The 55707-nt window shown below is 59.9% G+C and carries 53 protein-coding genes and 1 riboswitch (1 of these 54 only partly in view); of the genes, 25 read left to right on the top strand and 28 right to left on the bottom strand.

Annotation, left to right across the window (positions count from 1 at the left end):
• Positions 1 to 696 carry the beginning of a 2,3-bisphosphoglycerate-independent phosphoglycerate mutase gene (gene gpmM / locus ACJ8PN_RS23160; RefSeq protein ID WP_171454976.1) on the bottom strand. Its footprint begins 849 nt before the window's first position, so 696 of the gene's 1545 nt are visible here — the first part of the coding sequence; the start codon lies at positions 694 to 696; its stop codon lies beyond the left edge, outside the window.
• A gap of 297 nt (positions 697 to 993) precedes the next feature.
• Between gpmM and ACJ8PN_RS23155 the strand changes: the two genes are divergently transcribed.
• The 5 genes from ACJ8PN_RS23155 to cysE all read left to right on the top strand — a co-directional run bounded on the left by ACJ8PN_RS23155 (position 994) and on the right by cysE (position 4180).
• Positions 994 to 1428: a rhodanese-like domain-containing protein gene (locus tag ACJ8PN_RS23155; RefSeq protein ID WP_004931146.1), complete on the top strand. Its 435-nt coding sequence runs from the start codon at positions 994 to 996 to the stop codon at positions 1426 to 1428.
• Positions 1429 to 1456: 28 nt separating this feature from the next.
• Positions 1457 to 1705, top strand: coding sequence for a glutaredoxin 3 (gene grxC, locus ACJ8PN_RS23150; protein ID WP_004931142.1), 249 nt, complete (start codon positions 1457 to 1459; stop codon positions 1703 to 1705).
• 57 nt (positions 1706 to 1762) lie between these two features.
• Positions 1763 to 2233: a protein-export chaperone SecB gene (gene secB / locus ACJ8PN_RS23145; RefSeq protein ID WP_004931139.1), complete on the top strand. Its 471-nt coding sequence runs from the start codon at positions 1763 to 1765 to the stop codon at positions 2231 to 2233.
• Positions 2233 to 3252, top strand: coding sequence for an NAD(P)H-dependent glycerol-3-phosphate dehydrogenase (gene gpsA / locus ACJ8PN_RS23140; protein WP_075684470.1), 1020 nt, complete (start codon positions 2233 to 2235; stop codon positions 3250 to 3252). Before secB ends, gpsA begins: the two co-directional genes overlap by 1 nt.
• Positions 3253 to 3358: 106 nt before the next feature.
• The gene (cysE, locus tag ACJ8PN_RS23135; RefSeq protein WP_004931135.1) at positions 3359 to 4180 is read left to right on the top strand and encodes a serine O-acetyltransferase; all 822 of its coding nucleotides are present in this window, start codon (positions 3359 to 3361) and stop codon (positions 4178 to 4180) included.
• A 61-nt stretch (positions 4181 to 4241) separates the two neighbouring features.
• On the opposite strand, the gene ACJ8PN_RS23130 is transcribed toward cysE, so the two are convergent.
• The 5 genes from ACJ8PN_RS23130 to cpxR form a co-directional block, all read right to left on the bottom strand.
• Positions 4242 to 4913, bottom strand: coding sequence for a DUF3313 domain-containing protein (locus ACJ8PN_RS23130; RefSeq protein ID WP_171454975.1), 672 nt, complete (start codon positions 4911 to 4913; stop codon positions 4242 to 4244).
• Between the two features lie 103 nt (positions 4914 to 5016).
• Positions 5017 to 5790, bottom strand: coding sequence for a CHAD domain-containing protein (locus ACJ8PN_RS23125; protein WP_171454974.1), 774 nt, complete (start codon positions 5788 to 5790; stop codon positions 5017 to 5019).
• A 50-nt stretch (positions 5791 to 5840) separates the two neighbouring features.
• Positions 5841 to 6314: a tRNA (uridine(34)/cytosine(34)/5-carboxymethylaminomethyluridine(34)-2'-O)-methyltransferase TrmL gene (gene trmL / locus ACJ8PN_RS23120; RefSeq protein ID WP_442535245.1), complete on the bottom strand. Its 474-nt coding sequence runs from the start codon at positions 6312 to 6314 to the stop codon at positions 5841 to 5843.
• Between the two features lie 43 nt (positions 6315 to 6357).
• Positions 6358 to 7752, bottom strand: coding sequence for an envelope stress sensor histidine kinase CpxA (gene cpxA, locus ACJ8PN_RS23115; RefSeq protein ID WP_015379421.1), 1395 nt, complete (start codon positions 7750 to 7752; stop codon positions 6358 to 6360).
• On the bottom strand, positions 7749 to 8447 hold the full coding sequence (cpxR, locus tag ACJ8PN_RS23110; protein WP_004931124.1) for an envelope stress response regulator transcription factor CpxR: 699 nt from the start codon (positions 8445 to 8447) through the stop codon (positions 7749 to 7751). Before cpxR ends, cpxA begins: the two co-directional genes overlap by 4 nt.
• A 148-nt stretch (positions 8448 to 8595) precedes the next feature.
• Between cpxR and cpxP the strand changes: the two genes are divergently transcribed.
• The 4 genes from cpxP to ACJ8PN_RS23090 all read left to right on the top strand — a co-directional run bounded on the left by cpxP (position 8596) and on the right by ACJ8PN_RS23090 (position 12480).
• Positions 8596 to 9075: a cell-envelope stress modulator CpxP gene (gene cpxP, locus ACJ8PN_RS23105; protein ID WP_004931122.1), complete on the top strand. Its 480-nt coding sequence runs from the start codon at positions 8596 to 8598 to the stop codon at positions 9073 to 9075.
• A gap of 132 nt (positions 9076 to 9207) precedes the next feature.
• A complete protein-coding gene (gene fieF / locus ACJ8PN_RS23100) occupies positions 9208 to 10110 on the top strand; it encodes a CDF family cation-efflux transporter FieF (protein ID WP_442535244.1) in 903 nt (300 codons plus the stop codon).
• 231 nt (positions 10111 to 10341) lie between these two features.
• Positions 10342 to 11304 (top strand): 6-phosphofructokinase, encoded by a 963-nt coding sequence (gene pfkA / locus ACJ8PN_RS23095; RefSeq protein WP_004931116.1) that lies wholly within the window; start codon positions 10342 to 10344, stop codon positions 11302 to 11304.
• 186 nt (positions 11305 to 11490) lie between these two features.
• Positions 11491 to 12480, top strand: a complete 990-nt coding sequence (locus tag ACJ8PN_RS23090; protein WP_015379419.1) for a sulfate ABC transporter substrate-binding protein — start codon at positions 11491 to 11493, stop codon at positions 12478 to 12480.
• Between the two features lie 65 nt (positions 12481 to 12545).
• Here the strand turns inward: ACJ8PN_RS23090 and tpiA are convergent, their stop codons facing one another.
• Entirely contained in the window at positions 12546 to 13313 is a 768-nt protein-coding gene (gene tpiA / locus ACJ8PN_RS23085) for a triose-phosphate isomerase (RefSeq protein WP_004931113.1), read from the bottom strand.
• A gap of 127 nt (positions 13314 to 13440) precedes the next feature.
• Positions 13441 to 14025, bottom strand: coding sequence for a DUF1454 family protein (locus ACJ8PN_RS23080; protein ID WP_048326688.1), 585 nt, complete (start codon positions 14023 to 14025; stop codon positions 13441 to 13443).
• A gap of 199 nt (positions 14026 to 14224) precedes the next feature.
• Here ACJ8PN_RS23080 and ACJ8PN_RS23075 point away from each other — a divergent pair, with 199 nt between their 5' ends.
• Positions 14225 to 14644 carry a DUF805 domain-containing protein gene (locus ACJ8PN_RS23075; protein ID WP_049240821.1) on the top strand — a complete coding sequence of 140 codons (420 nt, stop codon included), beginning with the start codon at positions 14225 to 14227 and terminating at the stop codon, positions 14642 to 14644.
• An 8-nt stretch (positions 14645 to 14652) separates the two neighbouring features.
• On the opposite strand, the gene fpr is transcribed toward ACJ8PN_RS23075, so the two are convergent.
• Together fpr and ACJ8PN_RS23065 are read right to left on the bottom strand one after the other, a co-directional pair.
• The gene (gene fpr, locus ACJ8PN_RS23070; protein ID WP_004931107.1) at positions 14653 to 15399 is read right to left on the bottom strand and encodes a ferredoxin--NADP(+) reductase; all 747 of its coding nucleotides are present in this window, start codon (positions 15397 to 15399) and stop codon (positions 14653 to 14655) included.
• A gap of 3 nt (positions 15400 to 15402) precedes the next feature.
• A complete protein-coding gene (locus ACJ8PN_RS23065) occupies positions 15403 to 16014 on the bottom strand; it encodes a helix-turn-helix transcriptional regulator (RefSeq protein ID WP_171454943.1) in 612 nt (203 codons plus the stop codon).
• Positions 16015 to 16311: 297 nt separating this feature from the next.
• On the opposite strand from ACJ8PN_RS23065, the gene emrD reads away from it, so the two are divergent.
• On the top strand, positions 16312 to 17496 hold the full coding sequence (gene emrD / locus ACJ8PN_RS23060) for a multidrug efflux MFS transporter EmrD (protein WP_442535243.1): 1185 nt from the start codon (positions 16312 to 16314) through the stop codon (positions 17494 to 17496).
• Between the two features lie 194 nt (positions 17497 to 17690).
• Here the strand turns inward: emrD and glpX are convergent, their stop codons facing one another.
• From glpX to ACJ8PN_RS23045, 3 genes are all read right to left on the bottom strand, one after another.
• Positions 17691 to 18701: a class II fructose-bisphosphatase gene (glpX, locus tag ACJ8PN_RS23055; protein WP_016929713.1), complete on the bottom strand. Its 1011-nt coding sequence runs from the start codon at positions 18699 to 18701 to the stop codon at positions 17691 to 17693.
• A gap of 128 nt (positions 18702 to 18829) precedes the next feature.
• A complete protein-coding gene (gene glpK / locus ACJ8PN_RS23050; protein ID WP_442535242.1) occupies positions 18830 to 20338 on the bottom strand; it encodes a glycerol kinase GlpK in 1509 nt (502 codons plus the stop codon).
• 42 nt (positions 20339 to 20380) lie between these two features.
• Positions 20381 to 21226, bottom strand: coding sequence for an MIP/aquaporin family protein (locus tag ACJ8PN_RS23045; RefSeq protein WP_015379417.1), 846 nt, complete (start codon positions 21224 to 21226; stop codon positions 20381 to 20383).
• A gap of 525 nt (positions 21227 to 21751) precedes the next feature.
• Between ACJ8PN_RS23045 and zapB the strand changes: the two genes are divergently transcribed.
• Positions 21752 to 21991, top strand: coding sequence for a septal ring assembly protein ZapB (zapB, locus tag ACJ8PN_RS23040; RefSeq protein ID WP_004931092.1), 240 nt, complete (start codon positions 21752 to 21754; stop codon positions 21989 to 21991).
• Positions 21992 to 22051: 60 nt separating this feature from the next.
• Here the strand turns inward: zapB and rraA are convergent, their stop codons facing one another.
• The 7 genes from rraA to priA all read right to left on the bottom strand — a co-directional run bounded on the left by rraA (position 22052) and on the right by priA (position 30123).
• Positions 22052 to 22537 carry a ribonuclease E activity regulator RraA gene (gene rraA / locus ACJ8PN_RS23035; protein WP_004931090.1) on the bottom strand — a complete coding sequence of 162 codons (486 nt, stop codon included), beginning with the start codon at positions 22535 to 22537 and terminating at the stop codon, positions 22052 to 22054.
• Between the two features lie 75 nt (positions 22538 to 22612).
• Positions 22613 to 23530 carry a 1,4-dihydroxy-2-naphthoate polyprenyltransferase gene (locus ACJ8PN_RS23030; RefSeq protein ID WP_048326687.1) on the bottom strand — a complete coding sequence of 306 codons (918 nt, stop codon included), beginning with the start codon at positions 23528 to 23530 and terminating at the stop codon, positions 22613 to 22615.
• A gap of 96 nt (positions 23531 to 23626) precedes the next feature.
• Positions 23627 to 24961 (bottom strand): HslU--HslV peptidase ATPase subunit, encoded by a 1335-nt coding sequence (gene hslU, locus ACJ8PN_RS23025; RefSeq protein ID WP_033631324.1) that lies wholly within the window; start codon positions 24959 to 24961, stop codon positions 23627 to 23629.
• 12 nt (positions 24962 to 24973) lie between these two features.
• Positions 24974 to 25504 carry an ATP-dependent protease subunit HslV gene (gene hslV / locus ACJ8PN_RS23020; RefSeq protein ID WP_004931085.1) on the bottom strand — a complete coding sequence of 177 codons (531 nt, stop codon included), beginning with the start codon at positions 25502 to 25504 and terminating at the stop codon, positions 24974 to 24976.
• A gap of 102 nt (positions 25505 to 25606) precedes the next feature.
• On the bottom strand, positions 25607 to 26542 hold the full coding sequence (gene ftsN, locus ACJ8PN_RS23015) for a cell division protein FtsN (RefSeq protein WP_171454940.1): 936 nt from the start codon (positions 26540 to 26542) through the stop codon (positions 25607 to 25609).
• A gap of 65 nt (positions 26543 to 26607) precedes the next feature.
• Entirely contained in the window at positions 26608 to 27636 is a 1029-nt protein-coding gene (cytR, locus tag ACJ8PN_RS23010) for a DNA-binding transcriptional regulator CytR (protein WP_004931082.1), read from the bottom strand.
• A gap of 291 nt (positions 27637 to 27927) precedes the next feature.
• Complete coding sequence (gene priA / locus ACJ8PN_RS23005) at positions 27928 to 30123, bottom strand: primosomal protein N' (protein WP_351109680.1); 2196 nt, start codon at positions 30121 to 30123, stop codon at positions 27928 to 27930.
• A 200-nt stretch (positions 30124 to 30323) separates the two neighbouring features.
• Between priA and rpmE the strand changes: the two genes are divergently transcribed.
• A complete protein-coding gene (gene rpmE, locus ACJ8PN_RS23000) occupies positions 30324 to 30539 on the top strand; it encodes a 50S ribosomal protein L31 (RefSeq protein WP_004931078.1) in 216 nt (71 codons plus the stop codon).
• 77 nt (positions 30540 to 30616) lie between these two features.
• Here the strand turns inward: rpmE and metJ are convergent, their stop codons facing one another.
• A complete protein-coding gene (gene metJ / locus ACJ8PN_RS22995; RefSeq protein ID WP_004931076.1) occupies positions 30617 to 30934 on the bottom strand; it encodes a met regulon transcriptional regulator MetJ in 318 nt (105 codons plus the stop codon).
• Between the two features lie 304 nt (positions 30935 to 31238).
• Here metJ and metB point away from each other — a divergent pair, with 304 nt between their 5' ends.
• From metB to metF, 3 genes are all read left to right on the top strand, one after another.
• The gene (gene metB / locus ACJ8PN_RS22990; RefSeq protein ID WP_015379413.1) at positions 31239 to 32399 is read left to right on the top strand and encodes a cystathionine gamma-synthase; all 1161 of its coding nucleotides are present in this window, start codon (positions 31239 to 31241) and stop codon (positions 32397 to 32399) included.
• A gap of 2 nt (positions 32400 to 32401) precedes the next feature.
• Positions 32402 to 34837 carry a bifunctional aspartate kinase/homoserine dehydrogenase II gene (locus tag ACJ8PN_RS22985; RefSeq protein WP_171454938.1) on the top strand — a complete coding sequence of 812 codons (2436 nt, stop codon included), beginning with the start codon at positions 32402 to 32404 and terminating at the stop codon, positions 34835 to 34837.
• A gap of 228 nt (positions 34838 to 35065) precedes the next feature.
• The gene (gene metF / locus ACJ8PN_RS22980) at positions 35066 to 35962 is read left to right on the top strand and encodes a methylenetetrahydrofolate reductase (protein WP_033645217.1); all 897 of its coding nucleotides are present in this window, start codon (positions 35066 to 35068) and stop codon (positions 35960 to 35962) included.
• A 105-nt stretch (positions 35963 to 36067) separates the two neighbouring features.
• Here the strand turns inward: metF and ppc are convergent, their stop codons facing one another.
• Both ppc and argE read right to left on the bottom strand, forming a co-directional pair.
• Positions 36068 to 38704, bottom strand: a complete 2637-nt coding sequence (gene ppc, locus ACJ8PN_RS22975; RefSeq protein WP_442535241.1) for a phosphoenolpyruvate carboxylase — start codon at positions 38702 to 38704, stop codon at positions 36068 to 36070.
• Between the two features lie 256 nt (positions 38705 to 38960).
• A complete protein-coding gene (argE, locus tag ACJ8PN_RS22970; RefSeq protein ID WP_351109682.1) occupies positions 38961 to 40106 on the bottom strand; it encodes an acetylornithine deacetylase in 1146 nt (381 codons plus the stop codon).
• 216 nt (positions 40107 to 40322) lie between these two features.
• Between argE and argC the strand changes: the two genes are divergently transcribed.
• The 4 genes from argC (at position 40323) to argH (ending at position 44810) form a co-directional block, all read left to right on the top strand.
• Positions 40323 to 41327 carry an N-acetyl-gamma-glutamyl-phosphate reductase gene (gene argC, locus ACJ8PN_RS22965; RefSeq protein WP_004931065.1) on the top strand — a complete coding sequence of 335 codons (1005 nt, stop codon included), beginning with the start codon at positions 40323 to 40325 and terminating at the stop codon, positions 41325 to 41327.
• Between the two features lie 20 nt (positions 41328 to 41347).
• The gene (gene argB, locus ACJ8PN_RS22960; RefSeq protein ID WP_019452246.1) at positions 41348 to 42121 is read left to right on the top strand and encodes an acetylglutamate kinase; all 774 of its coding nucleotides are present in this window, start codon (positions 41348 to 41350) and stop codon (positions 42119 to 42121) included.
• 25 nt (positions 42122 to 42146) lie between these two features.
• Positions 42147 to 43367, top strand: coding sequence for an argininosuccinate synthase (locus ACJ8PN_RS22955; RefSeq protein ID WP_004931061.1), 1221 nt, complete (start codon positions 42147 to 42149; stop codon positions 43365 to 43367).
• Between the two features lie 69 nt (positions 43368 to 43436).
• Positions 43437 to 44810 (top strand): argininosuccinate lyase, encoded by a 1374-nt coding sequence (gene argH / locus ACJ8PN_RS22950; protein WP_015379406.1) that lies wholly within the window; start codon positions 43437 to 43439, stop codon positions 44808 to 44810.
• Between the two features lie 36 nt (positions 44811 to 44846).
• Here argH and ACJ8PN_RS22945 read toward each other — a convergent pair whose 3' ends face one another.
• From ACJ8PN_RS22945 to ACJ8PN_RS22935, 3 genes are all read right to left on the bottom strand, one after another.
• Positions 44847 to 45173: a type II toxin-antitoxin system HicB family antitoxin gene (locus ACJ8PN_RS22945; protein WP_442535240.1), complete on the bottom strand. Its 327-nt coding sequence runs from the start codon at positions 45171 to 45173 to the stop codon at positions 44847 to 44849.
• Between the two features lie 187 nt (positions 45174 to 45360).
• On the bottom strand, positions 45361 to 46809 hold the full coding sequence (locus ACJ8PN_RS22940) for a dihydrolipoyl dehydrogenase (RefSeq protein WP_442535239.1): 1449 nt from the start codon (positions 46807 to 46809) through the stop codon (positions 45361 to 45363).
• A gap of 72 nt (positions 46810 to 46881) precedes the next feature.
• Positions 46882 to 47613 (bottom strand): glutathione peroxidase, encoded by a 732-nt coding sequence (locus tag ACJ8PN_RS22935; RefSeq protein ID WP_004931051.1) that lies wholly within the window; start codon positions 47611 to 47613, stop codon positions 46882 to 46884.
• A 151-nt stretch (positions 47614 to 47764) separates the two neighbouring features.
• Between ACJ8PN_RS22935 and oxyR the strand changes: the two genes are divergently transcribed.
• Complete coding sequence (oxyR, locus tag ACJ8PN_RS22930) at positions 47765 to 48682, top strand: DNA-binding transcriptional regulator OxyR (protein WP_015379402.1); 918 nt, start codon at positions 47765 to 47767, stop codon at positions 48680 to 48682.
• Here oxyR and sthA read toward each other — a convergent pair.
• On the bottom strand, positions 48665 to 50062 hold the full coding sequence (gene sthA, locus ACJ8PN_RS22925) for a Si-specific NAD(P)(+) transhydrogenase (RefSeq protein ID WP_004931047.1): 1398 nt from the start codon (positions 50060 to 50062) through the stop codon (positions 48665 to 48667). The two genes, oxyR and sthA, sit on opposite strands and share 18 nt — an antisense overlap.
• A gap of 218 nt (positions 50063 to 50280) precedes the next feature.
• Here sthA and fabR point away from each other — a divergent pair, with 218 nt between their 5' ends.
• Complete coding sequence (gene fabR, locus ACJ8PN_RS22920; protein ID WP_004931044.1) at positions 50281 to 50913, top strand: HTH-type transcriptional repressor FabR; 633 nt, start codon at positions 50281 to 50283, stop codon at positions 50911 to 50913.
• A gap of 15 nt (positions 50914 to 50928) precedes the next feature.
• Positions 50929 to 51300, top strand: a complete 372-nt coding sequence (locus tag ACJ8PN_RS22915) for a YijD family membrane protein (protein ID WP_171455121.1) — start codon at positions 50929 to 50931, stop codon at positions 51298 to 51300.
• Positions 51301 to 51334: 34 nt separating this feature from the next.
• On the opposite strand, the gene trmA is transcribed toward ACJ8PN_RS22915, so the two are convergent.
• Positions 51335 to 52438, bottom strand: coding sequence for a tRNA (uridine(54)-C5)-methyltransferase TrmA (trmA, locus tag ACJ8PN_RS22910; protein WP_033631315.1), 1104 nt, complete (start codon positions 52436 to 52438; stop codon positions 51335 to 51337).
• Between the two features lie 122 nt (positions 52439 to 52560).
• A riboswitch (cobalamin riboswitch) is annotated at positions 52561 to 52773 on the top strand.
• 69 nt (positions 52774 to 52842) lie between these two features.
• On the opposite strand from trmA, the gene btuB reads away from it, so the two are divergent.
• Both btuB and murI read left to right on the top strand, forming a co-directional pair.
• Positions 52843 to 54735 (top strand): TonB-dependent vitamin B12 receptor BtuB, encoded by a 1893-nt coding sequence (gene btuB, locus ACJ8PN_RS22905; protein WP_131165399.1) that lies wholly within the window; start codon positions 52843 to 52845, stop codon positions 54733 to 54735.
• Positions 54680 to 55543, top strand: a complete 864-nt coding sequence (gene murI, locus ACJ8PN_RS22900) for a glutamate racemase (protein WP_025921004.1) — start codon at positions 54680 to 54682, stop codon at positions 55541 to 55543. Before btuB ends, murI begins: the two co-directional genes overlap by 56 nt.
• Positions 55544 to 55707 lie beyond the last annotated feature (164 nt).

The raw sequence follows: 55707 nt of genomic DNA, 5'->3' as shown, positions 1-55707 counted from the left end.
GTTTTCACCGCGCTGATAAGCGGCCTGCAGGCCGGCGATCGCATCCTCGGCCACGGAATCGCCTTTGGCCGCGGTCAGCAGGTCATAGGCCAGCTGCACGCGATCCCAGCGGTTGTCGCGGTCCATCGCGTAGTAGCGGCCGATCAGCGAGGCGATGCGCCCGACGCCCAACGCGGCGAAGGCGTCGCGGCAGCGTTGCAGCGGGGCTTCGGCGCTGCGCGGCGGCGTGTCGCGCCCGTCGAGGAAGGCATGCAGATAAATGGCTTTGGCGCCGCGTTGAGCGGCCAGCTTGATCATGGCCAGGATGTGCTCGTCATGGCTGTGCACGCCGCCCGGCGACAGCAGGCCCATGATATGCACCGCCTTGCCGGCCGCTACGGCCTTATCGACGGCGGCGGCCAGCACCGGGTTGGTAAAGAAGTCGCCGTCGGCGATTGCTTTGTCCAGCCGGGTCAGATCCTGGTACACGATGCGCCCGGCGCCCAGATTGACATGGCCGACTTCGGAGTTGCCCATTTGCCCATCGGGCAGGCCGACATCCAGCCCGGAGGCGGCGATCAGCGTATGCGGCTGCTCCTGCCACAGACGATCCATCACCGGGGTGCCGGCGTTCAGGATCGCGTTGTCCTGCCGCTCTTCACGGTGGCCGTAACCGTCCAGGATCACCAGGACCATCGGTTTTTTGTTGTTCGACATTGCATTGACCTCTTATGAACTTTTTAAGCTGCGAATAGCCATGCGCCCGCCGCAAGCATGGCTATTCGCCCTCGAAAAACCGGCTGATTTTACACCGCCGCCGGCGATAAATAGCCCAAAGAGATCAAGGTTGCGGCGAATCGCGCGGGCTTTTATGCTCTGACCTCGGGAATTTCTCAGCGCAGCCCGCAGTTTCTACAATCGCGCTTGCTTATTGGCTGTATTTGCCGCACTCGGCAGGTATACTCTGGAACCTTGACTTATTTATCCCTTAACTGACGGGAGTTGTTACACCCCATGCTGCAAGAAATTATGCCATTCGTAAGCAGACACCCTATTCTGAGCCTGGCTTGGATCGCTCTGCTGGTCGCCGTGATCGTCATGACCTTCAAAAGCCGTTTCTCCAAGGTCAAAGAGATCGCCCGCGGTGAAGCTATTCGCCTGATCAACAAAGAAGAAGCCGTGGTGGTCGACACCCGCAGCCGCGACGATTTCCGCCGTGGTCACCTGGCCAACGCCATCAACCTGACCGCCAGCGAAATCAAAAGCGGTAGCCTGGGCGAGCTGGAAAAACACAAAGCGCAGCCGATCATCGTCGTATGCGCCAACGGCACCGCCTCCCGCGAGCCGGCGGAGAACCTGAGCAAGGCCGGTTTTGAAAAGGTGACGATGCTGAAAGACGGCATCGCCGGCTGGAGCGGAGAAAACCTGCCGCTGGTGCGCGGTAAGTAACCGTTTAACCTATTTGAGGTGGCAATCCATGGCTAACATTGATATCTACACCAAAGCGACCTGTCCGTTCTGCCATCGCGCCAAGGCGCTGTTGAACAGCAAGGGCGCGGCGTTTAACGAGATCGCCATCGACGGCGATAACGCCAAGCGCGAAGTGATGATCGAGCGCAGCGGGCGCACCACCGTGCCGCAGATTTTCATCGACGGCCGGCATATCGGCGGCTGCGATGATTTATATGAACTCGATGCTCGCGGCGGCCTGGATCCGCTGCTTTAAGCAGCTTGCCGGTTCACCGAGTGTCAATAAGGACGTTTAACCAAGGGTATTACTCACATGTCAGAACAAAACAGCACCGAAATGGCTTTCCAGATCCAACGTATCTATACCAAGGATATCTCCTTCGAAGCGCCGAACGCGCCGCAGGTTTTCCAGCAGGAATGGCAGCCGGAAGTTAAACTTGATCTGGATACCGCGTCCAGCCAGCTGGCTGACGAAGTGTATGAAGTGGTACTGCGCGTAACCGTGACGGCGACCCTAGGCGAAGAGACGGCGTTCCTGTGCGAAGTGCAACAGGCGGGCATCTTCTCGGTAGCAGGCATCGAAGGCACGCAGCTGGCGCATTGCCTGGGTGCATACTGCCCGAACATCCTGTTCCCGTATGCGCGCGAGTGCATCACCAGCCTGGTTTCCCGCGGCACCTTCCCGCAGCTGAACCTGGCACCGGTCAACTTTGACGCGCTGTTCATGAACTATCTGCAGCAGCAGGCGGAAGGCGAAGGTGCCGCACCACATCAGGATGCCTGATGAACACCGTCAATGCTTCAATGACTGTTATCGGTGCCGGCTCGTACGGCACCGCATTGGCCATTACGCTGGCGCGTAACGGCCATTCCGTGGTGCTGTGGGGGCACAACCCCGCGCAAATTCAAACGTTGCAGCACGATCGCTGCAATCAGGCGTTTCTGCCCGACGTTCCCTTCCCCGATACCCTGCTGCTTGAAGCCGATTTGGCGCGTGCGCTGGCCGCCAGCCGCGACGTGCTGGTGGTGGTGCCGAGCCACGTGTTCGGCGACGTGCTGCGCCAGCTGAAGCCGCATCTGCGCCCGGATGCCCGCATCGTGTGGGCCACCAAGGGGTTGGAAGCGGAAACCGGCCGGTTGCTGCAGGACGTGGCGCGTGAGGCGTTGGGCGAGGCGATCCCGCTGGCGGTGCTCTCCGGGCCGACGTTCGCCAAAGAGCTGGCCGCCGGCCTGCCGACGGCGATCGCGCTGGCGGCGACCGATGCGCAGTTCGCCGACGATCTGCAACAGCTGCTGCACTGCGGCAAGAGTTTCCGCGTCTACAGCAATCCCGACTTCATCGGTGTGCAGCTTGGTGGCGCAGTGAAGAACGTGATCGCCATCGGCGCCGGCATGTCCGACGGCATCGGTTTCGGCGCCAATGCCCGTACCGCGTTGATTACGCGCGGGCTGGCGGAAATGAGCCGTCTCGGTTCTGCGCTGGGCGCAGATCCTTCGACGTTCATGGGCATGGCGGGGCTGGGGGATCTGGTGCTAACCTGCACGGACAACCAGTCGCGCAACCGTCGCTTCGGCATTATGCTGGGGCAGGGTAAAGGCGTGCAGGAAGCGCAGGACAGTATCGGTCAGGTGGTCGAGGGCTATCGCAATACCAAAGAGGTGTTGGCGTTGGCGCAGCGGCACGGTGTGGAAATGCCGATCACCGAACAGATTTATCAGGTGCTTTACTGCCACAAGGACGCCCGCGAAGCGGCGCTGAGCCTGCTGGGGCGAGCCCGAAAGGACGAAAAACCCAGCGCGTGACATAAAACGATATGTCGGGGCAGCGGAATGTTGACCCCGCAAATGACCTGGGCCGCTTCGCGCTACCGTGTGAAGCGGCCCGTTTGGCAAGGTAAAGGGGTATGTGATGTCGTCAGAAGAGTTGGAACAGGTCTGGAACAGCATTAAATCAGAAGCGCGAGCACTGGCTGATTGTGAACCGATGCTGGCCAGCTTTTTCCATGCGACGTTGCTCAAGCACGAGAACCTGGGCAGCGCGCTCAGCTATATGCTGGCCAACAAGCTGGCCACGCCGATCATGCCCGCCATCGCGGTGCGTGAGGTGGTGGAAGAGGCCTACAAGTCTGACAACCAGATGATCGTTTCGGCGGCGCGCGATATCCTCGCGGTGCGCCTGCGCGACCCGGCGGTCGATAAATACTCCACGCCGCTGCTTTACCTGAAGGGGTTCCATGCGCTGCAGGCTTACCGCATCGGTCACTGGCTGTGGCAGCAAGGGCGGCAGGCGCTGGCTATCTACCTGCAAAATCAAATTTCCGTCGCCTTCGGCGTGGACATCCATCCGGCGGCGACCATCGGTTGCGGCATCATGCTCGACCACGCCACCGGCATCGTGATCGGTGAAACGGCGGTGGTGGAGAACAACGTCTCTATCCTGCAGTCGGTTACCCTGGGCGGTACCGGTAAAACCAGCGGCGACCGTCACCCGAAAATCCGTGAAGGGGTGATGATTGGCGCAGGCGCCAAAATTCTCGGCAATATCGAAGTGGGCAAGGGCGCGAAGATCGGCGCGGGCTCGGTGGTCTTGCAGGCGATACCGCCACACACCACCGCCGCCGGCGTGCCGGCGCGCATCGTCGGGCGGCCGGAGAGCGATACGCCGTCGATGGATATGGACCAATACTTCAACGGCACCAACCACGGCTTCGAGTACGGCGACGGCATCTAAGCCGCACCTGCGGGTCCATTCAGGGGGAGCTTCGGCTCCCCCTGTGTTTTTCAGGCGGCGGTCAGCCCTGTTTCGGGAACGTGACGATGTCGTTGACCATGTCATCGATCGCCGCTTTAACTTCTTGTTCCGTGACTGGCGCGCTGTCGTTGTTGACGGTTTTGCCGTAACTCTTGCGGACCACTTCCAGCACCGTTTTACCGCTATCCTGATCGATCAACTGCGCTTCCAGGAACAGCGTGGTGTTTTGCGTCCGGTGGCCAGTGGCGGCCATGGTGCTGGCCACCACGGCCGCTACCGGCACCACTTCGTAGAATTTCATATCCTCATCTTCGGCAGACACGGCGGTAATCGCGACTTTGGCCAACAGCACGCGGGAACCTGTCGGGTTATTCAAAACGGTAGTGCGCTCGGCCACCGCTTTTCTCACGCTTTGGTCGGTATAGTTTCTAATTTTGTCCAGCGTTTGTTGGCTGACGCGGGCGGTGGGTTTAGCGGCCGGGTAATAAACCACGGGAGCGACATACACGCCGCGATAATTCGACTCTTTAAAGGTGGGATCGATCCAACGCAGCGTTTTATGGCCGCTTGGCGAGCTGGTTTCCTGCAGCTTGCTGTAGTCCGGCAGGAACCCCGAATATTGATTCGTTTGGGTGACTTTGGACGAGCAGCCCGCCAGCAACAGGCCCGTCGCCAGAACCGCCATGGCAACGCTCAAACGTTGTTTCTTCATATGGTTTCCTATGATGAGTGGTGATTACCCTTACAAAACATAGCGCATTATCTGCGCCTCATCGGGCTTTTTCGGGGCCGGGCGTGCCCTGCTGCGGCCTTTTTCAGGATCGTGATGCGCCGCCGGTTTTCGCCGCCAGTGCCGGTGATAAGGCGGCGAGCAAGGCGTCCGCGCTGACCAGCGCCTGGCGTTGCTCAGCCTGCCACCGGGGCAACAAGGGCCAGAGATCCGCCTGATGTTCTGCCTGCAGGCACCAGATCTCCCGATCGTGCCAGTCACCGAGGGCGTTCTGCGCCGCTTTCAGGCTCGCCATCGCGGCGGGAGAGAGGGGAAGGCGCTGCGGATAGGCTTCAGCCGCGTAACGCAGGCGTTTTATCAACAGCCGCAGGCGGTGGCGATCGTAGCCGGTATCGGCCAATGCCCGGCGCAATTGCCGCTGCTGGCGCTGCAGGCGTCTATTCAGGCGGTGTTTGGCGACGCGTTGCGCGCTGCGGCGAAAGCGGCGCGGCCAGGCGTGCAAAAGCGAAGGGAAGCTGATGAGCTGCGGGTTGGCGAGCAGTTGGTGGCAGTGGGCCTGAAATTCGCTCTGGCGCACGTTGGCCTGCCAATCGAGGCGATGTCGCGCCAGTTCGGCGATCAGCACCTCGAGATCGCGCAGCGGCGTCGTGAGCCTGCCCAATTCGGCGGCGGCCCGATCGAGCCGGGTTGCGCCGGGGCAGCCGCGTAACGGGCGCAGCAGGCTGCGAATGCGGCGCAGACAGACGCGCAAGTCGTGCAGCGCTTCGCTGTCTTGCGCCTGTTGCAGCCGCAACAGCGCCTCGTTCAGCGCCGGTTCGAGCCGGCGAAGCTGGGTGACAATCTCTGCGACGAAAGCCATATGCCGTGCCTGGAGAGGATGACTCTTCCAGTATGGCGCGACGTCGCGGATTACGCCTTGGTCAGCGCACCAGCATAGTCCAGCTGCCGCCAGGCTTCATACACCACCACCGATACGGCATTCGACAGGTTCATGCTGCGGCTTTGCGCCTGCATCGGGATGCGGATTTTTTGCTGCGTGGGCAGCGCATCGAGGATGTCGGCAGGCAACCCGCGCGTTTCCGGGCCGAACAGCAGGTAGTCGCCGGCCTGGTAGCTGACGGCGCTGTGCGCCGGCGTGCCCTTGGTGGTGAGGGCAAACAGCCGCTGCGGGTTTTCAGCGGCGAGAAAGGCGGCGTAATCGGCATGGCGGCTGACGCGGGTGAACTCATGATAGTCCAGCCCGGCGCGGCGCAGGCGTTTGTCGTCCCACGGGAAACCCAGCGGTTCGATCAGGTGCAGATTAAAGCCGGTATTGGCGCACAGGCGGATGATATTGCCGGTATTGGGTGGAATTTCGGGTTCAAATAAAACGATGTTCAGCATGTTGCAGGCCCCTCGTGAACGAGGGGCGCAGGATAGCAAACTCTTACTGTTCTGTCTTAGACGATAGGCGTTGATGATGCAGCGGCAGCCACAGCACCAGCCGCAGACCGCCAAGCGGGCTGTCTTCGGCCTTCACCCAGCCGCGATGCTGATTGACCGCCGCCTCGACGATAGCCAGGCCAAGGCCGGTGCCGCCGGACTCACGGTCGCGCGCCTCATCGGTGCGGTAGAACGGACGGAAGATTTGCTCGCGGTCTTCGGCGCTGACGCCGGGGCCGTCGTCGTCAACCTGGATAGTCACGCCCTGATTGTCGGCGCTGAACGCCACGGCGATGCGGGTGTGCGAATAACGCAGGGCGTTGCGCACGATGTTTTCCAACGCGCTGTCCAGCGCGCTCGCGTTGCCGAACAGCGTCCACGGACCGGGCGGCGCAGCGATCTCCAGCTGCTTGCCCATCTGTTCGGCTTCGAAACGGGCGTTATCCAGCACGTCGGCCCACAGTTCGTTGGCCTTCAACTGCTCGCGCGCCAGCTCACCCTTCTGCTGCCCGCGCGACAGCGCCAGCAGATCGTTGATCATCGAATCCAGCCGTTGCGCTTCGGTTTCGATGCGCGCCAGCTCGTGGCCTTCGCCGTGGCGGCGGCGCATCAGCGCGGTGGCCAGCTGCAGGCGAGTCAGCGGCGTGCGCAGCTCGTGCGAGATGTCCGAGATCAAGCGTTGCTGGGCGTTCATCATGCGTTCCAGCGCGCTGACCATCTGGTTGAAGCTGGCGCCGGTGGCCAGAAACTCCTGCGGGCCGGCCTCCAGTTCCGGATGCTGCTTCAGGTTGCCGCGCGCCACGTCATCGGCGGCGTTCTTCAGCTTGCGAGCCGGTTTCGCCAGGCTCCAGGCCAGCCACAGCAGCAGCGGGGCGCTGATCAACATGGTGACGATCAGCAGCAGCAGCGGCCGGTCGAACATCAGGTTGATGAAATCGGATTGCGGGCTGTTGGCGGGGCGGATCAGGTACAGCTGGTAGTTGTCTTCGCCGTCGCGCACCGCGAACGGCCCGACCAGTTCGACGCGGCCGTATTTTTTCTTCTTCGGATGATCCGAATTGTCGGATTGGCCGATGAAGTTGCGGACGATCTGCATTTCATTGCGCTGCGCGCCGATCACCCGGCCTTCGCTGGTGACCAGCAGCAGGCGTTGGCCCGGCGGCGCCCATTTGTCGATGGCGCGGAACAGGCGGCGCCACCACATCAGATCGTTGGCCGGATCGTTTTGCAACTCGGCCTCGACGTGCTGTTCCAGCATCAACCCCTGCCGCTGCTCGCTGTCGAGCAGCGAGGTCATTTGGCGGGAGTCGAGCTTGGGCACCATCAGCACCAGCATTAGCACCAGGGCTAACGTGAACCAGAAAATGGCGAAGATGCGTGCCGTCAAACTGTTGATCATGTTGCAGATACCATCAAATAACCACGCCCGCGCAGGGTTTTGAACCATGGATGTCCGTCTTTGCGATCCGGCAGCTTACGCCGCAGGTTGGAGATATGCATGTCGATGGCGCGATCGAATGGGGTCAGGCGTTTGCCCAGCACTTCCTGGCTCAGCAGTTCGCGCGACACCACTTGGCCGAGATGTTGTGCCAGCAGATACAGCAGGGTGAACTCGGTGCCGGTCAGATCCAGCACCTGGCCGTCGAAGCTGGCCTCCTGGCGGCCGGGGTTCAGCTGCAGGCCATCGACATCCAGCGTCGGGGCGCCGCTGTCGACCTGCTGCTGCTGTTCGCTCCAGTTGGAACGGCGCAGAATGGCGCGAATGCGCGCGACCAGCTCGCGATCGTTGAAGGGTTTCGGCAGGTAATCATCGGCGCCCAGCTCCAGGCCCAACACGCGGTCCAGTTCGCTGCCGCGTGCGGTCAGCATGATGACCGGCGTCTGGTGATGTTGGCGCAGTTCTTTCAGCGTATCGATGCCGTTTTTCTTCGGCATCATGATGTCGAGCAGCAGCAGATCGACGGAGCTGTCCAGCAGCGACAACGCCTGCTCGCCATCGTGCGCGACGACGATATTAAAACCTTCCATTTCAAGCAGTTCTTTTAACAGCGAGGTCAACTCGCGGTCGTCGTCAACTAACAGAATCTTGTTCATTATGATTTACCTCCAGACGCAAAATACGTCATCAACTGTTGCCATTCCATGACTTTACGTAGTTTTACATGCACTGACGCAGGTTTTCAGGTGTGGCGGTACACTGCTCCTCGTTGATTCGCAAAGTGAGAAAGCTTGAGGAGTTGAAATGCGTAAGGTGACCGCATTAGTTATGGCATCACTGCTGGCAATTGGTTCGACCGCTGCCTTCGCTGCCGACACTATACCGGACACAGCCCAACCTCCCGGCAACGACGCGATGACCCGAATACCCGGCCAGCACCATATGTTTGACGGTGTCAGCCTCAGCGAACAGCAGCGCCAGCAAATGCGCGATTTGATGCGACAGGCTCGGCACGATCTGCCTGGTGTCAATGTAGCTGAAATGGAAGCCATGCATAAACTGGTGACCGCAGAGAAATTTGACGAAGCCGCCGTGTATGCCCAGGCGGAAAAGATGGCCCAACAGCAGGTCAAGCGCCAGGTCGAAATGGCCCGGGTGCGCAACCAAATGTATAACCTGCTGACGCCAGAGCAAAAAAGTGTTTTAGACCAGAAACATCAGCAGCGCATGCAGCAGATGGAGCAACAAATTTCTGGTTTGCAGCAAGCTTCTGCCCAGAAGTGAAGTACGACTGAGTAGTACCCTGTTTTTCCTTGCCATAGACACCATCCCTGTCTTCCCCGCCATGATGGCGGGGTTTTTTTTATCCGACATTTCGCTATATTGAGCGCCATACCTTTTGACCGGGATCCCTCAATGGAACAGCGCTATGCACGCCTGGTAAAGTCCGCTGCGTTGGCCGCTACCGTGCTGGCGTCGTCGCTGTTGTTGATCAAAATCGTCGCCTGGTACCAGACCGGTTCTGTCAGCCTGCTGGCGGCGCTGGTGGATTCGCTGGTCGATATCGCGGCATCGCTGACCAACCTTCTGGTGGTGCGCTATTCGCTGCAGCCGGCCGATGCCGAGCACACCTTCGGCCACGGCAAAGCGGAGTCGCTGGCGGCGCTGGCGCAAAGCATGTTTATTTCCGGTTCCGCCCTGTTTCTGTTTCTCACCGGCTTCCAGCATCTGTATGCACCGCAAACGCTGTGCGATCCCGGCGTTGGGGTCGTCGTGACGGTGATCGCGTTAGTCAGCACCCTGATGCTGGTCACCTATCAACGCTGGGTGGTCAGAAAAACGCGCAGCCAGGCCGTGCGCGCAGATATGCTGCATTATCAGTCAGATGTCATGATGAATGGTGCTATTCTTATCGCTCTTGGGCTAAGCTGGTACGGCTTCCAGCGGGCGGATGCGCTGTTTGCGCTGGGCATCGGCGTTTACATTCTGTATAGCGCGCTGCGCATGGGCTACGAAGCGGTGCAGTCGCTGTTGGATCGGGCGTTGCCGGATGACGAGCGCCAGGCGATTATCGCCGTGGTTTCCTCCTGGCCCGGCGTGAAAGGCGCGCACGATCTGCGCACGCGGCAGTCGGGGCCGACGCGTTTCATCCAGCTGCATCTTGAGATGGACGACACGCTGCCGCTACGCGAGGCGCACCGGTTGGCCGATCAGGTGGAACAGGCGCTGCGGCAACGTTTTGCGGGGGCGGACGTCATCATTCACCTGGATCCGTGCTCCGTGGTGCCGCCGGGTAGGCAGGGGCATTGGGAGCTATAATCATATAGAGGCATAGCGCAAAGTATTATCATGAATATCTGAGTTAGCTCAGCGTGCCATGCGGTGTTTTAACCGTTATATTGCGTGACTTGAATCAATTCAGCTGGGTGTTTTTGATATAATATCCAGCAATAAGCCATAAAGCTGGTTTTCTGCAGCCGGAGAGGTTTCAAGACGATCGGCGGAGACAGAATTCTTAAGAAATTGCATCTACACAGTTCAGAGGTAGTCATGATCAAGAAAATCGGTGTACTGACGAGCGGCGGTGATTCGCCGGGTATGAACGCTGCAATCCGCGGCGTTGTGCGTTCTGCGCTTTCAGAAGGTCTGGAAGTTTTTGGTATTTACGATGGCTACCTTGGCTTGTACGAAGATCGCATGGAGCAGCTGGATCGCTATAGCGTGTCCGACATGATCAACCGTGGCGGCACCTTCCTTGGTTCGGCCCGCTTCCCGGAGTTCAGGGATGAAAACGTGCGCGCCAAGGCGATTGAAAACCTGAAGAATCGCGGCATCGACGCGCTGGTGGTGATCGGCGGCGACGGTTCCTACATGGGCGCCAAACGCCTGACGGAAGAAGGCTTCCCGTGCATCGGTCTGCCGGGCACCATCGATAACGATGTTGCCGGCACCGACTACACTATCGGTTACTTCACCGCGCTGGAAACCGTGGTGGAAGCGATCGACCGCCTGCGCGATACCTCCTCGTCGCACCAGCGTATCTCCATCGTGGAAGTGATGGGCCGTTACTGCGGCGATCTGACGCTGGCGGCGGCGATTGCCGGCGGCTGCGAATTTATCGTGCTGCCTGAAATCGAATTCAACCGCGAAGATCTGGTGTGCGAAATCAAGGCCGGTATCGCCAAAGGCAAAAAACACGCCATCGTGGCGATCACCGAGCACATCTGCGATATCGATGAGCTGGCGCGCCACATTGAGCAGGAAACCAAGCGTGAAACCCGCGCCACCGTGCTGGGCCACATTCAGCGCGGCGGTTCGCCGGTCGCCTATGACCGCATCCTGGCCTCGCGCATGGGCGCCTACGCCATCGAACTGCTGCTGCAGGGGTACGGCGGCCGCTGCGTCGGTATCCAGAACGAAAAAATGGTGCACCACGACATCATCGACGCGATCGAAAACATGAAGCGTCCGTTCAAGGGCGACTGGCTGGAAACGGCGAAAAAGCTGTACTGATACGCCACTCACCGCACGACAAAAAAGCCTCCGCTTCCGGGGGCTTTTTTATGCTCGCCGGTGACATATTCCAGAATCATCTATCCCAAAATTTTTTATTCTTTAGTTGCCGGGAAAGTTTCTGGCAGGCTCTGATGCTAAATCAACCGATTGAGGTTGCGCTTAATTTTCTGGGAGAGCCTGTCGATGCGTAAATGGGGTGTAGGTCTGACATTGGTGCTGTTGGCGTCCGGCGCCATGGCGAAGGATATTCAGTTGCTGAACGTGTCATACGATCCGACGCGTGAGTTCTATCAGGCTTACAACACGGCATTCAGCAAGCACTACCAGGCGGAAACCGGCGACAAGGTGACGGTGCGCCAGTCGCACGGCGGCTCCGGCAAGCAGGCGACGTCGGTGATCAACGGCATCGAGGCCGACGTGGTGACGCTGGCGTTAGCTTATGACGTCGACGCCATCGCCGAACGCGGGCGCATCGAGAAAGATTGGATCAAACGCCTGCCGGACAATTCGGCACCTTACACCTCGACCATCGTCTTCCTGGTGCGCAAAGGCAACCCGAAACAGATTCATGACTGGCCTGATTTGATCAAGCCGGGCGTGTCGGTGATCACCCCAAACCCGAAAACTTCCGGCGGCGCCCGCTGGAACTACCTGGCCGCCTGGGGCTACGCGTTGCATCACAATAACAACGATAAGGCCAAGGCGCAGGACTTCGTCAAAAACCTGTACAAGAACGTCGAGGTGCTGGATTCCGGCGCGCGCGGCTCGACCAACACCTTCGTTGAGCGCGGCATCGGCGACGTGCTGATCGCCTGGGAAAACGAAGCGCTGCTGGCGGAGAAAGAGCTGGGCAAAGACAAGTTCGAGATTATCACCCCGAGCGAATCGATCCTGGCCGAACCGACGGTGTCGGTGGTGGATAAGGTGGTCGACAAACGCGGTACCCGCGAGGTGGCGACCGCCTACCTGAAATATCTGTATTCGCCGGAAGGGCAGACTATCGCGGCACAGCACTATTACCGCCCGCGCGATGCGGCGGTGGCGGCCAAGTTCGCCGGGCAGTTCCCGCAGTTGAAGCTGTTCACCGTGGATGACACCTTCGGCGGCTGGACCGAAGCGCAGAAGGTGCACTTCGCCACCGGCGGCGTATTCGACGAAATCAGCAAACGCTGATGCCGTTTCAACGGCAATAAAAAACCCCGGCAAGCCGGGGTTTTTTTATGGCAAGCCTAAGGCAATCAGGCTTTTTTCGCTGCGGCAGCGGCTTTGACGATCACGGCGAAAGCGTCGGCTTTCAGCGAGGCGCCGCCAACCAGCGCGCCATCGATGTCCGGCTGGGAGAACAGCTCTGCGGCGTTCTTGTCGTTCACCGAACCGCCGTACTGGATGATGATTTCAGCGGCAACCGCGGCATCGTGCTTGGCGATGTGATCGCGGATAAATTTGTGCACGGCCTGCGCCTGCGCAGGGGTGGCGGATTTGCCGGTACCGATGGCCCAGACCGGCTCATAGGCGATCACGGTGCCTTTCATCGCCGGTGCGCCCAGCGTTTTCAGCACGGCGTCGATCTGGCGCGCGCATACTTCTTCGGTTTTGCCCGCGGCGTTTTCCGCTTCGGTTTCACCGATGCACAGCACCGGGATCAGGCCGGCTTCTTTCAGCACGGCGAATTTCTCGGCGATCACTTCGTCGCTTTCTTTGTGGTAGGTGCGACGCTCGGAGTGGCCGATGATGATGTACTGAGCGCCGACGTCTTTCAGCATGTTGGCGGAAACTTCACCGGTGAAGGCGCCGGACAGGTTAACGTCCACGTTCTGCGCGCCCAGCGCGATGCGGCTGCCGGCCAGCGCGTGCTTGGCCTGATCCAGATACATCACCGGCGGGGCGATGGCGACGCCACAGCCGTCAACGCTGCTCAGCTCATTGCGCAGACCGGCGATCAGTTCGTTGACCATGTGAGTGCTGCCGTTAAGCTTCCAGTTACCCATAACTAATGGATGACGCATGTTTTTTCCTCCAACTAGGGAACGCGAGAGTCGAAATGACAACTGCCGGACCGGCAGTTTACCTGCCCAACAGTATAGAGATCATTAAGCGCGAAGGCTTTGCTTTTCGTCATTAAATACCGCGCCGTTACGGCTCGGAAAGCGCCAGCTTAATCGGTTCAACCGCGAAGGTTACGCCTTTATCGCCGTTATCCGAGACGACATAGCGAATGGCGCCGACCTGCTGTTGGTAAAAGCGCGATCCTTTGCCTTTTTCCAGCAGGCTGTTCACCTTGTTCTGGCTCTGTTCCACCGTCAATGCCGGTTCGAACTGGCGCATCAGCGCCGCCATGTAGTTGATGGCGATGGCGCGCGCGGCTTTTTCTTCATTGGCCTGCTGCAGCGGCAGATGCGTGATCTGCAACGTTTTGATTTTGCCGGTGCCTTTCTCCAGCGCGGTTGAGGCATACAGGTTTTCGTTGAGTTTGCTGGCGGCGCGCGTCAGCAGCGGCGAATCGTCTTCGGTGGCCGGAATGGCGCGGAATTCGCCAATCGGCAGCTTCGGGTTGTCGCGATTGTATTTTTCGCGGAATTTGACCACCGTCAGATCGAAGGTCGGCGCCCCGGCCAGCAGGTAAGGTGCGGTCGGTTTCGCTTCGGCGGCGGGCGGTTCGGCCCAGGCGCTGGCGGCGGCCTGCAGCAGGCAGGCGATGGCGAGGGTTTTTCTCAGCATGGCGTATGGCATCAAGGACAAAGATGGCTCCGATTAAAGCGATAACTCGCGGGCCTTGTCAAAGATCCCACGCCATTATCGGTTCGCTGACGAGAAAGCTGTGCGGCGCGCCGCGTTATGCAAGGCGGAAAACTCGGCCCGGCAGCGCCTATGTTACACTGCGGCGCAGAATATGGGCAGGCTTAGAGCGCAGGAATCGATGACGTTACAACAGTGGTGTTTTTCTTTTAAGGGCCGCATCGGGCGGCGCGACTTCTGGATTTGGATGGGGCTGTGGTTGGCACTGATGGCGGCGGCGTTTACGCTGGCCAATTATCAATTGATCGCCATCCAATCCATCGCCTTCTTTATCGTGGCGCTGCTGTGGCCGACGGCGGCGGTGCTGGTCAAACGTCTGCACGATCGCAACAAGGCCGGCTGGTGGGCGTTGCTGCTGATCCTGGCGTGGATGCTGGCGGCGGGCAACTGGCAAATGCTGGCGCCGATCTGGCAATGGGGCGTCGGGCGTTTCATCCCGACGCTGATTATCGTGATGATGACTATCGATCTGGGCGCCTTCGTCGGCACGCCGGGAGACAATCGGTTCGGCCCGGAAGCCGAACCGGTGAAGTTCCGCTGATCCTCGGGTTACCAGTAGTGCTCGCTGGTGATGTGGCCCGGTTTGCGGCGCAGGTGCTTGCGCATTTGGCGGTGGTCTTTCAGCGTTTGCTGGGTGTCCCGCACCATCTGCGGGTTGCCGCACAGCATCACGTGGCTGGTTTCGGCGTCGATGGTCAAGCCGATCGCCGCTTCCAGCCGGCCGTCCTCGATCAGCGCCGGCACTCGGCCGGTCAGTGAACCGGGCGTTTCTTCACGGCTGACGACGGTCTGGATGCGCAGCTTGCCGTTGTAGCGTTGCTGCAGTTGCTGCATCAGCGGCAGGTAGCTCAGGTCGCGCGCAAAACGCGCGGCGTGCACCAGCACCAGGTTGTTAAAGCGTTCCAGGCCGACGCCTTGCTGCAGAATCGATAAATAGGGGCCGATGGCGGTGCCGGTCGCCAGCATCCACAGCGTGTCGCAGTCGGGCACCTCGTCCAGCACGAAGAAGCCGGCGGCTTCTTTGGTTACCATCACGTCCGACCCTGGCCGCAGCTGATTGAGGCGCGGGCTCAGTTTGCCTTCCGGCACCGTTACCAGATAGAACTCCAGGTTGGCGTCATCGGGGGCATTGACGTAGGAGTAGGCGCGTTGCACTCGTTCGCCGTCGATCTCCAGCGCCAGTTTGGCGAATTGCCCGGCGGTGAAAGGATCGATGGGGGCATTGACCACCAGGCTGAACAGCCCGTCGGTCCATTGTTTTACCTGCGTAACCTTGCCGTTTACCCATTCAGCCATACTCTAAAGCTCCCGTGGTCGAATCAAATAAGCACAATGTCGTGAGCCGGAAATGGCGTGCGTGGTGCGCTCTATCCGGTAGTCGTTGCCGAACAGGCGGTGAAACAGCTGCAGCTCGGAATTGCACAGGCTGCTGCAGTTGGAACCGGCCACGCCGATCGGACAGTGGTTTTCCACCAACAGCGCACCGTGCGGATGATCGAGCAATTCGGCCATGTAACCGTCATGTTGCCGCAGACGCACCAATCGGGCTAACCGCTCTTGGTGGCTGCGCTCGGCAGACAGCTCTTCGGCATAACGCAGATAAAGCTGCTCTTCGCGCGCGTTCAGCAACGGTTCCACGCCGGCGCCGCCAAACAGCCGCAGCGCGGATGCCCGCAGCCGTTCCTGATCGGCGGCCGCAAAAGCGTGCCCTCGCTCTGTCAGCGACCAGTAGCGCGTCGGGCGGCCGACCTTGCTGCGCGCTTCTTCGTAACAAACCAACTCACGTTTTTCCAGGGATTGCAGATGTTGTCGGATGCCCATCGGCGTGATGTCCAGACACTCCGCCAGCATTTTGGCCGAGTGCGGGCCGAGAGCCTTTAACTGCAATAAAATCAGCTCAGGTGTTTTCATGAACCAAATCCCTATGGTGTTATTTTATTTCAAGTTGATGAAAATAATTATCGATTAAATGCTAAAGCGCGGCTACTGCAAGGGCGCTATTTTTAACGCCAAAGCGTTAGACGTACAGTTTAATTTACGAGCCTGGTCGGGTTTGCTGCCAGTGTGACCTGGATCAATATCTGCCTGAAACTCGCTAAAAAAATCAGATTTGATTAGTTTATGCCGCCATAGAGGGCTGCTCGCCGTTCTGGCTGCTGCAACGGCCATACCGGGACGCTGTGACGAGTTGAAACGTTAACGAAGATAATGAGAAAACTAGAGAATTTTCACCTGCTGGTGATGCTTATCCTGTTGGTCGCCGTCGGCCAGATGGCGCAAACCATTTATGTTCCCGTTATTGCTGATATCGCCCACGATCTGTCGGTTCGCACCGGCGCCGTGCAACGGGTGATGGCGGCGTATCTGCTGACCTACGGTTTCTCCCAGCTGATTTACGGGCCGATATCGGATCGGATCGGGCGCCGCCCGGTGATCCTGACCGGCATGATGATCTTCCTGGCCGGTGCGCTGGGCGCGCTGCTGTCTACCAACCTGACGATGCTGGTTGCCGCCAGCGCGATTCAGGGCATGGGCACCGGCGTGGCGGGCGTGATGGCGCGCACCATGCCGCGCGATCTGTATGCCGGCACCGCCCTGCGCTACGCCAACAGCCTGTTGAACATGGGGATTTTGGTCAGCCCGCTGCTGGCGCCGGTGATCGGCGGCGCATTGGCGATGGTGTTCGGCTGGCGCGCCTGCTACGCCTTCCTGCTGGCGCTGTGCGCCTGCGTCGCCTTCGCCATGTTCCGCTGGCTGCCGGAAACCCGCCCGGTGCAAACGGAAAAACGTCGCATGCTGGCCAGTTTCCGCCAGCTGCTGGGTGACAGCACCTTCAGCTGCTATCTGGTGATGCTGATCGGCGCGCTGGCGGGGATTGCGGTATTCGAGGCCAGCTGCGGTGTGTTGATGGGCGGCGTGTTGGGGCTGAGTGGGCTGACCGTCAGCATCCTGTTCATTCTGCCGATCCCGGCGGCGTTTTTCGGCGCCTGGTACGCCGGGCGCGACGGCAAGACCTTCCACACGCTGATGTGGCATTCGGTGATTAGCTGCCTGCTGGCGGGGGCGATGATGTGGATCCCGGGCTGGTTCGGCGTGATGAACATCTGGACGCTGATCGTGCCGGCCGCGCTGTTCTTCTTCGGCGCCGGCATGCTGTTCCCGCTGGCGACCACCGGGGCGATGGAGCCGTTCCCTTACCTGGCAGGCGCGGCGGGCGCACTGGTGGGCGGGATGCAGAACATGGGGTCCGGTCTGGCGACCTGGCTGTCCGCCATGCTGCCGCAAACCGGGCAGTTCAGCCTCGGCTTGCTGATGTTCGCGATGGCGCTGCTGATCCTGCTGTGCTGGTGGCCGCTGTCCAATCGTATGCAGCATCAGGGGCATACCGCATAACGACAGGGCGCCATTCGGCGCCCTCATACCGTTGACAAAGGGGAGAAAAAGCGGGGTTTTTCTCCCCTTTGTGGTTATCAGCCGAAAATCAATAAATTGATTTTCCTTGTTTTTTATTCGCTGTTCTCTGCCAACACGGCAAGGGCATGAGGTTTGTCATCAATCATCAGGGCGCCATTCGGCGCCCTGTTTCGTTACAGCAGAAACTCGTGCAGCGCCGGGTCTTTGCGATCCAGATAGTGGGTCGAACGAATACGGCGGATGGTGCGCGACTTGCCGCGGATCAGCAACGTTTCGGTGGTGGCCATGTTGCCCTGGCGGCTGATGCCTTCCAGCAAATCGCCCTTGGTGATGCCGGTGGCGGAGAAGATCACGTTGTCGTTGCGCGCCATCTGATCCAGACGCAGCGCCTGACCGGCTTCGATACCCATCTCCCGGCAGCGGGCCAACTCCTGTTCGCCGATGCGGCGGTTTTCGGCGCTGTCGCCTTTCACCTCATGACGCGGCAGCAAACGCGCCTGCATGTCACCGTCCAGCGCGCGGATCACCGCGGCTGAGATCACCCCTTCCGGCGCGCCGCCGATGCCGTACATCACATCGACCTCGCTTTCCGGCATGCAGGTGAGAATGGAGGCCGCTACGTCGCCGTCAGGAATGGCAAATACTCGCACGCCCAACTGCTGCATCTGAGCGATGACGCCGTCGTGGCGCGGTTTGGCCAATACGATCACCGTCAGCTGCGACAGCGGTTTGCCCAGTCGTTCGGCGACGTTCTGCAGGTTCTCTGCCAATGGCCGGTTGAGATCGATGGCGCCGCGCGCCGCCGGGCCGACCACCAGCTTCTCCATGTACATGTCCGGCGCATGCAGGAAGGTGCCGCGATCGCCCACCGCCAATACCGCCAGCGCATTGGACTGGCCCATGGCGGTCATGCGGGTGCCTTCGATCGGATCGACCGCGATGTCGACTGCGTCGCCCTGGCCGGTACCGACCTGCTCGCCGATATACAACATCGGCGCTTCGTCGATCTCGCCTTCGCCGATCACGATGCGCCCATCGATATCCACTTTGTTGAGCATGATGCGCATGGCGTGGACCGCCGCGCCGTCGGCGGCGTTCTTGTCGCCGCGCCCCAGCCATTTGTAGCCCGCCAGCGCGGCGGCTTCGGTAACGCGGGAGAATTCGATGGCTAATTCACGTTTCATGGCAAACCTGTCTGTAAGAAAGGGAGGAAAATATCGACAAAGTCTATCACAGCGCGGTGGCGGCAGGGCGGGGCAAAAAAAAGCGCCGCCCGCAGGCAGCGCTTGTTGGCGAAACGGCAGCTTCGGGATTACTCGTGATCTTCCCATGCCTGAGCGCGAGCCACCGCTTTTTTCCAGCCGCTGTAGCGGTAGTTGCGTTCGGTGGTTTCGATGCTTGGGCGGAATTCACGCTCAACCACCGCTTTGCTCTTCACTTCATCCAGATCGTTCCAGTAGCCGATGGCCAGGCCCGCCAGGTACGCCGCGCCCAGCGCCGTCGATTCACGCACTTCAGGGCGTTCTACGCGGGTGCCGAGAATATCGGACTGGAACTGCATCAGGAAGTTGTTGGCGACCGCGCCGCCGTCCACGCGCAGCGATTGCAGGCGGGTGTTGGCGTCGGCCTGCATGGCGTCCAGCACGTCACGGGTCTGGAAGGCGATGGATTCCAGCGTGGCGCGGATGATGTGGTTGCTGTTGGCACCACGGGTCAGGCCGAAGATGGCGCCGCGAGCATACGGATCCCAGTAGGGCGCGCCCAGGCCGGTGAAGGCCGGCACCACATAGACGCCGTTGCTGTCTTTCACCTTGGTGGCGAAATATTCGGAGTCGGCGGCGTCGCTGATCAGTTTCAGCTCGTCGCGCAGCCACTGGATAGACGCACCGCCGATGAACACCGCGCCTTCCAGCGCATAGTTCACTTCGCCGCGTGGGCCGCAGGCGATGGTGGTCAGCAGACCGTTTTTCGAGCGCACCGCTTCTTTGCCGGTGTTCATCAGCAGGAAGCAGCCGGTGCCGTAGGTGTTCTTCGCCATGCCCGGTTGAACGCACAGCTGGCCGTACAGTGCCGCCTGTTGGTCACCGGCGATACCGGCGATAGGAATACGCGTGCCGCCCTTACCGCCGATGTTGGTCTGGCCGTACACTTCGGAGGACGGGCGGACTTTCGGCAGCATGGCGCGCGGGATATCCAGCACTTCCAGCATACGTTCGTCCCAGTCCAGTTCGTGGATGTTGAACATCATGGTGCGTGAGGCGTTGGTGTAATCGGTGACGTGTACGCGCCCCTGGGTCATTTTCCACACCAGCCAGGTATCCACGGTGCCGAACAGCAGTTCGCCGCGCTTGGCGCGCTCGCGGGCGCCTTCGACGTTGTCCAGGATCCACTTCACCTTGGTGCCGGAGAAGTACGGGTCAACCACCAGGCCGGTGTTGTGACGGATGTACTCTTCCAGGCCGTCGCGCTTGAGCTTCTCGCAGATGTCGGCGGTGCGGCGGCACTGCCAAACGATGGCGTTGTAAATCGGCTTGCCGGTCTCTTTTTCCCAGACGATGGTGGTTTCGCGCTGGTTGGTGATGCCGATGCCGGCGATCTGATCGGAATTGATGTCGGCTTTCGCCAGCACTTCTACCAGCGTCGAACTTTGCGACGCCCAGATCTCCATCGGGTCGTGCTCAACCCAGCCGGCCTTTGGATAGATCTGCGGGAATTCGCGCTGCGATACTGCAACGATGTTGGCGTCGTGATCGAGCACGACGGCACGTGAGCTGGTGGTCCCTTGGTCGAGTGCGACAATGTATTTTTTTTCTACAGTCATGGTAATTATCCTGCTGTTGTTAACCGTGTAAAACTGCACCCATCACGCTTTACGCTGCTGGGTCTTGGCGTCGGGCTCTTCTTCCGTCACGCAGACGTCGCACGGCAGGTGGCGGCCAATCAGCGCGCGGTAACCGAAAGCGCCCAGGCCACAGCCGACGATAGGGGCGAAGATCGGCACCAGGAAGTACGGGATGTCGCGTGCGCCGGTGAAGGCGACTTTGCCCCAGCCGGCCAGGTAGGCGAACAGTTTCGGCCCGAAGTCACGCGCCGGGTTCAACGCAAAGCCGGTCAATGGTCCCATGGAGGCGCCGATCACGGCAATCAGAATACCGATCAGCAGCGGCGCCAGCGGGCCGCGCGGAATGCCGTTGCCGTCGTCGGTCAGCGCCAGGATCAGGCACATCAGGATTGCAGCGATCACCATTTCTACCAGGAAGGCCTGGCCGACGGAGATGTGCGCGTTAGGGTAAGTCGAGAAGATGCCGGCCAGTTCGAGGCTTTCGTTGCTGCCGCGCACCATGTGGTGGGCTGCTTCGAAGTCGAAGAACAGATTGTAGTACAGCCCGTAGACCAAGGCCGCGGCGCAGAAGGCGCCGGCGACCTGCGCAATGATATAAGGCACCACTTTGCGCCCGTCGAAGCAGGCGAACAGCCACAGGGCGAGGGTGACCGCCGGGTTGAGATGCGCACCGGAAATCGCGGCGGTCAGATAGATGGCCATGGCGACGCCCAGGCCCCAAATGATGCTGATTTCCCACTGGCCGAAGCTGGCGCCCGCCAGTTTCAGCGCGGCAACGCAGCCTACGCCAAAGAAGATCAGCAGCGCCGTGCCGAGGAACTCGGCGATGCACTGGCCTTTTAATGTCGGACTGGTGGTTTGGCTCATAATGTTGTTGTCCTGCAAAAACGGCGGTTGTTGGTTTATAGGCTCAGTTGGGTAGAGATCTGGCCTATGGGCACAGTTTTTTTCATCTCGTCCAATTATTGAATAAGGACGTGATGTAAATTTATCGTTAACGAACATAAACGAGAAATAGCGAAATCAAAATGTGTGTGGCGCGTCATAAAATTGAGCGATTTCGCGTCGTTTAGTGTTCTTTCTGAGCCATAAAAGTGTGATCTGACCAGTGGTTTGCTGAGGGTTGTTAACAACTCGCGGCGGCGGCGATGGGGATTTTCAGTTTTTGCTGATGGCGAGGGCAGGAAAATTGCAACAGACTGCGCGATGATCCGGTATGTTGCTAGACAGGCGGAGACTGGCTACTTACAATCGTTTTTAACGAATCGAGACCGGCGCGCCTTTCGTAACGGCGCGCGTCACTGAGCGCGATGCAATATTCGCAGTAGCTGCAGCCGACGTTGCGGCCGCTACTTATAGATGTACGCCTTGCTATCATGAGGGGACTGAAGCATGTCATTTGAAGTATTTGAGAAACTGGAAGCAAAAGTACAGCAGGCGATTGATACCATCACCTTGTTGCAGATGGAAATTGAAGAGCTGAAAGACAAAAACAACTCTCTGTCGCAGGAAGTTCAGGCTGCCTCCGGCAACCACGAAGCGTTGGTGCGTGAAAACCAACAGCTGAAAGAAGAACAGCACGTATGGCAAGATCGCCTGCGCGCGCTGCTGGGCAAAATGGAAGAGGTTTGATTCCTTACGCCATGCAGCAACGAAAAGGGCGCCTCAGGCGCCCTTTTTCATGTCCGAAAATCACTCGATGTCGAGCGGGTCTTCGGAGAGGATGATGCCGGTATTGTCGGCATACAGGTGGTCGCCGGAGAAGAAGGTGACGCCACCGAAGTTGACGCGGATATCGCTTTCGCCCACGCCTTCGCTCACTGCACCCGCCGGGATCGCCGCCATCGCCTGAATGCCGATGTCGAGCTCTTCCAGATCGTCCACCTGGCGCACCGCGCCGTACACCACGATGCCTTCCCATTCGTTCTGGGCGGCCAGGCGCGCCAGTTCGGCGTTGATCAGCGCCCGGCGTACCGAACCGCCGCCGTCGACCAACAGCACGCGGCCGCGGCCGTTTTCTTCAAGCAGATCGAACAACAGGCCGTTATCCTCAAAGCATTTCACCGTGGTGATCTGCCCGCCAAATGAAGTACGCCCGCCAAAATTGGAGAACAGAGGTTCAACAACGTTCACCTCTTCATGATAGATGTCGCAAAGTTCGGAAGTATCGTATTTCATAGGATTTTACGTCTGTTTGCCGCAGGAATGTTCAGTATATCCCTTTATTCGCCCTGTTGGCAAAATCATCAGTTTTTAACTGAGCGCCACGCCGATGGCGAACAGCAGATTGGCCAGCAACGCCGCCTTGACCATATGCTCCAGCATCGGCCGCATGCCGACCGGCGTCGGATCGCGCAGCACGCGCAGGCCGTGGCGCACCAGCAGCGGGATCGCCAGCACGAACAGCCAACCCCACGGGCTGTGGAGGTTGAACAGCGTGAACAGCGCGAAACACAGCACCGCGCCGCCGAGCAGCAGGGCGTGGTAAATGCGCGCCTTGTGCGGGCCGAGACGCACCGCCAGCGTATTCTTGCCGTTTTCGCGATCGCTTTCGATATCGCGCAGATTGTTGATGTTGAGCACCGCCGTCGCCAGCAGGCCGCAGGCGGTGGCGGGCAGCATCACGACGCTGTCGAAGGTGTGCGTCTGCAGATAGTAGGTACCGGCCACGCTCAGCCAGCCGAAGAACACCAGCACCGAGATATCGCCCAGCCCCAAATACCCGTAGGGCTTGTTGCCGACGGTATAGGTGATCGCCGCCACGATGGACAGCCCGCCCAGCACCAGGAAACCCACCACGTCGCTGGGTTGCTCGCAGGCGACGGCGATCAGCGAACAGCCGGCGATGGCGATCAGCACCACCGTCACCACCAGCGCCCGTTTCATCTGCGCCTGGGTGATCATGCCTTTCTGCATGCCGCGCAATGGCCCGATGCGATCTTCTTTGTCGCTGCCTTTGACCGCATCGCCGTAGTCGTTCGCCAGGTTGGAGAGGATCTGCAGCAGGCCGGCGGTCAACAGCGCCAGCAGCGCCACTTCTGGTTTCAGGCTGCCGTGCCAGGCGGCGATCGCCGAGCCGACCACGATGGAGGCAAAGGCCAACGGCAGGGTGCGGGGGCGTAGACTTTCGAGCCAGGCGGAAATCGGGGTGGTGGAGGTTGATGAGCTCATGTTTCGCTTCTGTCAGTAAGTTGCGGTGTCCGTTAGAAATAATTGTGGGAGGCAATGCCTCCCACACAGATGACTGACAAGACAATGATTGAGCGATTATAGGATAAAACGACTCAAATCTTCATCCGCCACCAGTTCATCCAGATGACTGCGCACGTAATCCGCATCAATTGTAATGGATTGGCCATTAATTTCACTCGCATCGTAGGAAATATCTTCCATCAGACGCTCCAGCACGGTGTGCAGACGACGCGCGCCGATGTTCTCGGTGCTTTCGTTGACCTGCCACGCGGCTTCGGCGATGCGGCGGATGCCGTCGGCGGTGAACTCGATGTTGACGCCTTCGGTGCCCATCAGCGCTTTGTACTGCTCGGTCAGCGACGCGCTCGGCTCGGTCAGGATGCGCTCGAAGTCTTCGGTGGTCAGCGCCTGCAGCTCAACGCGGATCGGCAGACGGCCCTGCAGTTCCGGGATCAGATCCGACGGATTGGCGGTCTGGAACGCGCCGGAAGCGATGAACAGGATGTGGTCGGTCTTCACCATGCCGTGCTTGGTGGACACGGTGCAGCCTTCCACCAGCGGCAGCAGATCGCGCTGCACGCCTTCACGCGAGACATCCGGACCGGAGCTTTGGCCGCCGCGCTTACAGATTTTGTCGATCTCATCGATAAACACGATGCCGTGCTGCTCAACTGCTTCGATCGCCTGCTCTTTCAGCTCTTCCGGGTTCACCAGCTTGGCGGCTTCTTCTTCCACCAGCAGCTTGAAGGCTTCTTTGATCTTCAGCTTGCGCGGTTTTTGCTTCTGGCCGCCGAGGTTCTGGAACATCGACTGCAGCTGGTTGGTCATCTCTTCCATGCCTGGAGGCGCCATGATTTCCACGCCCATCGGCACGGCGGCCAGATCGATTTCGATCTCTTTGTCATCCAGCTGGCCTTCGCGCAGTTTCTTGCGGAATGCCTGGCGGGCGGCGGACGGTTCCTGATTTTCTTCCGGCTGGCCCCAGTTGTTTTTGGCCGGCGGGATCAGCACGTCGAGAATGCGCTCTTCGGCCAACTCTTCGGCGCGGGTGCGGTTTTTCTCGATCGACTGCATGCGCACCATTTTGATGGCGGCATCGGTCAGATCGCGGATGATGGAGTCCACTTCTTTGCCCACATAGCCCACTTCGGTGAACTTGGTGGCTTCAACCTTGATGAACGGCGCGTTGGCCAGCTTCGCCAGACGGCGGGCGATTTCGGTTTTACCGACGCCGGTCGGGCCGATCATCAGAATGTTTTTCGGGGTCACTTCGTGACGCAGCATCTCGTTGAGCTGCATCCGGCGCCAGCGGTTGCGCAGGGCAATGGCGACAGCGCGTTTGGCCTTGTTTTGGCCAATGATATAGCTGTCCAGTTCGCTGACGATCTCGCGCGGGGTCATTTCAGACATGGTATTCGATCCTTACGCTTTGGAAGGCAATTCTTCAATGGTGTGGAAATGGTTGGTGTAAATACAGATGTCGCCGGCGATGTTGAGAGATTTCTCAACGATGTCGCGGGCGCTCAGTTCGGTATTTTCCAACATGGCGCGGGCGGCAGCCTGGGCGTACGGGCCGCCGGAGCCGATGGCGATCAGATCGTTTTCCGGCTGCACCACATCGCCGTTGCCGGTGATGATCAGCGAGGCGGTTTCATCGGCGACCGCCAGCAGCGCTTCGAGCTTGCGCAGCATGCGGTCGGTGCGCCAGTCTTTCGCCAGCTCGACGGCGGCTTTCACCAGGTGGCCCTGATGCATTTCCAGTTTGCGTTCAAACAGTTCAAACAGCGTGAAGGCGTCAGCGGTGCCACCGGCGAAACCGGCGATCACTTTGTCGTTATACAGGCGACGCACTTTCTTGACGTTACCCTTCATCACCGTATTACCCAGGGTTGCCTGGCCATCACCACCGATGACGACCTGGCCGTTGCGGCGTACGCTTACAATTGTTGTCACGAGCAGACCCTCGTTAAAGACGGAAAGAAGTCCCCGCAGCGCCTGCTTTCGCAGACGCTACGAGGCATATTGAGAGTATAGATGGGGGGGGATTGACGCTTTTCAACCCCCAACGGAGAGGGGAATGCAACTCGACATGCCGACGCCCTTCAGGCGTGAAAGGGTTTTGTCCGCTGCGGCGCGGCTACTGTAGGGGCCGAGCACTACGCGATTCCAGCCGCCGCCGGCGGTGATGCGGCTCTCGATGCCTTCGAACGCCAGGCGCGCCCGCACGGATTCAGCCTGATCGGTGGCGCGGAACGAACCGCATTGCACCATCCACTTCTGTTTCGATTCCGGCTTGGTTTCCTGCTTGGCCGTTTCCTGTTTCACGTCCGGTTTGGGCTCCGGCTTCGGTTGCGGCTTCGGCTCAGGCTGTTTCACCTGCTGCACCGGTTGCTGGGTGGCCGGCTTCGGCTGCTGGTGCTGCTGCACCGGCGCGGTGGTGGCGCCGTTGTTGAACGGGTTGCGCGGCGGCTGAGTGACCTGCTGCTGTTGCTGTACCGGCTGCTGCTGCATTTGCTGTTGTTGCATCTGCTGCTGGCGGTTACTGCGCGCGTTGGCCTGGCCCGGATCGTTATACGGCACTTCGTTCAGCTGCGTCGGGCGCTGCTGCATGTCGGCCTGCATCTGCTCCAGCAGTTGCCGTTGTTCGGCGGTCAGCTGAGTTTTGGAATTGAGCTCGCCGCCGGCCGTCGGTTCGGTCGGGGTTTGCACGCCGATCTGTCGGTTTTCCAGCTCTTTGATGTAGCGCCAGCGCTCTTCCGGCTTCGGCGGCAGGCCGTTGCCCGGGCGCGTAGTGTGCGCAGGCAACAACGGCGCGTCTTCCGGCTTGTTGTGCGTAATGAAATAGAGGCCACCGACAAAGACAACCAGCAACGCGGCGGCTAACGCCAGCACGGTTTTGGAAACCTTCGGAGAACTGCGTTTTTTACGGCTGGGGGTTTTACGCTTAGCTCCTGCTGCGCGCCCACGGCTTACATAGTCTTTTTGTGCCACTATTATTCCGCTGTGTCCTGATGAGAGGATAAGTCCGTCATGTTACTGAACCCTAAAATATTTGACTAGCGTTTCGGGGCAGCGGTGCTGCCTCTGATAATCAATTCACTGTCCAATAGCCGGGAGCCGCTGGCCACCGTTTGGCCGTTCAACTGCTCCAGCAGCAGCAACATCGCCTGCTGGCCGATCTGGAAGCGCGGCTGCGCCACCGTGGTCAGCGGCGGATCGCAATACTGCGCCAGCTTGAGGTCGTCAAAGCCGACGATCGACAGATCCTGCGGTACCCGCAGCCCCATTTTCTTCGCCTGGGACAGCACGCCGATCGCCATGACGTCGCTGTGGCAGAACACCGCCGTCGGCGGTTTCGGCTGAGCCATCAGCGCCGTCAGCGCTTGCGCGCCGGCTTCGTAGGTAAAATCACCCCGGGTAATATAGCTGCTTTCGACGGTAATGCCATTACGACGTAGCGCTTGAACGTAACCCTGCAGCCGATAATGGCTCAGCGGCATCTGTTCCGGCCCGGCGACGCAGGCGATCTGCCGGTGGCCCAATTGATGCAAATAATGCACGGCTTCAAAGGCGGCGGTCAGGTTGTCGATATGCACCGTCGGCAGTTCCAGCTCAGGGGCAAACTCGTTGGCCATCACCATCGGCGGCAGGTTGCGCTGCTCTTCCTTGCTGGCGTCAAACGGCAGGTTGGAGCCCAGCAGCAGCATACCGTCGATCTGTTTGGTGATGATCAGATTGACGAAGGTGCGCTCTTGCTGATTTTGCTGCGCGCAGTCGCCGATCAGCACCAGATAACCTTGTTGGGCCGCGGTCTGTTCGATCCCCTGGATCACATCGGCGAAAAACGGATCGCAGATGTCGGGCACGATCACCAGGATGGTGCGGGATTCGTTGCGTTTGATATTGCGTGACAGAGCATGAGGAGAATAACCCACGGCCAGCACGGCCTGTTCCACTTTCTGGCGCGTTGGCGTTGACACCTTTTCCGGGTTCATCAGCGCACGCGATACGGTAGCCGTTGAAACGCCCGCCATTTCGGCGACGTCTTTCATGGTCGCCATGGATAACTCTTTCTTGTGTTCCAACGCCTTTCTCCTTGCGTCAGCCCCATGCCGACGCCACTACTGCTGTTTGCTCACAATGTCCGGCATGCGGTGGCGAGATTGTTGTCATTGAGCGCCACTCGCGTTCGGGCACTCCGTCGCGCTGCGATGTGGCGACAAAATTTGCCCTCGCAGACATTCTAAACAGAATACGCCCCGCCTTTGTTACCTAATTTGCATAAAAAATGTGACCTGAGAAGGTTTTTTAGCGTTCGCTCGCAATTTCAAGGGTAAACGTTTGCACTGCGGCAGCTAAATCGGACTTTTCCGGGATCAGCTGTCGATCGGATCGACATCCAGCGTCCATTTCACCTTGCGTGTTTGCGGCAGGGTGCCGATCAGCGGCAGCGAGCTTTTCATCAGCTGTTGCAGGACGCGCCGTGTCGGATGCTGCAGCAGCAGCTGCCAGCGGAAACGGCCGCCGCGTTTGGACTGCAGCGCCGGCACCGGGCCCATCACCCACAGCGAATCGTCCTTCAGCGGGCTGGCTTCCAACAGATTGCGCAGCTGCTGCAGGAACAGCGGGGCCTGTTGGTTATCGTGATCTTCGGCGCGCACGATGATGTGGCTGGTGTAGGGCGGCAGAAACACGCTGTTGCGCTCCGCCAGCGTCTGTTTGGCGAAGGCGTCGTAACCCTGTTGCAGCAGCACCTGCAATAACGGGTGCTCCGGGTGGTGGGTTTGCAGCAGCACTTCACCCTGTTTGCCCGCGCGGCCCGCCCGGCCGGAGACCTGGGTATACAGCTGAGCGAAACGCTCGGCGGAGCGGAAGTCGGCGGAGAACAGCGCGCCGTCCACGTCCAGCAACGCCACCAGCGTGACGTCGGGAAAATGGTGGCCCTTGGCCAGCATTTGCGTGCCGATCAGAATGCGCGCTTCGCCGCGATGAATATCCGCCAGGTGTTGCTCCAGCGCCCCTTTGCGGCTGGTGGTGTCGCGATCGATGCGGGTGATCGGCGTGTCGGGGAACAGCGGTGCCAGCTCCTGTTCCAGCTGTTCGGTGCCGACGCCGACCGATACCAGGTGGGTGGAGCCGCACTGCGGGCACTGGTGCGGCACCGGTCGCTGGCTGTCGCAGTGGTGGCAGCGCAGCTGGCGCTGATGCTGGTGGAAGGTGTAGTAGTGATCGCAGCGCTGGCACTCGGCGATCCAGCCGCACTCGTGGCACAGCAGCGCCGGGGCGTAACCGCGGCGGTTGAGGAACAGCATCACCTGATTGCCGGCTTTTAAATGGTGTTGCATGCTTTTCAACAGCGGCTGCGACAGGCCGACCTTTAGCGGCAACCCTTTCAGATCGATCAGGTGCTGCGCCGCCGGTTTGGCGTTGCCCGCGCGTTGGGTGAGCTTCAACTGGCGATATTTGCCCAGCTGCACGTTGTGCAGCGTTTCCAGTGCCGGCGTGGCGGAGCCCATCATCATCGGGATGTCCTCTTCCCGGGCGCGAAACACCGCCAGATCGCGGGCATGGTAGCGCCAGCCTTCCTGCTGTTTATAAGAGCTGTCGTGCTCTTCGTCGATGATGATTACGCCCAGTTGCCGGAACGGCGTGAACAGCGCCGAGCGGGTGCCAATGACGATCGCGGCTTCGCCGCTGCGCGCGCGCAGCCAAACTGCCAGCCGTTCGCTGTCGTTCAGCCCGGAGTGCAGCACGTCCACCGGCGCGTTGAAGCGCTCGCGAAAGCGGGCGATGGTTTGCGGCGTCAGGCCGATTTCCGGCACCAGCACCAGCGCCTGCCGGCCTTTGGCCAACACGTTCTCCAGCACGCTGAGATACACCTCGGTCTTGCCGGAGCCGGTGACCCCGGCCAGCAGCCAGGCGGCGAACTGCTCATCCTCGCTTCTGATCGCCCCGACGGCGGTGGCCTGTTCGGTATTCAGCCGCAGCCGCTCGCCAAGCACCGCGAAATTGGGGCGCCAGTCCTGCGTGGCCGCGACCTGAGCGCGCAGGTCGATCAGCCCTTTGGCGCGCAGCGCCTGTAGAGCGCTTTCCGTCAGCTCAAGCTGGCTGACCTGATGGCGATAGACCGGGCGTTGCAACAGCGCCGCCAGAGCCTGCTGCTGTTTCGGCGCGCGTTTCAGGCTTTCGGGCGGCGTGGCGCGCCCTTCTTCGGTGGCGAACCACTGCCACAGCGGCGCGGCCTCGGCCGGTTTGCCTTGGCGCAGCAGGATCGGCAGCGCATGGAACAGCACTTCACCGATGGGATAGTGATAGTAATCGCTGGCCCAGCGCAGGATGCGCCACAGGCTGGGAGAGAACAGCGACTCGGTGTCGATCACGCTGTCGATCGGTTTGAGCTTGTCCAGCGGCAGTTCGCTGGTGTCGCTGCAGCCGGTGACGATGCCGATTGCATGCTGCCTGCCCCAGGGCACGCCCACGCGCGCGCCGGCCACCGGCTGCATACCGGGTGGCAGCAGATAGTCGAAGGTGCGGGCGAGGGGGACCGGCAAAGCAACGTGTACGACGGGCATGATCTCATCCAAATTGAAAAAAAGTGGGCATCAGTTTACACGGCGCATCGGCAAATGTACGGTTCCGATTGCGCGCCCCGACTAATGCTGTATAATTTGCCGCCTTTGGTATAATTCGATACCAAAATTCTATTATCAACCACGTGTGGTGTCTGGCGAAACAGGGCTGGATAGCGACACGGCCTTAACTGAGGTTTCCCATGAAACAAGGTATCCACCCAAAATACGAAGAAGTTACTGCTAACTGCTCTTGCGGTAACGTGATGAAGATCCGCTCCACCGTGGGCCACGATCTGAACCTGGACGTTTGTGGCGCATGCCACCCGTTCTACACTGGCAAGCAGCGTGACGTTGCTACCGGTGGCCGCGTTGACCGCTTCAACAAGCGTTTCAGCGTACCAGGCGCTAAGAAATAAGATTTCTTATCGACCGATGAAAAAGGCGCCCTGGGCGCCTTTTTTCTTTTCTGCCGCCGGCGTTCGCCGGGCGGTTCTCAATATTCCCAGGTATCGGGATCGACACCCAGTTCGCGCATCAACGCTTTTGCGGCTTCCGGGATTTCATCGCTGCGCTCTTTGCGCAGGTCTTCATCGTTCGGCAGCGGCTGGCCGGTAAAGGCATGCAGAAACGCTTCGCACAGCAGTTCGCTGTTGGTGGCGTGGCGCAGGTTGTTCACCTGGCGACGGGTCCGTTCGTCGGTAAGGATTTTCAGGACCTTCAGCGGAATGGATACCGTGATCTTTTTGACTTGCTCGCTTTTTTTACCGTGTTCAGCGTAAGGGCTGACATACTCGCCGTTCCACTCAGCCATGGGACACCTTAACTTTGTCAGAAAAATTACAAAATTCTAAAAACCGGCCAATTATGCCCGATCTTCACTGTTCTCACTAAATAAATGTCAATTTTACGCGACCAGGGTCACTGAATGCCCCGCTTCGGCCAGGCATTGCCGCTTAACATCTTATCGTCATGTCATATCGGCATAATTTTAGCGGGTATTGTGTCATTGCTCAATCTATACGCAAAGAAGTTTAGATGTCCAGATGTATTGACGTCTATCAATCCTGCGATTACTCTTTAGGCCTCATCCACCGAACCGAGAGCCGAGCGAGCCCATGACGCGTAAACCAGCCACGATTGCCGTACGCAGCGGCCTGAACGATGACGAACAGTACGGCTGCGTTGTCCCGCCGATTCATTTGTCCAGCACCTATAACTTTACCGACTTCAACCAACCCCGAGCCCATGACTACTCGCGACGCGGCAACCCGACGCGCGACGTAGTGCAGCGCGCGTTGGCGGAGCTGGAAGGCGGCGCCGGCGCGGTGATGACCGGCAGCGGGATGTCGGCGATCCATCTGGTGACCACCGTGTTGTTGAAGCCCGGCGATCTGCTGGTGGCGCCGCACGACTGCTACGGCGGCAGCTATCGGCTGTTCGACAGCCTGAGCAAGCGCGGCGCCTATCGCGTGCTGTTCGTCGATCAGGGTAATGAAGAAGCCCTGCAGCAGGCGCTGGCGCAAAAGCCGAAGTTGGTGCTGATAGAAAGCCCCAGCAATCCGCTGCTGCGGGTGGTGGACATCGCGGCGATCTGCGCTGCCGCGCATGCGGCGGGCGCGTTGACGGTGGTGGACAACACCTTCCTCAGCCCGGCCCTGCAACAGCCGATCGAACTCGGTGCCGATCTGGTGGTCCATTCTTGCACCAAATACCTGAACGGGCATTCGGACGTGGTGGCCGGCGCGGTGATTGCCAAAGATCCCGAGCTGGCGGTCGAGCTGGCCTGGTGGGCGAACAACATTGGCGTGACCGGCGGCGCGTTCGACAGTTATCTGTTGCTGCGCGGCATGCGCACGCTGTCGCCGCGCATCAAGGCGGCGCAACAAAACGCTGAAGCGATTGTTGACTATTTACAGCAGCAACCGCTGGTGAAAAAGCTGTATCATCCCTCCCTGCCGGAGAATCCGGGGCATGAGATCGCCCGCCGTCAGCAGCGCGGTTTCGGCGCGATGCTGAGTTTTGAACTGGACGGCGATGAAGCGGTGCTGCGCCGTTTTCTCTCTGCCCTTGAGCTGTTTACTCTGGCAGAATCGTTGGGCGGCGTAGAAAGCCTGATCTCGCATGCAGCGACCATGACTCACGCCGGCATGGCGGCGGAGGCGCGGGCAGCGGCCGGCATCTCCGAGAGCCTGCTGCGCATTTCCGTGGGTATTGAAGACAGTGAAGATTTGATTGCCGATCTGGAACGCGCTTTCCAGGCGGCGGCAACGAGGTAAGCATGAATGCAATTGCTGTAGCAGGGCCGGTGAGCGGGCGTCAACTGCACAAGTTTGGCGGCAGCAGTCTGGCGGATGTGAAGTGTTATCTGCGTGTGGCCGGGATTATGGCGGAATACAGCCAGCCGGGCGACATGATGGTGGTATCGGCCGCCGGCAGTACCACCAACCAGTTGATCAACTGGCTGAAGCTCAGCCAGAGCGATCGCCTGTCTGCGCACCAGGTGCAGCAGACATTGCGTCGCTATCACAGCGATCTTATCAGCGGCCTGTTGCCGCCGGAAAGCGCCGAGCCACTGATCGCCGAGTTCATTCAGGATCTGGAACGTCTGGCGGTACTGCTGGACGGCAACGTCGACGAGGTATGCTATGCCGAAGTGGTCGGGCACGGCGAGATCTGGTCGGCGCGCCTGATGGCGGCGGTGCTTAATCAGCTGGATATGCAGGCGGCCTGGCTGGACGCGCGTGATTTCCTGCGCGCCGAGCGCGCCGCGCAGCCGCAGGTGGATGAAGGCCGTTCTTACCCGCTGCTGCAGCAATTGATGGCTCAACATCCGGGCAAACGCCTGGTGGTGACCGGCTTCATTTCGCGCAACGACGCCGGGGAAACCGTGTTGTTGGGGCGTAACGGCAGCGACTACTCCGCCACTCAGGTCGGCGCGTTGGCCGGCGCTGCGCGCGTCACCATCTGGAGCGACGTGGCCGGGGTATACAGCGCCGATCCGCGCAAGGTGAAAGACGCCTGCCTGCTGCCGCTGCTGCGTCTGGACGAAGCCAGCGAGCTGGCGCGCCTGGCGGCGCCGGTATTGCACACCCGTACTCTGCAGCCGGTCTCCGGCAGCGATATCGATCTTCAGCTGCGCTGCAGCTATCAGCCGGAGCAGGGCTCGACGCGCATCGAGCGCGTATTGGCGTCCGGCACCGGCGCCAAGATTGTCACCAGCCACGACGATGTGTGCCTGATTGAACTGCACGTCGCCGCTCAACATGACTTCAAACTGGCGCAGAAAGAGTTGGATCTGGTGCTCAAGCGCGCGCAGATCAAACCGCTGGCGGTGGGCATCCACCCTGACCGCAACCTGGTGCAGCTGTGTTACACCTCCGAGGTGGTCAACAGCGCGCTGGTGACGCTGCAGGCCGCGGCGCTGCCAGGCGAGCTGCGCCTGCGTGAAGGGTTGGCGCTGGTGGCGATGGTCGGCGCCGGGGTGTGCAAGAACCCGCTGCACAGCCACCGTTTCTATCAGCAGTTGAAAGATCAGCCGGTCGAGTTCATCTGGCAGGCGGAAGATGGCATCAGCCTGGTGGCGGTATTGCGCCAGGGGCCGACCGCGCTGCTGATCCAGGGGCTGCACCAAAGCCTGTTCCGCGCCGAGAAGCGCATCGGTCTGGTGCTGTTCGGCAAGGGCAATATCGGGTCGCGCTGGCTGGAGCTGTTCGCCCGTGAGCAGACCAATATCTCCGCGCGCAGCGGCTTCGAATTTATCCTGGCGGGGGTGGTGGACAGCCGCCGCAGCCTGCTGAACTATGACGGGCTGGACGCCAGCCGCGCGCTGGCATTCTTTGAGGACGAAGCGCAGGAGCTGGATGAAGAATCGCTGTTCCTGTGGATGCGCGCGCACCCGTTCGACGATCTGGTGGTGCTCGACGTGACCGCCAGCGAAGAGCTGGCCGGGCAGTATCTGGATTTCGCCAGCTACGGTTTCCACGTGATCAGCGCCAACAAGTTGGCGGGGGCCTCGTGCAGCGACAGCTATCGCCAAATTCGCGACGCCTTCGCCAAAACCGGCCGCCACTGGCTGTACAACGCCACCGTCGGCGCCGGCCTGCCGGTCAACCACACGGTGCGCGATCTGCGCGACAGCGGCGACAGCATTCTGGCGATCAGCGGCATCTTCTCCGGCACGCTTTCCTGGCTGTTCCTGCAGTATGACGGCACGGTGCCGTTCACCGAGCTGGTGGATCAGGCCTGGCAGCAGGGGCTGACCGAACCGGATCCGCGGGTCGATCTCTCCGGCCAGGACGTGATGCGCAAGCTGGTGATCCTGGCGCGCGAGGCGGGCTACGACATCGAACCGAACCAGGTGCGGGTCGAGTCGCTGGTGCCGGCGGGGTGCGAGCTGGGCTCCGTCGATCAGTTCTTCGAGAACGGTGAGGCGCTGAATCAGCAGATGCAACAGCGCTTTGAGGCCGCCAGCGAAATGGGCCTGGTGCTGCGCCACGTGGCGCGTTTCGACGCCAACGGCAAGGCGCGGGTCGGCGTGGAGGCGGTGCGCCCTGAGCATCCTCTGGCCTCGCTATTGCCGTGCGACAACGTGTTTGCCATCGAAAGTCGCTGGTATCGCGATAATCCGCTGGTGATCCGCGGGCCGGGCGCCGGCCGCGACGTCACCGCCGGCGCGATCCAGTCAGACCTTAACCGATTGGCGCAGCTGCTTTAATCCTCTGCGGGCGCGGGTTCACCGCGCCCCTTTGCTTTTCCTGCCATACTTATCCCTGCCGCTGTCATGAAATTTCCTCTTTGAGCGGGTGAGGATTAATCATCTTATTCCCCTCATTTTCCTGTTGACTCTTTAGCCAACATGCGGCATTTTCTATCTAGACGTCTAAACGTATAGACGCTCATAAAGATGAAATAAAAACAGTGATCGATAAGAGGTGAGCAGGGTATGAGTTTTTTCCACGCAAACCAGCGGGAAGCGCTGAATCAGAGTCTGGCGGAGTTGAACGGCCAGATTAACGTATCATTCGAGTTCTTCCCGCCACGCACCAGCGAGATGGAAGAGACCCTGTGGCAGTCGATCGATCGTCTGAGCATCCTCAAGCCTAAATTCGTTTCCGTCACCTACGGCGCCAACTCCGGCGAGCGCGATCGCACCCACAGCATCATCAAGGGGATCAAGGAGCGCACCGGCCTGGAGGCGGCACCGCACCTGACCTGCATCGACGCCAGCCCGGCGCAGCTGCGCGACATCGCGACCGATTACTGGAACAGCGGCATTCGCCATATCGTGGCGCTGCGCGGCGATCTGCCGCCGGGCGGCGGCAAGCCGGAGATGTACGCGACCGATCTGGTGGCGCTGCTGAAAGACGTGGGCGACTTCGATATTTCCGTCGCCGCCTATCCGGAAGTGCACCCGGAGGCGAAGAGCGCGCAGGCCGATTTGATTAACCTGAAACGCAAGATCGACGCCGGCGCCAGTCGCGCGATTACCCAGTTCTTCTTCGACGTTGAGAGCTACCTGCGCTTTCGCGACCGCTGCGTCGCCGCCGGTATCGACGTGGAAATCGTGCCGGGCATTCTGCCGGTGTCCAACTTCAAGCAGCTGCAGCGCTTCGCCACCATGACCAACGTGCGGGTGCCAAGCTGGATGACCAGCATGTTCGAAGGGCTGGACGACGATGCGGAGACCCGCAAAATGGTCGGTGCCAACATCGCCATGGACATGGTGAAGATCCTCAGCCGTGAAGGGGTGAAAGATTTCCACTTCTATACCCTGAACCGTGCCGAGATGAGCTACGCCATCTGCCACACGCTGGGCGTGCGCCCGGTGGCCGCTGCCTGACGGGCTTGTTCCATTGAAAAAGGGCACCGCTTTACCGCGGCGCCCTTTTTTTGTGGGGGAAGGCATAAAAAACGGCCCCGATAAACGGGGCCGCGATGAGGCTCACTAGCCGGTGTTGCGCATCCCGGCGGCGACGCCGGCGATGGTGACCATCAGCGCCTGCTCCACGCGGGCGTCCGGCTGCTCCTGCTGGCGCGAACGGTGCAGCAATTCGGCCTGCAAGACGTTCAGCGGGTCGGTATAGACGTTGCGCAGCGCGATGGATTCGGCGATCCACGGCAGATCTTCCATCAGGTGCGCATCGTTGGCGATGGTCAGCACTACCTTGATGTCGCTTTCCAGCTGATCGCGCAGCTGTTGGCCCAGCGACCACAGCGATTTATCCACCAGGCGCTGATCGTAGTATTCCGCCAGCCACAGGTCGGCCTTGGCGAACACCATTTCCAGCATGGCGATGCGGGTGGAGAAGAACGGCCAATCGCGACACATCGCCTCCAGCTCCGCCTGTTTGCCGGCTTTCACCGCTTCCTGCAATCCGGCGCCGGCGCCGAGCCAGGCCGGCAGCATCAGGCGGTTCTGCGTCCAGGCGAAGATCCACGGAATGGCGCGCAGGCTCTCTACGCCGCCGTTTGGCTTGCGCTTGGCCGGGCGTGAACCCAGCGGCAGTTTGCCCAGCTCCAGCTCTGGCGTGGCCGCGCGGAAGTAAGGCACGAAGTCCGGGTTTTCACGCACATAGCCGCGGTACATCCGGCAGGAGGTGTCGGACAGGTCGTCCATCAACGCCCGCCATTCTTTCTTCGGTTCCGGCGGCGGCAGCAGGTTGGCCTCGAGGATCGCCCCGGCATACAGCGCCAGGCTGCTGATGGTGACTTCCGGCAGGCCGAATTTGAAGCGGATCATCTCGCCCTGTTCGGTGACGCGTAGGCCGCCCTTCAGGCTGCCCGGCGGCTGCGACAGCAGCGCCGCATGCGCCGGTGCGCCGCCGCGGCCGATGGAACCGCCGCGCCCATGGAACAGCGTCAGCGCCACGCCGGCCTTTTCACAGGTTTTGATCAACGCGTCCTGCGCACGGTACTGCGCCCAGGAAGCGGCCATCACGCCGGCGTCTTTCGCCGAGTCGGAATAGCCTATCATCACCATCTGTTTGCCCTGAATAAAGCCGCGATACCAGTCGATATTCAGCAACTGGGTCATTACGTCGTCGGCGTTGTTCAGATCGTCGAGGGTTTCGAACAGCGGAGCGACCGGCAGCGCGAACGGGCAGCCGGCCTCTTTCAGCAGCAGGTGCACCGCCAGCACGTCGGAAGGCGTGCGCGCCATCGAAATCACGTAGGCGGCGATCGAGCCCTGCGGCGCTTCGGCGATCACCCGGCAGGTTTCCAGCACTTCCTGCGTGTCGGCGCTCGGTTGCCACTTCAGCGGCACCAGCGGGCGTTTGGAGTTCAGTTCGCGGATCAGGAACGCCTGTTTATCGGCTTCCGACCAGCTTTCATAGTCGCCCAGTCCCAGGTAGCGGGTCAGCTCGGCGATGGCTTCGGTATGGCGGGTGCTTTCCTGGCGCACGTCGATGCGCACCAGCGGCACGCCGAAGCAGCGCACGCGGCGCAGGGTATCCAGCAACTGGCCGTTGGCGATGATGCCCATACCGCAGGCCTGCAGCGACTGGTAGCAGGCATACAGCGGCTCCCACAGCTGCTCGTTGTTCACCAGCAGGTCGTGCGGCTTCAGCACGCGTTCGCCCTTCAGGCGGCCTTCCAGATAGGCCTGGGAGCTCATCAGCTGGCTGCGCAGCTGCTTCATGATTTCGCGGTACGGTTCCTGCACCTCATCGCCGCCGGCGCGGGCGCGCAGCTCCGGGGTGCATTCGGTCATCGACAGCTCAGAGACCAGCACCTGGATGTCGCGGGTGAACAGGTCGCAGGCTTTCCAGCGGCTGAGCAGCAGCACATGGCGGGTAATTTCGGCGGTGACGTTCGGGTTGCCGTCGCGATCGCCGCCCATCCAGGAGGTGAAGCGCACCGGCACCGCTTCCACCGGCAGGCTGTAATCGATGGAGTTTTCCAGCTGTTCGTTGAATTCGCGCAGGAACGCCGGCACGCCTTCCCACAGGCTGTTTTCCACCACCGCAAAGCCCCATTTGGCTTCGTCGATCGGGGAAGGGCGGTGTTTGCGAATTTCATCGGTGTGCCACGACTGGGCCACCAGCTGACGCAGGCGGCGCATGATCTTGTTGCGCTCGTAGTCGGCCAGATCGTTGTGATCGAGCTGGCTGAGGCAGGTGTTGACCTCCACCAGCTTGTGGATCAGGGTGCGACGGGTGATCTCCGTCGGGTGCGCCGTCAGCACCAGCTCGATGGAGAGTTGCGATACCGCGTGCTGCAGCTCTTTGTCGCTGAGCTTTTTGTCTTTGAGACGGCTGAACAGCTGCGCCAACGCTTCCGGGTTGCTGGCGGCCTCGCCGTTGGGCGAAATGCTGTGGTACTGCTCGGCGACGTTGGTCAGGTTGAGGAACTGGCTGAAGGCGCGCGCCACCGGCAGCAGCTCGTCGTTGGACAAGTTCTGCAGGGTGGAGAGCAGCTCCTGGCGATGCGCTTCGTTGCCGGCGCGTGAGGATTTGGAAAGCTTACGGATGGTCTCAACGCGATCGAGAATATGCTCACCCAGCGCTTCTTTGATGGTATCGCCGAGCAATTTGCCGAGCATACTGACATTACTGCGCATTGCCGAATATTGTTCGTTCATATAACCCCTGACCCAGTTCTGTATGATTTTTATCTTGTAAATAAATTTCACGCGTCAGGCGCAGACCGCCTGCCTGATCACATCGCGTTCCTGTCCAATCGTCAATTGACACTATTTTTAGCAAAAAAACATCAAAATCGGCGCATTTTCTGAAATTTAATTACGGTGCGTCGGTTATCAGCACGGCTTATTTCGCCGTTTTCTACTTATTTTGAGTTAGGGGAAGCATAAAGCATTTCCCCTGTTAAATATCGGTTTATTGCCGGCAAAAGTGACTGACCAGCTGGCCCAGCAGTTTGCGCGTCGGTTCGATAAACGCGGTATCGATGTACTCGTCCGGCTGGTGGGCCTGATCGATGGAACCGGGGCCGAGCACCAGGGTCGGGCATACCTGTTGCACGAACGGCGCCTCGGTACAGTAGTTGACCACCTGCGTGCGGGTGCCCAGCAGCTCCTCGATCACCGCCACCATGCGGTGGTCGGTCGGGCACTCGTAGCCCGGCACCGACGCGTGCAGCTCTTCGATGGTCAGGCGGCCCGGCCAGCGTTGGCTCACCGGCTCCAGCGCCTGATGCATCAGTTCGTTGATGTTATCGAGCGTCATGCCGGGCAGCGGGCGGATATCCAGGTGCAGCTCGCAACAGGCGCAGATGCGGTTGGCCGCGTCGCCGCCGCTGATATGACCGAAGTTCATGGTGGGATAAGGCACGGCGAACGCCGGATTGTTGTAGCGCTCCTGCAGGGTCTTGCGCAGTTCCATCAGGCGGCCGATGGACTCGTGCATCAGATCGATGGCGTTGACGCCGCGCGCCGGATCGCTGGAGTGACCGGACTGGCCGACGATGCGAATGGCGTTGGCCATGTGGCCCTTGTGCGCGCGCACCGGCTGCAGCGAGGTCGGCTCGCCGATGATGGCGAAATCCGGACGAATGGCGGTGGAGGCGGCGAAATAACGCGCGCCGGCCATCGTCGTTTCTTCATCTGCGGTGGCTAAAATGTACAGCGGCTTGGTCAGCTTGCTCGCGTCGATATCGCGCACCGCATCCAGAATAAAGGCGAAGAAGCCTTTCATGTCGGCGGTGCCCAGCCCGTAGAGCTTGTTGTCGTGCTCGGTCAGGGTGAAGGGATCGCGCGTCCAGCGGCCTTCGTCGTAAGGCACCGTATCGGTATGGCCGGCCAGCAGCAGGCCGCCGATGCCTTCACCAATGCTGGCCAGCAGGTTGAATTTGTGACGCGACTCCGGCACCGGCTGCACGTCGACGCGGAAGCCCAGGTCGGCAAACCATCCGGCCAGCAAGTTGATTAACGCCTCATTGCTCTGATCGAGGCCGGCATCGGTGGCGCTGATCGAAGGAGTGGCGATCAACGCCCGGTACAGCTCAATAAATGGAGGTAATTTCATCTTCACTGTTGACAGCCTTAGGTTAGGATAGTATCAATATTCATGCATTTATTTTGAATAAAAATACAGTAAGCCGAAGCGTAAGGGAACCCGATGCCCGGATGTTTATAAAAGCATCAACGCCTGGCTCCGTGGGTGAACGGCGCAACAACGCTGGCTAGCCCTGTTACCTGGGTCGCAAGCGACCGCACGTCAGTTTAGAAGGTGAAAGGCCACATGTTGAATACGCTGATCGTTGGTGCCAGCGGTTACGCCGGAGCGGAGCTCACGGCTTACCTGAATCGCCACCCACACATGAACATAACCGCTTTAGCGGTTTCAGCGCAAAGTGCAGATGCAGGAAAGTTGCTTTCCGATCTCCATCCCCAGTTGAAAGGCATCGTCGATCTACCGCTGCAGCCGTTGACCGACGTCGCCAAGGCGGCGCAGGGCATCGACGTGGTGTTCCTCGCCACCGCTCATGAAGTCAGCCACGATATCGCACCGGCCTTCCTGGCGGCAGGCTGCGTGGTGTTCGATCTGTCCGGCGCCTTCCGCGTGCAGGACGCCGGTTTTTATACCCAGTACTACGGCTTCGAGCATCAGCATGGCGCCCTGCTGGAGCAGGCGGTGTACGGCCTGGCGGAGTGGCAGAGTGACAAGATCAAACAGGCGCAGCTGATCGCCGTGCCGGGCTGCTACCCGACGGCGGCGCAGCTGGCGCTGAAACCGTTGATCGAAAAGCAACTGCTGAACCTCGACCAGTGGCCGGTGATCAATGCCACCAGCGGCGTCAGCGGCGCCGGGCGCAAGGCCAGCATGACCACCAGTTTCTGCGAAGTGAGCCTGCAGCCGTACGGTATTTTCACTCACCGGCACCAGCCGGAGATCGCCGCGCACCTGGGCGTGCCGGTTATCTTTACGCCGCACCTGGGCAATTTCCCGCGCGGCATTCTTGAAACCATCACCTGCCGCCTGAAAGCCGGCGTGACCGCGCAGGACGTGGCCGCCGCCTATCATGCCGCCTATGACGACAAGCCGCTGGTGCGGCTGTACGACCAGGGCGTGCCGGCGCTGAAAGCGGTGGTGGGGCTGCCGTTCTGCGACATCGGTTTTGCGGTGCAGGGCGAGCATCTGATCGCCGTGGCGGCGGAAGATAACCTGCTGAAAGGCGCGGCGGCGCAGGCGGTGCAATGCCTGAATATCCGTTTCGGCTTCCCGGAAACCCAATCACTCCTTTAAACCAGCGTGAGTAAACAGCAATGAACCCGTTAATTATCAAGTTAGGTGGCGTGTTATTAGACAGTGAAGAAGCGCTGGAGCGTCTGTTTACCGCGTTGGACAGCTATCGGCAGCAGCATCAGCGTCCGCTGGTGATCGTGCACGGCGGTGGCTGCGTGGTAGACGAGCTGATGAAGCAGCTCTCTTTACCGGTGGTGAAAAAGAACGGCCTGCGCGTCACGCCGGCCGATCAGATCGACATCATCACCGGCGCGCTGGCCGGCACCGCCAACAAAACGCTGCTGGCGTGGGCGATTAAGCATCAAATCAACGCCGTTGGCCTGAGCCTGGCGGACGGCGGCAGCGCAGTCGTGACTCAGCTCGATCCGGCATTGGGCCACGTCGGCAACGCGCAGCCCGGCTCGCCCGCGCTGCTCAATACCCTGCTGGGCGCCGGCTACCTGCCGGTTATCAGCTCCATCGGCATCACCGCCGAAGGGCAGTTAATGAACGTGAACGCCGATCAGGCGGCGACGGCGCTGGCGGCGACGCTGGGGGCGGATCTGATCCTGCTGTCGGACGTCAGCGGCATCCTCGACGGCAAGGGCCAACGCATTGCGGAAATGACGGCGCAAAAAGCGGAGCAACTGATCGCGCAAGGCATCATCACCGATGGTATGGTGGTGAAGGTGAATGCGGCGCTCGACGCCGCCCGCACCCTCGGCCGCCCGGTGGATATCGCCAGCTGGCGCCATGCCGATCAGCTTCCTGCTTTGTTTAACGGCGTGTCGATTGGCACCCGGATCCTCGCTTAATTTTAGAATTAGAAAGGAATAGATCATGCAAAACCAAGGCATCAAAAAAATCGTTCTGGCGTACTCCGGCGGCCTGGATACCTCGGCCATCATTCCATGGCTGAAAGAGAACTACGGCGGCTGTGAAGTGGTGGCGTTCGTGGCGGACATCGGCCAGGAGCGCAGCGATCTGGAAGGTGTGGAGCAAAAAGCCCTGCAGTCCGGTGCCTCTGAATGTCACGTGGTCGATCTGCGTGAAGAATTTATCCGCGATTACGTTTATCCGGTGCTGCAGACCGGCGCCCTGTACGAAGGCAGCTACCTGTTGGGCACCTCGATGGCGCGGCCGATCATTGCCAAGGCGCAGGTCGAGTTGGCGTTGAAAGTGGGCGCGGACGCGCTGTGCCACGGCGCAACCGGCAAAGGCAACGATCAGGTGCGTTTCGAAACCACCTACACCGCGCTGGCGCCGCAGCTGAAAGTGGTGGCGCCGTGGCGTGAGTGGAACCTGCGTTCCCGTGAAGCGCTGCTGGATTACCTGAAAGAGCGCAACATCCCGACTACCGCGTCGCTGGAGAAGATCTACAGCCGCGATGAGAACGCCTGGCACATTTCCACCGAAGGCGGCGTGCTGGAAAGCCCGTGGAATGCGCCGAACAAGGATTGCTGGGTATGGACCGTCGATCCGCAGGAAGCGCCGGATCAGCCTGAGCAGGTGACCGTCACCGTTGAGAAAGGCCGCGTTGTGGCGGTTAACGGGAAAGCGCTGTCGCCTTACCAGTGCCTGGAAACCTTGAATGCGCTGGGCGCCAAGCACGGCGTCGGCCGGATCGACATCGTGGAAAACCGTCTGGTGGGCATCAAATCCCGCGGCTGCTATGAAACCCCGGGGGGCACCATCATGGTGGCGGCGCTGCGCGCCATCGAGCAGCTGGTACTGGATCGCGACAGCTTCAAATGGCGCGAGCAGCTGGGCCTGGAGATGTCCTATGTGGTGTACGACGGCCGCTGGTTCGCGCCGCTGCGCCGCTCGCTGCAGGCCTCTGCCGAAGCATTGGCTGAAGAGGTGAACGGTGAAGTGGTGCTGCAGCTGTACAAAGGCCAGGTGACGGCGACCCAGAAAAAATCCGCCAACAGCCTGTACTCCGAAGAGTTCGCCACCTTCGGCGAAGACGAAGTGTACGATCACAGCCACGCGGGCGGCTTTATCCGCCTGTTCTCTCTGTCTTCACGCATCCGCGCGTTGAATGAGAAAAAGAATAAATAACCGATTGGCGTGACTCTGCAAGGGCGCAGCATGCTGCGCCCTTTCGCATAAAAATTCAGGAGTAAAGGTATGGCACTTTGGGGCGGACGGTTCACTCAGGCGGCGGATCAGCGGTTCAAGCAACTCAACGATTCGCTGCGGTTCGATTATCGCCTGGCGGAGCAAGATATCGTGGGCTCGGTGGCCTGGTCGAAGGCGCTGGTGACCGTTAACGTGTTGACGGCAACGGAGCAACAGCAGCTGGAGCAGGCGCTGAATGCCTTGCTGACGGAAGTTCAGGCCGATCCTTTGGCGATCGTCCAAAGCGATGCCGAAGACATCCACAGCTGGGTGGAGCAGAAGCTGATCGAGAAGGTCGGCGATTTGGGCAAGAAGCTGCACACCGGCCGCAGCCGCAACGATCAGGTCGCGACCGATCTGAAGCTGTGGTGCAAACAGCAGATCGGCGATCTGCATCAGGCGATCGTCCAGCTGCAGCAGGCGCTGGTGGAGACCGCCGAAGCCAACCAGGATGCGGTGATGCCGGGGTATACCCACCTGCAACGCGCGCAGCCGGTGACTTTCGCCCACTGGTGCCTGGCCTATGTCGAGATGCTGGCGCGCGATGAAAGCCGTCTGCAGGACACCCTGAAACGGCTGGACGTCAGCCCGCTGGGCAGCGGCGCGCTGGCCGGCACTGCTTATCCTATCGATCGCGAGCAACTGGCCGGCTGGCTGGGCTTCGCCTCGGCGACCCGCAACAGCCTGGACAGCGTATCCGATCGCGATCACGTGTTGGAACTGCTGTCCAACGCCGCCATCAGCATGGTGCACCTGTCGCGCTTCGCCGAAGATCTGATCTTCTTCAACAGCGGCGAGGCGGCGTTTGTCGAGCTGTCCGATCGCGTGACCTCCGGCTCTTCGTTGATGCCGCAGAAGAAAAACCCGGACGCGCTGGAGCTGATCCGCGGCAAGTGCGGTCGCGTACAGGGCGCGCTGACCGGCATGATGATGACGCTGAAAGGCCTGCCGCTGGCGTACAACAAAGACATGCAGGAAGACAAAGAAGGGTTGTTCGACGCGCTCGACACCTGGATGGACTGCCTGCAGATGGCGGCGCTGGTGCTGGACGGCATTCAGGTGAAGCGCCCGCGCTGCCAGGAAGCGGCGGAGCAGGGCTATGCCAACGCCACCGAGCTGGCGGATTACCTGGTCGCCAAGGGCGTGCCGTTCCGCGAGGCGCACCATATCGTCGGTGAGGCAGTGGTAGAAGCGATTCGCCAGGGCAAACCGCTGGAAGCGCTGCCGCTGGCGGATTTGCAGCAGTTCAGCGCGACGATCGCTGACGATGTCTACCCGATCCTGGCGTTGCAATCCTGCCTGGACAAACGTGCGGCCAAAGGCGGCGTCGCGCCGCAGCAGGTGGCCGCGGCAATCGCCGCAGCGAAACAGCGTTTGGCTTGACGACGACAAGGGCGGCCTGGTGCCGCCCTTGAACCTCTACCCCGCCAGGCGGGCGCACAGATAACGGTTCAGGCTCACGCCTTCCTCCATCGCGCCAATCGCCAGCCGGCGATGCTGTTCCGGCGTCATGCGCAGCACCAGTTTGCCGCTGAAATTTTTCTCCGCCAGCGCCTGCGGCGGCGTTTCGCCTTGCGCCAGCATGTCGGCGATCGTTTCGCTCACGACTTTTTCGATGCCCTCCAGTGCGCTAGTACGCGTGGCGGCCAGCCAGGACAGCGAGGGGAATTCGGCGCACAGCCCGACATATTCACGATCTTCCGCTGACCAGGTGATGCGATAGGTATAGTGTTCATGCTTTTCCATGTTCTTCCTCCATTCCGGCTCCGCCCTTCATTTTAGTGTCATTAGTGATATCAACTCAATGCCAAAGCATAAAAAATGCGTGCAGGAGGGGAGGGCCGTGAGGCAAGAGGAGGGAGGCAAATGTGGAAAGCGCTGCGCAAAAAAACCGGGCCTGAAGGCCCGGTGGGTATGAATGGAGAATGGGATGTTATTCGCCCGGGCAGCGCTGGCAGCGCTCGATTTCGGCCGCGCCGAGTTTGAGCTTCGCCTGCAGGTCGCGCAGCGCGGTGCGCAAGCCTTCTTCGATCACTGGATGATAGAACGGCATGTCCAGCATCTGATCGACGGTCATCTGCTGCTGGTGCGCCCAGGACAACAGGTGCGCAATGTGTTCGGCGTCCGGGCCGATCATTTCCGCGCCGAGGAAACGGCCGGTGCCCTGTTCGCCGTAAACGTGCAGAACGCCCTTGTTGCGCAGCATCACCCGAGAGCGGCCCTGATTCTCAAACGAGACCTTGCCCACTTCAAAACAGCCGCAGGCGCTGAACTTCTCGCTCAGCTCGCGGAAGGTCGAGCCGACCATGGCGATCTGCGGATCGGAGAACACCACCGAAATCGCGCTGCGGCGCAGACCTGGATTGATCTCCGGGAAGCTGCCGGCGTTGGCGCCGGCGATGCGCGCCTGATCGCTGGCCTCATGCAGCAGCGGCAGTTGGTTGCTGGCATCGCCGGCGATGAAGATATGCGGCACGCTGGTTTGCATCGTCAGGCGGTCGGCCAGCGGCACGCCTCGGGCGTCGAGCTGCAAACCGGTGTTTTCGAGGCCCAACCGATCGACGTTGGGGCGGCGGCCGGTGGCGGCCAACACGTAGTCCACCAGGATCTCCTGCGGTTGGCCCTGCAGATCCCGATAGCGGATAAACACCTTGTCGCCTTCGCGCTGCATCATCTCCACTTTCACGTCGGCGTCGAGATAGAACTCTTCCCCCAGCGTTTTCGCGGCGTAATCGCGCACGGCGCTGTCGGTGAGCGGCCCGACGGCGCCGCCGATGCCGAAGACCCGGGTGTCGACCCCGAGGCGGTGCAGCGCTTGCCCCAGTTCCAGCCCGATGACGCCGGGGCCGAACACCGCTACGGACTGCGGCAAATCATCCCAGTTGAACAGATCGTCGTTGACGATCAGGCGATCGCCCAGTTCGTTCCACGGCGCCGGCCAGCTGGGGCGTGAGCCGGTGGCGATTACGATGCGCTGCGCCACAATGCGCGTATGCTCATCGACCTGCAGCGTGTTGTCGTCGATAAAGCGGGCATAGCCCTGAATTTTGTCTTCGGCTGGGATCTCGTCCACGCCTTCCAGCACGAAGCCGACGAAACGATCGCGTTCGCGTTTGACGCGAGCCATCACCTCGCGCCCGTCAATGCGCGTTTTGCCGGTTGGGTGCACGCCAAAGCCCGGTGCACGTTCGATTTGATGCACCGCTTCGGCGGCGGCGATCAATAATTTGGATGGCATGCAGCCAACGCGCGCACAGGTGGTGCCATAAGGCCCGCCTTCGATCATCACCACGCTGGGGGTAGACAGTTTGGCCGCTCGGTAGGCGCCGAGCCCTGCGGTGCCGCCGCCGATGACCGCGACATCAACGTTCAACAGTTTCATATCCGCTCCTGAAAGGTAAAAAAAAGGCGGGCCGTAGCCCGCCAAAGTTCACGTTGGCTTTGTTATTACTTATTAAGCTGACAGGAATGTTTCCAGATCGTCGCTGCCGCCGATGTGACGGCCGCCGATGAATACTTGCGGCACCGTGGCGCGGCCGCTGACGGCGCGCAGGCTGACGGTGGTAGCGTCTTTGCCCAGCACGATTTCTTCATATTGAATGCCGCGCTCTTGCAGCATCTGTTTGGCTTTGGCGCAGAACGGGCAGCCCGGCTTGGTGAACAGGGAGACCGATTCCTGCACTTTGAATTCCGGCGCCAGGTATTTCAGCATGGTGTCGGCGTCGGACACTTCAAACGGGTCGCCCGGCTTGTTCGGCTCGACAAACATTTTCTCGACCACGCCGTCGCGCACCAGCATCGAGTAGCGCCAAGAGCGTGGACCAAAGCCCAGATCCGCTTTCTCAACCAGCATGTTCATGCCTTTGGTGAATTCACCGTTGCCGTCCGGCACGAAAGTGATGTTTTCCGCATGCTGATCGGCTTTCCAGGCGTTCATCACGAAGGTGTCGTTCACCGAGACGCACAGAATGCTGTCGACGCCGTGTTGTTTGAATACGCTGGACAGCTCGTTGTAACGCGGCAGATGGCTTGAAGAGCAGGTCGGCGTAAACGCGCCCGGCAGCGAGAACACGATAACGGTTTTGTTTTTGAACAGGTCATCAGTGGTCACATCAATCCATTGGTCGCCCTGACGGGTGTGGAAAGTAACCTGAGGAACTTTCTTGCCTTCTTGACTGGTAAACATTGATTAACCCCTTAATTAGGAAAAGTAATTTTTAGCATTTAGCGCGATATCGCTTCGTTGGGACACATTATTGTCGCTGGGACTTGATAGATCTAATCGCTCATTGCTATCTTATCTATCGCCATGAGCTATCATGGAATGGAGGGAAACAATGAATATTCGTGATTTAGAGTATCTGGTCGCCTTGGCTGAGCACCGGCACTTCCGCCGTGCGGCCGATTCATGCCATGTGAGCCAGCCCACGCTGAGCGGGCAGATCCGCAAGCTGGAAGACGAGTTGGGCGTCATGCTGCTTGAGCGCACCAGCCGCAAGGTGCTGTTCACCCAGGCGGGTCTGTTGCTGGTGGAGCAGGCGCGTACCGTGCTGCGCGAAGTGAAAGTGTTGAAGGAGATGGCCAGCCAGCAGGGCGAAGCCATGTCCGGGCCGCTGCACATCGGCCTGATCCCGACCGTGGGGCCTTATCTGCTGCCGCAGATCATACCGACACTGCACAAAACCTTCCCGAAACTGGAAATGTACCTGCACGAAGCGCAAACCCATCAGCTGCTGGCGCAACTCGACAGCGGCAAACTGGACTGCGCCATTCTGGCGTTGGTGAAGGAAACCGAGGCGTTTATCGAAGTGCCTCTGTTCGATGAACCGATGAAGCTGGCGGTGTATTCCGATCACCCGTGGGCGCAGCGCGAGCGCGTGGCGATGCCGGATTTAGCGGGAGAGAAGCTGCTGATGCTGGAAGATGGCCACTGCCTGCGCGATCAGGCGATGGGCTTCTGCTTCCAGGCGGGCGCGGACGAAGATACTCACTTCCGCGCCACCAGTCTGGAAACGTTGCGCAATATGGTCGCTGCCGGCAGCGGCATTACCCTGCTGCCGTCACTGGCGGTGCCGCCGCAGCGCGAACGCGACGGCGTGTGCTATCTGGATTGCTACAAGCCGGAGCCGAAGCGCACCATCGCGTTGGTGTATCGCCCCGGTTCCCCACTGCGCAGCCGTTATGAGCAGTTGGCCGAAGCGATCCGCGAGCACATGCAGGGCTACATCGACAGCGCGTTAAAACAGGCGGTTTAAGCCGTTAAGCGCCGCCACCCGGTAGGCTTCGGCCATGGTCGGATAGTTGAAGGTCGTATTAACGAAATACTCGATAGTATTGCCTTCACCTTTCTGTTCCATGATCGCCTGACCGATGTGGATGATCTCCGCCGCACGCTCGCCGAAGCAGTGGATCCCGAGGATCTGCAGGGTGTCGCGATGGAACAGGATCTTCAGGCTGCCGACATTCATCCCGGCGATCTGCGCGCGCGCCAGATGCTTGAACTGGGCGCGGCCCACTTCATACGGCACTTTCATCGCCGTCAGTTCCTGCTCGGTTTTGCCGACGGAGCTGATTTCCGGAATGGTGTAGATGCCGGTCGGGATATCTTCGATTAGGTGACCGCTGGCTTCGCCGGAAGCGATCGCTTGGGCGGCGATGCGGCCCTGATCATAGGCGGCGGAAGCCAGGCTCGGATAGCCGATCACGTCACCGACTGCATAGATGTGCGACAGCGCGGTCTGATACATGCTGTTCACCTTCAGCAACCCGCGGCTGTCCGACTCCAGACCGACGTTCTCCAACCCCAACGAATCGGTGTTGCCGGTACGGCCGTTGGCGTACAGCAGGCAGTCCGCTTTCACCTTCTTGCCGGACTTCAGGTGCACGATCACGCCGTCTTCGGTGCCTTCGATCTTCTCGAATTCTTCGTTGTGGCGGATCACCACGCCGTTGTTCCAGAAGTGATAAGAGAGCGAATCCGACATCTCTTGATCGAGGAACGCCAGCAGCCGATCGCGGGTGTTGATCAGATCCACCTTGACGTTCAGGCCGCGGAAGATAGACGCATATTCGCAGCCGATCACCCCGGCGCCGTAAATGATCACGTGGCGCGGTTCATGGCTCAGTTCGAGGATGGAATCGCTGTCGTAGATGCGCGGGTGATTGAAATCGACGCTGGCCGGATGGTAAGGGCGCGAGCCGCAGGCGATCACGATGTGGTCGGCGCGGATGGTGTCCTGAGTGCCGTCCATGTAGCTGACGCTGACGGTGTTGGCGTCGATGAAGCGCGCGTCGCCGGCGAACAGCTTGCACTGGTTCCGCTCATAGAACCCTTGGCGCATGCGGGTCTGCTGGCTGATGACGTTATCGGCGTGGCGTAAAATGTCAGGGAAGGTCGCGCTAAGCGTGCGCGAATTGTTGTAAAGCGGGTTCTGGTTGAATTCGATAATGCGGCTGACGGCGTGGCGGAGGGCTTTGGAGGGGATGGTGCCCCAATGGGTACATCCGCCGCCTACGTTGTTGTACCGTTCGATAACGGCCACGCGGGCGCCCTGTTTCACCAGCCCCATGGCGGCACCTTCACCACCAGGGCCCGAGCCAATCACTATGGCATCAAATTGATAGTGCTGTTGCATGTAGGAGAGACCTGTTTTTTTATACAAGATTACAACGGTATCTTAACATCATAGCGCTGCTCACCCAATCACCATTAGGCTTTTTGAGTCAAAGCACAATCGGCTCAGGGCGGAAGTGTGATAGAGCGCGTTAGTATAAATGCTGTTGCAATAAAATTTGCTATATTGCCGAGTCTAGGGCGTTAGACTGAGAGAATGGAACCTATCCGGATATGCATATGGGCGTCAGAGCACAACAAAAAGAACGGACTCGTCGTTCCCTGATCGAAGCCGCATTCAGCCAGCTGAGCGCCGAACGCAGCTTCGCCAGCCTGAGCCTGCGGGAAGTTTCACGCGAGGCGGGCATCGCGCCCACGTCGTTTTACCGCCATTTCCGCGACGTGGATGAGCTGGGGCTGACCATGGTGGATGAAAGCGGCCTGATGCTGCGTCAGTTGATGCGCCAGGCGCGCCAACGCATCGCCAAGGGCGGCAGCGTGATCCGCACCTCGGTGTCCACCTTTATGGAATTTATCGGCAACAACCCGAACGCCTTCCGCCTGCTGCTGCGCGAGCGCTCCGGCACGTCGGCGGCATTTCGTGCGGCGGTGGCGCGCGAGATCCAGCATTTCATCGCCGAACTGGCGGACTACCTCGAGTTGGAAAACCACATGCCGCGCAGCTTTACCGAAGCGCAGGCGGAAGCGATGGTCACCATCGTGTTCAGCGCCGGCGCGGAAGCGCTGGATATCGACGTCGAGCAGCGGCAGCAGCTGGAAGAACGGCTGGTGCTGCAGCTGCGGATGATCTCCAAAGGGGCGTACTACTGGTATCGTCGCGAACAAGAAAAAGCTTCTGTGTCCCACGTATAAAAAAGGTAAAAAATGATGGAAAAACCAGGCCGTGAAAATGGCACCTTACTGCTGGCGTTGATTGCCGGCCTTTCGATCAACGGTTCCTTTGCCGCGCTGTTCAGCTCGGTGGTGCCGTTTTCGATCTTCCCGCTGATCGCGTTGGTGCTGGCGGTGTACTGTCTGCATCAGCGTTACCTGAACCGCGCCATGCCGGACGGCATGCCGAAGCTGGCGGCGGCCTGCTTCCTGCTGGGGCTGTTGATGTACAGCGCCATCGTGCGCGCCGAATACCCGCAGATCGGCTCCAACTTCCTGCCGTCGGTGATCTGTGTGGCGCTGGTGCTGTGGATCGGGGTCAAGCTAAAGGCGCGCAAGGCGCTGGATGTGCCGACTCAAGAGCCGTAATGAAACGGGGCGCCATCATGGCGCCCCTGTCGTATCAGCGGTGTTTTTCCAGCAACACGCCGCATTCCATGTGATGGGTATACGGGAACTGGTCGAACAGCGCCAGGCGGCTGACCCGGTGCGTGGCCTGCAGCGTTTCCAGGTTGGCGCACAGCGTTTCCGGATTGCATGAAATATACAGAATGCGCGGGTAAGCCTGCACCATCTTCACCGTTTCCGCGTCCAGCCCGCTGCGCGGCGGATCGACGAAAATCGTCTCGCAGTTGTAGCCGCTCAGATCGATGCCTTTCAACCGGTTGAATTCGCGTACTCCGTTCATCGCCTGAGTGAAGTCTTCCGCCGCCATGCGGATGATTTGCACATTGTCGATATGGTTGGCGGCGATGTTGTACTGCGCCGCCGCCACCGACGGCTTGGCGATCTCGGTCGCCAGCACGCGCTCGAAATTGCGCGCCAACGCCAGCGAGAAGTTGCCGTTGCCGCAGTACAGCTCCAGCAAATCGCCTTTGGAACCGGCGGTGACCGCCAGCGCCCATTCCAGCATCTGCACGTTCATGGCCGCGTTGGGTTGAGTAAAGCTGTTTTCCACCTGGCGGTAGATCATGTCGCGGCCGGCGACCGTCAGCACTTCGTCAACATAATCCTGGTCGAGCATGATTTTGGTCTTCGACGCCCGGCCGATCAACTGCAGGTCGAAACCCTGCGCGCGCAGCTCGTCGCGCAGTTGCTCGGCGCGCTGCTGCCAAGCGTCATCCAGCTTGCGGTGGTACAGCAGCGAGGCGATGATTTTACCGCTTTGCGTCGACAGATAGTCGATCTGGAACAGCTTGTGACGCAGGATCGGCTCCGGTTTCAGCGCGGCGATCAGGGCGCTCATCAGGCGGTTGATCAGTTCGCTGGCGGCCGGGAATTGATCGACGCGAATACGCTGCTTGGTCTGCTGATCGAACATGATGTGATACATGTCGTCCGCGTCGTGCCAGATGCGGAACTCGGCGCGCATGCGGTAGTGGTCGACTGGCGAGCGGAACACTTCCGGCTCGGGCGCCGCGAACGGTGACATCAACGTCTTCAGGCGGGCGACTTTCTCCGCCAGTTGGTCATCGTAACGTTCAATAGGCAAATTCTCGGGCGTCATGTGTGTCTTCTCGTCAGGCAAATTTGATCAGCGGGGATTGTAGGGAATCAGCCCGTGAAGTCCAGTTTTGTCGCGTTTATTATTTGTAACATTAGTAGCAGTCTAGACATCTATTTGCATTGATCGTAGCATTGCCGTCCGGCCTCAAGCAGCGAGTGAAAAGGGAATCCGGTGTGAATCCGGAGCTGACGCGCAGCGGTAAGGGGAAGTCACGGCGATAGCGTTTCGACGCAGACACTGTCCATTGCAGGATGGGAAGTCATCGCCCGTTGCCGGTCGCGCCCCGCGGCCCGCAAATCCCAAGCCCGAAGACCTGCCGGTGTTACGTCGCAATGTCCGTGGCCGTCGCGAACTACCGGCCATGATCCTGCGGCATCCGCCAATTAAGTTTGGATGCTTTTTTCATGACAATTACAAAAAATACGCTGCTGGCGGTGGTCTCCTCCGTCACGGCTTTTTCTGGATGGGCGCAAGACAACACCACAGCCACGAATGGTGATAACCTGGTGGTGACCGCCAACCGCTTCCCGCAGCCGGTTTCTTCCGTGTTGGCGCCGACCTCCGTCGTCACCCGTAACGATATCGATCGCTGGCAGGCCAAGAGCCTGACCGACGTGATGCGCCGTTTGCCAGGTGTGGACATTGCGCAGAATGGCGGCCTGGGGCAGCAAAGTTCGTTGTTTATTCGCGGCACCAATTCCAGCCATGTGCTGGTGTTAATTGACGGTATTCGCCTTAATCAGGCGGGCGTCAGCGGCTCTTCCGATCTCAGCCAAATCCCGATTTCGCTGGTGCAGAAAGTCGAATACATTCGCGGCCCGCGTTCGGCGGTATACGGTTCCGACGCCATCGGCGGCGTAGTCAACATCATTACCACCCGCGAAAAGAACGGCACGACGCTGGCTGCCGGCGTCGGCTCCAACGGCTATCAATCCTATGACGCGTCGACTCAACAGCAACTGGGCGACAGCACCGTGGCGACGGTGGCGGGGAACTACACCTATACCAAAGGGTATAATGTTGTCGCGAACTTGCCGGACAGCTTCGGCAATCCTGCACAGCCTGACCGCGACGGCTTTATGAGCAAATCTCTGTATGGCGGCATTGAGCACAAGTTCAATGAGGCGTTCAGCGGCTTTGTTCGCGGTTATGGTTATGACAATCGCACGGCCTATGACGGTAATTACAGTTATTCGGATCCGGCGCATTTAGATGCGTTGCCTGACACTCGCCAACTCTATAGCCAAAGCTGGGATAGCGGTCTGCGCTATCAGGACGGCATCTATGCTACGCAGTTGATCGCGAGCTATAGCCATACCAAAGACTATAACTACGATCCCAAATACGGCCCTTATTCTGCGTCTGCAACCCTGGATGACTCCACGCAATACAATGTGCAGTGGGGCAATACGTTCCAGGTTGCTCAAGGCCATATCAGTACGGGTGTCGATTGGCAGAATCAGAAAATCGAACCGGGTACAGCTTACATCACTGATAGCAAGAGCCAACGTAATACCGGGCTTTATCTGACGGCGCAGCAACAAGTGGATGCCTTTACTTTGGAAGGTGCTGTGCGCGGTGACGATAACTCGCAGTTTGGTTGGCATGGCACTTGGCAAACCAGCGTGGCCTGGGAATTTGTTGAGGGCTATCGTGCCATCGCGTCTTATGGTACTGCATTTAAAGCGCCAAATTTGGGGCAGCAATACGGCAGCTTTGGCGGCAACCCGGATTTGAAACCGGAAGAAAGCAAACAGTGGGAAGGGGGCTTTGAGGGGCTGACCGGCCCCGTCACCTGGCGCGTTACCGGTTATCGCAATGATATAGATAATCTGATCAGCTATGCATCAAGTGGTTCAGGTTCAGCCTATTACAATGTTAATCAGGCAAGGATTAAAGGTGTTGAAGCGACGGCGTCTTTTGATACCGGCCCGCTGACGCATCAGATTGGTTACGATTATGTCGACCCGCGCAACGCAAAAACTAACGAAGTGCTGTTGCGTCGTGCCAAACAGCAGGTGAAATATGAGCTGGACTGGCAGCTGTATGACTTTGATTGGGCGGTAACCTACCAGTATCTGGGAGAGCGCTACGATGGTGATTACAGCGGCTACACTACGCGTACGGTTAAACTTGGCGGCGTGAGCCTGTGGGATCTCGCAGTTTCGTATCCGGTCACATCTCATCTGACAGTTCGTGGTAGAATTGCCAACCTGTTTGATAAAGATTATGAGACGGCCTATGGCTACGCTACTCCAGGAAGAGAATACTACCTCACTGGAAGCTATACCTTCTAACAGCACCGCCACACCTCGCCCGACGGTGCTGGTTTTTGATTCCGGCGTCGGCGGGCTGTCGGTGTATCAGGAGATTCGGCAGTTGCTGCCGGATCTCCACTATATATACGCGTTCGACAACGTGGCGTTCCCCTACGGCGAGAAGTCCGAAGAGTTTATCGTTGAGCGCGTGCTGGAGATTGTCGGCGCGGTGCAGCAGCGTCATCCTCTGGCGATTGTCGTCATTGCCTGCAACACCGCCAGCACCGTTTCCTTGCCGGCCCTGCGCGAGCGTTTCAGTTTCCCGGTCGTGGGTGTGGTGCCCGCCATCAAACCTGCGGCCCGTCTTACCGTCAACGGCATTGTCGGCCTGTTGGCGACCCGTGGCACCGTACAGCGCAGCTATACCCACGAACTGATTTCCCGGTTCGCTACCGATTGCAAAATTGAGCTGCTGGGCTCTTCTGAACTGGTGGAGCTGGCGGAAGCCAAGCTGCATGGCGAAGCCGTGCCGCTGCCGGTGCTGAAGAAGATCCTGCATCCGTGGCTGAGCATGCGCGAGCCGCCGGATACGGTCGTTCTGGGCTGCACCCATTTCCCTCTTTTAGCTGAAGAGCTGATGCAGGTGTTGCCGGAAGGTACCCGATTGGTGGATTCCGGCGCGGCGATTGCCCGTCGCACCGCCTGGCTCATCTCTACGCAGGAAAACCTGGTCTCGAGCCAGGAAGAGAATCTGGCGTATTGCATGGCGTTAAATGAAGATACTGACGCTTTATTGCCCGTTTTGCAGGGCTATGGCTTTAAATCGTTGAAAAAACTGCCGCTTTAACGGTGTTTTGGTTAAACATTCAACGGTCGGAAAAAATATTGAAAATAGGGGTTGCGGCCTGCCGAGAACTCCCTATAATGCGCCTCCACTGACCGGGAACAACGACTGACAAGCCGCCGGGTCAGCGAGAAGAAAGCGAAATAAACGCTTGACTCTCCGGGCGA

Origin of the sequence: Serratia sp. CY76391, assembly GCF_052166695.1 — a bacterium.
GTDB classification, from domain to species: domain Bacteria; phylum Pseudomonadota; class Gammaproteobacteria; order Enterobacterales; family Enterobacteriaceae; genus Serratia; species Serratia nematodiphila.
This window is presented reverse-complemented; position numbering and strand designations above follow the sequence as displayed.

What these genes read in the sequence shown, in the direction of transcription:
- ACJ8PN_RS23155 (WP_004931146.1), top strand. Translation starts at nt 994, where the DNA reads ATGCTGCAAGAAATTATGCCATTCGTAAGCAGACACCCTATTCTGAGC.
- grxC (WP_004931142.1), top strand. Translation starts at nt 1,457, where the DNA reads ATGGCTAACATTGATATCTACACCAAAGCGACCTGTCCGTTCTGCCAT.
- secB (WP_004931139.1), top strand. Translation starts at nt 1,763, where the DNA reads ATGTCAGAACAAAACAGCACCGAAATGGCTTTCCAGATCCAACGTATC.
- gpsA (WP_075684470.1), top strand. Translation starts at nt 2,233, where the DNA reads ATGAACACCGTCAATGCTTCAATGACTGTTATCGGTGCCGGCTCGTAC.
- cysE (WP_004931135.1), top strand. Translation starts at nt 3,359, where the DNA reads ATGTCGTCAGAAGAGTTGGAACAGGTCTGGAACAGCATTAAATCAGAA.
- ACJ8PN_RS23130 (WP_171454975.1), bottom strand. Translation starts at nt 4,913, where the DNA reads ATGAAGAAACAACGTTTGAGCGTTGCCATGGCGGTTCTGGCGACGGGC.
- ACJ8PN_RS23125 (WP_171454974.1), bottom strand. Translation starts at nt 5,790, where the DNA reads ATGGCTTTCGTCGCAGAGATTGTCACCCAGCTTCGCCGGCTCGAACCG.
- trmL (WP_442535245.1), bottom strand. Translation starts at nt 6,314, where the DNA reads ATGCTGAACATCGTTTTATTTGAACCCGAAATTCCACCCAATACCGGC.
- cpxA (WP_015379421.1), bottom strand. Translation starts at nt 7,752, where the DNA reads ATGATCAACAGTTTGACGGCACGCATCTTCGCCATTTTCTGGTTCACG.
- cpxR (WP_004931124.1), bottom strand. Translation starts at nt 8,447, where the DNA reads ATGAACAAGATTCTGTTAGTTGACGACGACCGCGAGTTGACCTCGCTG.
- cpxP (WP_004931122.1), top strand. Translation starts at nt 8,596, where the DNA reads ATGCGTAAGGTGACCGCATTAGTTATGGCATCACTGCTGGCAATTGGT.
- fieF (WP_442535244.1), top strand. Translation starts at nt 9,208, where the DNA reads ATGGAACAGCGCTATGCACGCCTGGTAAAGTCCGCTGCGTTGGCCGCT.
- pfkA (WP_004931116.1), top strand. Translation starts at nt 10,342, where the DNA reads ATGATCAAGAAAATCGGTGTACTGACGAGCGGCGGTGATTCGCCGGGT.
- ACJ8PN_RS23090 (WP_015379419.1), top strand. Translation starts at nt 11,491, where the DNA reads ATGCGTAAATGGGGTGTAGGTCTGACATTGGTGCTGTTGGCGTCCGGC.
- tpiA (WP_004931113.1), bottom strand. Translation starts at nt 13,313, where the DNA reads ATGCGTCATCCATTAGTTATGGGTAACTGGAAGCTTAACGGCAGCACT.
- ACJ8PN_RS23080 (WP_048326688.1), bottom strand. Translation starts at nt 14,025, where the DNA reads ATGCTGAGAAAAACCCTCGCCATCGCCTGCCTGCTGCAGGCCGCCGCC.
- ACJ8PN_RS23075 (WP_049240821.1), top strand. Translation starts at nt 14,225, where the DNA reads ATGACGTTACAACAGTGGTGTTTTTCTTTTAAGGGCCGCATCGGGCGG.
- fpr (WP_004931107.1), bottom strand. Translation starts at nt 15,399, where the DNA reads ATGGCTGAATGGGTAAACGGCAAGGTTACGCAGGTAAAACAATGGACC.
- ACJ8PN_RS23065 (WP_171454943.1), bottom strand. Translation starts at nt 16,014, where the DNA reads ATGAAAACACCTGAGCTGATTTTATTGCAGTTAAAGGCTCTCGGCCCG.
- emrD (WP_442535243.1), top strand. Translation starts at nt 16,312, where the DNA reads ATGAGAAAACTAGAGAATTTTCACCTGCTGGTGATGCTTATCCTGTTG.
- glpX (WP_016929713.1), bottom strand. Translation starts at nt 18,701, where the DNA reads ATGAAACGTGAATTAGCCATCGAATTCTCCCGCGTTACCGAAGCCGCC.
- glpK (WP_442535242.1), bottom strand. Translation starts at nt 20,338, where the DNA reads ATGACTGTAGAAAAAAAATACATTGTCGCACTCGACCAAGGGACCACC.
- ACJ8PN_RS23045 (WP_015379417.1), bottom strand. Translation starts at nt 21,226, where the DNA reads ATGAGCCAAACCACCAGTCCGACATTAAAAGGCCAGTGCATCGCCGAG.
- zapB (WP_004931092.1), top strand. Translation starts at nt 21,752, where the DNA reads ATGTCATTTGAAGTATTTGAGAAACTGGAAGCAAAAGTACAGCAGGCG.
- rraA (WP_004931090.1), bottom strand. Translation starts at nt 22,537, where the DNA reads ATGAAATACGATACTTCCGAACTTTGCGACATCTATCATGAAGAGGTG.
- ACJ8PN_RS23030 (WP_048326687.1), bottom strand. Translation starts at nt 23,530, where the DNA reads ATGAGCTCATCAACCTCCACCACCCCGATTTCCGCCTGGCTCGAAAGT.
- hslU (WP_033631324.1), bottom strand. Translation starts at nt 24,961, where the DNA reads ATGTCTGAAATGACCCCGCGCGAGATCGTCAGCGAACTGGACAGCTAT.
- priA (WP_351109680.1), bottom strand. Translation starts at nt 30,123, where the DNA reads ATGCCCGTCGTACACGTTGCTTTGCCGGTCCCCCTCGCCCGCACCTTC.
- rpmE (WP_004931078.1), top strand. Translation starts at nt 30,324, where the DNA reads ATGAAACAAGGTATCCACCCAAAATACGAAGAAGTTACTGCTAACTGC.
- metJ (WP_004931076.1), bottom strand. Translation starts at nt 30,934, where the DNA reads ATGGCTGAGTGGAACGGCGAGTATGTCAGCCCTTACGCTGAACACGGT.
- metB (WP_015379413.1), top strand. Translation starts at nt 31,239, where the DNA reads ATGACGCGTAAACCAGCCACGATTGCCGTACGCAGCGGCCTGAACGAT.
- ACJ8PN_RS22985 (WP_171454938.1), top strand. Translation starts at nt 32,402, where the DNA reads ATGAATGCAATTGCTGTAGCAGGGCCGGTGAGCGGGCGTCAACTGCAC.
- metF (WP_033645217.1), top strand. Translation starts at nt 35,066, where the DNA reads ATGAGTTTTTTCCACGCAAACCAGCGGGAAGCGCTGAATCAGAGTCTG.
- ppc (WP_442535241.1), bottom strand. Translation starts at nt 38,704, where the DNA reads ATGAACGAACAATATTCGGCAATGCGCAGTAATGTCAGTATGCTCGGC.
- argE (WP_351109682.1), bottom strand. Translation starts at nt 40,106, where the DNA reads ATGAAATTACCTCCATTTATTGAGCTGTACCGGGCGTTGATCGCCACT.
- argC (WP_004931065.1), top strand. Translation starts at nt 40,323, where the DNA reads ATGTTGAATACGCTGATCGTTGGTGCCAGCGGTTACGCCGGAGCGGAG.
- argB (WP_019452246.1), top strand. Translation starts at nt 41,348, where the DNA reads ATGAACCCGTTAATTATCAAGTTAGGTGGCGTGTTATTAGACAGTGAA.
- ACJ8PN_RS22955 (WP_004931061.1), top strand. Translation starts at nt 42,147, where the DNA reads ATGCAAAACCAAGGCATCAAAAAAATCGTTCTGGCGTACTCCGGCGGC.
- argH (WP_015379406.1), top strand. Translation starts at nt 43,437, where the DNA reads ATGGCACTTTGGGGCGGACGGTTCACTCAGGCGGCGGATCAGCGGTTC.
- ACJ8PN_RS22945 (WP_442535240.1), bottom strand. Translation starts at nt 45,173, where the DNA reads ATGGAAAAGCATGAACACTATACCTATCGCATCACCTGGTCAGCGGAA.
- ACJ8PN_RS22940 (WP_442535239.1), bottom strand. Translation starts at nt 46,809, where the DNA reads ATGAAACTGTTGAACGTTGATGTCGCGGTCATCGGCGGCGGCACCGCA.
- ACJ8PN_RS22935 (WP_004931051.1), bottom strand. Translation starts at nt 47,613, where the DNA reads ATGTTTACCAGTCAAGAAGGCAAGAAAGTTCCTCAGGTTACTTTCCAC.
- oxyR (WP_015379402.1), top strand. Translation starts at nt 47,765, where the DNA reads ATGAATATTCGTGATTTAGAGTATCTGGTCGCCTTGGCTGAGCACCGG.
- sthA (WP_004931047.1), bottom strand. Translation starts at nt 50,062, where the DNA reads ATGCAACAGCACTATCAATTTGATGCCATAGTGATTGGCTCGGGCCCT.
- fabR (WP_004931044.1), top strand. Translation starts at nt 50,281, where the DNA reads ATGGGCGTCAGAGCACAACAAAAAGAACGGACTCGTCGTTCCCTGATC.
- ACJ8PN_RS22915 (WP_171455121.1), top strand. Translation starts at nt 50,929, where the DNA reads ATGGAAAAACCAGGCCGTGAAAATGGCACCTTACTGCTGGCGTTGATT.
- trmA (WP_033631315.1), bottom strand. Translation starts at nt 52,438, where the DNA reads ATGACGCCCGAGAATTTGCCTATTGAACGTTACGATGACCAACTGGCG.
- btuB (WP_131165399.1), top strand. Translation starts at nt 52,843, where the DNA reads ATGACAATTACAAAAAATACGCTGCTGGCGGTGGTCTCCTCCGTCACG.
- murI (WP_025921004.1), top strand. Translation starts at nt 54,680, where the DNA reads ATGGCTACGCTACTCCAGGAAGAGAATACTACCTCACTGGAAGCTATA.